This window comes from Kineosporiaceae bacterium, assembly GCA_016713225.1.
GTDB lineage: Bacteria > Actinomycetota > Actinomycetes > Actinomycetales > Kineosporiaceae > JADJPO01.
In genome coordinates, this window is sequence record JADJPO010000004.1 from 461374 (window position 1) to 518125 (window position 56752).

A 56752-nucleotide genomic window follows, 5' to 3' on the forward strand; every position below is an offset into this window, starting at 1 on the left:
CAGGCCGAACGTCGACTGAAGCACCGGGGAGATGGCGGTCACGGTCTGCACCGCCGCCTGATTCGCCCAGATCAGGGTCAGGTCCAGGTCAGCGATGAAACAGTTCGCGCCCATACTGCTCAGCGCGCAGGTCAACGGGTCGCCACCATCGGCCAGCCGGGCGCGCAGGTCGCCACCCTCACGATTTCCTGGCTCGAACCTTGAGGGCCTACCTCAGTACCTGCCGCGCCATCACGACCCGCTGGATCTGGTTGGTGCCCTCGTAGATCTGGGTGATCTTGGCATCGCGCATCATGCGCTCCAGCGGGAAGTCCTTGGTGTAGCCGGCCCCACCGAGCAACTGGACGGCGTCCGTGGTGATCTGCATCGCGACGTCCGAGGCGAAGCACTTGGCGGCCGCCCCGAAGAAGGACAGGTCGCGGTCGTGGCGCTCGCTCTTGGCGGCGGCGACGTAGACCAGCTGCCGCGCGGCCTCGAGCTGCATCGCCATGTCGGCGAGCATGAACTGCACGCCCTGGAACTCCGCGATCGCCTTGCCGAACTGCTGACGCTCCTTGACGTAGGCCACCGAGGCGTCCAGCGCGCCCTGGGCGATGCCGACGGCCTGGGCGCCGATGGTGATCCGGGTGTGGTCGAGGGTCTTCAGCGCGATCTTGAGCCCCTGGCCCACCTCGCCGACCAGCCGGTCACCGGGAATCCGGCAATGGTCGAAGAGGATCTCGCAGGTCGGGCTGCCCTTGATGCCGAGCTTGCGCTCCTTGGGGCCGACGCTGAACCCCTCGTCATCGGCCTCGATCACGAACGCGCTGACGTTGCCGCCGCGCGGGCCGTCCGGGTCGGTCACCGCGAGCACCGTGTAGTACTGGCTGATGCCGGCGTTGGTGATCCACGCCTTGTGGCCCGACAGCACCCAGCCGTCGCCGTCCGGCTCGGCCAGGCAGGTCATACCGGCGGTGTCGCTGCCGGCCTCCCGCTCGGACAAGGCGTAGCTGAACATCGCCTCACCGGCCGCGACCGGCGGCAGGTAGCGCGCCTTGAGCTCGTCCGAGGCCGCCAGCAACAACGGCACCGTGCCGAGCTTGTTCACCGCCGGGATCAGCGAGGACGACGCGCAGACCCGGGCCACCTCCTCGATCACGATGCAGGTGGCCAGCGCATCGGCCCCGGCACCGCCGTACTCCTCCGGGATGTGCGGGGCGTGCAGGTCGACCTCACGCAGCGCGTCGTAGGCCGCCTTCGGGAACTCGGCGTTCTCATCGGCGGCAGCGGCGCCGGGTGCGATCTTCTCGTCGCACACCTCGCGCAGGATCTTGCGCAGATCCTGGTGCTCATCGCTCAGGGCGAAGAACGGGAAGTCGTCGAGGGTTCGCGAGGCCATGTCACTCATGACCGGAGATTACCCAGGCCGCCCCCGCCGGGCACGACCCCACCGTGAGCCCCGTGTCACACCGTGGCGACCACGCTCGCGGTTGACCTTCGCCCGGCCTCGGCCCAGGGTCGTGACGTGGACACTCCCCCGCCGCTGCCGGCGGTGACCCTCGACGGCCTGGCCAAACGGTTCGGCGACAAGATCGCGGTGAACGGCGTCTCGCTCACCATTCCGCACGGCTCGTTCTACGGCATCGTCGGACCCAACGGCGCCGGCAAGACCACCCTGATCCGGATGACCACCGGCCTGCTGCGCCCGGACGCGGGCCGGGCGATCGTCGACGGCCTGGACGTCTGGGCGCAGCCCGCCCGGGCCAAGGCCCGGATCGGCATCCTGCCCGACGAGAACCGCATGTTCGAACGGCTCACCGGTCGTGAGTTGTTGCTCTACAACGGGCTGCTGCGCGACATGAACGAGGGGGTGATCCGACAGCGCAGCGAAGACCTGCTGAGCGTGCTCGAACTCGACCGGGACGGCGACACGCTGGTGGTCGACTACTCCTCGGGCATGCGCAAGAAGATCGCCCTGGCCGCAGCGCTGCTGCACGACCCCCGAGTGCTCTTCCTGGACGAGCCCCTGGAATCGGTCGACCCGGTGTCGGCCCGCACCATCCGGCACGTCCTGGCCCGGCTGGTCTCGCGCGGGGCCACGGTGATCCTGTCCAGCCACGTGATGGAGACCGTGGAACGGCTGTGCGACCACGTGGCGATCATGGCGGCCGGCCGGATCATCGCGGCGGGGCCGATGGCGACGGTGCGCGCCGGGCGGTCGCTGGAGGACCGTTTCGTCGAGCTGGTCGGCGCCCCCTCGACCGATGAGGAGGGGCGGTTGTCGTGGCTCGGCGATTCCTCCGACTGAAGTTCGCGCTGGTCAAGAACGGGTTTCGCACCGGCAGCACGCCGATGATCATCGGCTCGGTGCTGAGCCTGCTCGCCGCCGCGATCGCCGGGTTGGCCGGGCTGGTGGGAGGGGTGGCCCTGCGCTGGGCACCGGACGACGTCCGGCAGCTGATCGTCCCGATCGCCCTGGCCGTGGTGTTGCTGATCTGGCTGGTGGGGCCGATCACCGTGGCCGGCAGCGATGCCTCGATGGACCCGGTGAAGCTCGTCGTGCTGCCGCTGTCGCGGCGTCAGCTCGTCATCGGCCTGACCCTGTCGGCGCTGATCGGGCCGGGTGGGCTGGCCACCGTGCCGGCCGTCGTCGGTCTGGTGATCGGGACGGCGCCGCTGGGGCCGGGTGCCCTGGCCGTGGTCGGCGGCGGCGTGCTGTTCATCCTGCTGTGCGCGGTGGCGAGTCGACTGCTGATCACCCTGGTCGGGCTGGGACTGCGACGCCGTGGCCTGCGGGACGTGCTGGGGGTGGCCATCCCCCTGATGGTGGTGCTGCTCAGTCAGCTGCCCAACCTGATCAACAACGTCGTGTTGCGAGGTCACCCCGAGCGGGCCGAGGAGCTGCTCGAACGGCTGCGTCTGGTGCTGCGGCTGTGGCCGTCCTCGTTCTCGGCGTCCATGATCACAGCCGGGGCGCAGGGCCGCGGACTGCCTGCCCTGGCCGAGGCGGCGGGCGCGCTGGCGACGGTGACCCTGCTGGGCGCCGTCTGGGCCGTGCTGCTGCGGCGGGTGATGACCTCGCCGCCGACGACCGGCACCGTCCGTGCCCACCGCGGACGACGGCCACACCTCGCCCGACTCATGCCGTGGTTGCCGCGCCGGGCGGCCGCCGTGGCCGACAAGGACCTCACGCTGATGCTGCGCGAACCGGCCCAGCGGGTGCAGCTGATCCTGGCGACGGCGCTGACCCTGGCGGCGGCCGTCATCCCGGTGCTGACCGGAGTTCGGGCAGCCGCCATCGGCTACCTGGGCTGCGGTCTGGCCGTGTTCCTCGGAATGATCAACAGCAACGTCTACGGCTACGACGGCTCGTCGATGTGGGTCAACGTCGCCGCCGGGGACGACGCCCGGTCCGACCTGCTCGGCAAGGCCACGGCACGGCTGGTGGTGTTCACCCCTGCCGTGGTGGTGGTCGCCCTGGTGCTGGGCATCTCCGCGCGACCCGCACTGCTGCCGGGCGTTCTCGGTTGCACGATCGGTGCGTGGTGTCTGGCGACGGGACTGGGCCTGCTGCAGTCGGTGATCGCGCCGTACCCGGTCAGCTACTCCGAGAACGGGGTGATGGCCCGCAACAACGGCAGCTTCACGGCCTTCGTCGCCCAACTGGTCGCGCTGCCGGTGCTGGCCGTGGGTATCGGCCCGTTCATCGTGGTCGGCCTCGTCTGGTCCGACCGCCCGGGCCTGGTCGCCGGCAGCGGCGCGGCCGCCCTGGTGATCGGCGCCGGCGCCGGCTACGGCCTGTACCGGGCCGCCGTCCGGTACAGCGCACCCCGCCAGGCAGAGCTGCTGGTCTCGATCTCCAAGAAGGCCGAGGCCTGATCCGACTCAATCGGCCAGGGCGGGGATCACCTCGGCGGCGAACAGTTCGATATCGCTGGTGTCGTGGGCGGCTTCCTGGAAGTACGTGATGGCGTAGGTCATGCCGTCGCCCTCGAGGCCACGCAGCGTCTCGACGATCCGTTCCGGGGTGCCGACCGCCGGGCCGGTGCGGAACATCCGCATCGTCTCCTCCAGCTTGGTCGTGGGCAGATGCGGTGCCAGCTGCGCCTCGATCGCGGCCAGGCGCGCCTCGACCTCGGCGTCGTCCCGCCCGATGATCACGTTGTAGTTGGCCGATCGGACGATGGCGCCGTAGTCGGTGCCGACGTCGCGGCAGTGGTCGGCCAGGATCGCCGACTTGCGGCGGAACGTGTCGGGTGTGCCGTCGAAGTTCGTGTACTGCGCGTACTTCGCCGCGGTACGCAGCGTCTTGCGCTCGCCGCCACCGGCGATCCACAGCGGGATCGCGCCGCGTCCGTCCGCCCCGGTCTGCAACGGCGTCGGACGGCAGATCGCGCCGTCCACCTGGTAGTGCTCCCCGGCGAAGGTGGCCATGCCATCCGCCCAGGCCGAACGCATGATCTGAACGCCCTCGTCGAGCATCGCCAAACGGGTTCCGGCCGAGGGGAATCCATATCCGTAGGCGCGCCACTCGTGCTCGTACCAGCCGGCGCCGATGCCCATCTCGGTGCGCCCCCCGCTGATCGCGTCGACGGTGGCGGCGACCTTGGCCAGGTACATCGGGTTGCGGTACGCCATACAGCTGCACATCTGGCCCAACCGCACCCGCGACGTCGCCGCGGCGAAGGCCGACATCAGGGTCCAGGCCTCGTGGGTGGCCTGCTCGGAGGGCACCGGCACGGTGTGAAAGTGGTCATAGACCCAAATGGACTCCCACGGCCCAGCCTCGGCCAGACGGGCGATGGACAGCATGGCCTGCCACTGGTCGACCGGGTCGATACCGACCAGATCGTGGCGCCACCCCTGAGGCACGAACATCCCGAAACGCATGGACACGAAACATAGACCCTGTGTTGCCGGATAGCCTCCAGGAGTGAACATCAGCGTCGTGGGTTGTGGGTATCTGGGTGCGGTACACGCCGCGTGTATGGCAGACCTGGGCCATCACGTCATCGGCTTGGACGTCGACGCCGGCAAGGTCGCCGATCTGACCCGGGGCGTGGCGCCGTTCCACGAGCCGGGGCTGCCGGAGCTGCTGACCCGGGCGGTGGCCACGGGCAGGCTGCACTTCACCACCGACGTCGGCGAACTCGCCGTTCCCGAGGGCCACGACCCGACGGTTCACTTCATCTGCGTGGGCACCCCGCAACGGGCCGGGGAGTTCGCTGCGGACACCTCCTACGTCGACGCCGCGCTGAGCGCGCTGCTGCCGGTGGTCCGCCCCGGCGACCTGGTGGTCGGCAAGTCCACGGTCCCGGTCGGCACCGCCGCGCGCCTGGCCGCCGTCCTGACCGAGGCAGCCCCCGGCGTCCTGCTCGCCTGGAACCCCGAGTTCCTGCGCGAGGGCCACGCCGTGAGCGACACCCAGCACCCCGATCGGATCGTGTACGGGCTGCCCGCCGAGCCGGACGACGCCGCCGCGGCCACAGCCCTGCTGGACGCCGTCTACGCCAACGCCATCGCCGAGAACACCCCGGTCATCCCGATGGACTACGCCACCGCCGAACTGGTCAAGACCGCTGCCAACGCCTTCCTGGCGACCAAGATCTCGTTCATCAACGCCATGGCCGAGGTGTGCGAGGCCGCCGGCGCCGACGTCTCGTTGCTGGCCACCGCCATCGGCCACGACGACCGCATCGGCCCCAAGTTCCTCGGAGCCGGGCTCGGTTTCGGTGGCGGCTGCCTGCCCAAGGACATCCGTGCCTTCATGGCCCGGGCCGGCGAACTCGGCGCCGATCAAGCCCTGACGTTCCTGCGCGAGGTCGACTCCATCAACATGCGCCGTCGCATCCGCATGGTCGAACTGGCCCGCGACGTGGTCGGCGGCTCGTTCATCGGACGCCGCATCGCCATCCTCGGTGCCGCGTTCAAGCCCGACTCCGACGACATCCGCGACTCCCCCGCCCTCAACGTCGCCGCCCAGATCCAGCTGCAGGGCGCCCAGGTCACCGTCACCGACCCCGCCGCCATCGACAACGCCCGCAAGGTCTGGCCCCAGCTGTCCTTCGCCGAGACCGTCTACGAGGCCGCCAACGGCGTGGACGCCGTCCTGCTGCTGACCGAGTGGCGCGAGTACCGCGACCTCGACCCCCGCGAGCTGGCCATCATCGTGCGCACCCGCAACATCCTCGACGGCCGCAACGCCCTCGACCCCACCCCGCTGGCGCGAGGCCGGCTGGACCTACCGCGCCCTCGGCCGCCCCCGCGCCTGACCCGCGCACCCCATGGATTGTGTGTGGTGGAAGTCGGCGCATACGCCCACTTCCACCACACACAATCAGTCGACTCACCACATGTAGTATGGGTTGTACTACACTCGACGGTGAGGAGTGCTCGTGAGTAGCCTCGACGACCTGGTTGCTGCGCTCGACGAGCCGGACGGCGCGACGTCCGTGTCGTCGGTCCGCCAGCCGCAATCCCTGCGCCGGGCCGTGGCCGCAGCGGTGGAGTTGGGTTGGGTCAGCTCGGCCAACGAGGCACAGAACACCGGGCTGCGCGGCTATCTCGAAGCTCTGGCACAGCGCGCCGCCCTCGACGCCCACTACGCCGCGCATCCGAGGAGCCGACCCGACCTTGCCGAGATCGCCTGCGCGCTGGCTGAGCTGGATCACCATCCGTTGGCAGCTCATCCGGAACTGATCCGGCAAGCGGCCCGCGAGGTGGTCACCAGTCGACCGGACGCTGACGCCGACGACGTCCTGATCTGGGCCGCCAGCCTGCTCCACCATGCCGGCTCGGGCACGACCCGATGATGATCGGGGTCGTCCTGGACAACGAGGCCGCCCAAGTGGTGACGGACCCTCGTCACACGAAGCATCGGCGGATGCTGGCGATCCTGGAAGCGGTGGCCGGCCGCAACCGTCGCCGCCCCAGCAGTGCTCAGGTGGTCGTCCCCACGGCCGTACGGCTCGAGGCCCTGCTCGACCGCCGTCGGCCGACCAGCAGCAGCCTGGGACGACTGCGGGTCAGTGATCGGGAGCTGACCTCGGCCCGGGCCGATCGCGGTGTCGAGTTGCGTTCTGCGGCGGGCGGTTCGACCGTCGACGCCACCGTGGCACAGGCCGCCGAGGAGTTCGCCGCTGCAGGTGCCCGCACCACGATCGTCACCGCCGATCTCACGGACATCCCCCGCCTGGTGGCGGCGTCACGGGCACCCCAGGCCGTGAACATCACCGCCATCTGACCTGGCGACCCCACCCGAATTGTGTGTGGTGAAAGTCGGCGCATACGCCCACTTCCACCACACACAATCAGTCTCGCGACTCAGCGCGCGGCGGCGGTGACCTTCTGCCAGGCGGCCCAGGCGCTGGCCACCATGTCGTCCAGACTGTGCCGGTTGGCCCAACCCAGGTCGCGCGCGGCCAGCTCGCCGGTGGCCACGATGCGTGCCGGGTCGCCCGGACGCCGGTCGCGCCGCTCGGGGGTGAACTCGATGCCGGTGACCCGGCGGACGGCGTCCATGATCTGGATCACCGACGACCCGTCACCCGAGCCGAGGTTGTAGACCGGCTCCAGAACCCGGCCGGCCTCGAGCGCCTCGGCCGCCGCGACGTGCGCCAAGGCCAGGTCGTCGACGTGCACGTAGTCGCGCACGCACGAACCGTCCGGCGTCGGGTAGTCGGTGCCGTTGACGCTGGGCGTGCGCCCCTCGGTGAGCGCCTTCAGCACCAACGGGAACAGGTTGTGCGGGCTGGAGTCGTACAGGTCCGCATACCCCGAACCCACCACGTTGAAGTACCGCAGCGAGGTGTGCGTCAACGCGCTCACCCGCGCCACGTCCCGGATCAGCCATTCCCCGATCAGCTTGCTCTCGCCGTAGGGCGACTCCGGACGCGTGGGCGTGGTCTCGGTGACCAGATCGACGTCCGGGGTGCCGAAGGTGGCCGCACTCGAGCTGAACACCAACCGTGAGACCTCGTGCGCGGCAAGGCGTTCCAGCAGCACCTGCATCGCGGTGACGTTCTGGGTGTAGGTGTGCAGGGGACGCTGCACACTCACCCCGGCGTACTTGTACCCCGCCAGGTGGACGACGCCCCGCACCGGCTCGTCGAAGGCCCCGATCGCGGCGTCCACGGCGGCCGGATCGACGACGCTGCCCTCGACGAACCGGATGCCGGCGTCGGCGGCGTCACCGATGTCCCCGACGAACTGCCGGTGCCCACTGGACAGGTCGTCGAGCACGACCACCCGGCGGCCCGACTCACGCAGCTTGCGGGTCACGTGAGATCCGATGTACCCGGCGCCGCCGGTGACCAGCCACGGAGTCGATACCGGTGCGGCAGAGCTGAGGGTGGAGGGACCTGATGTCATGGACATCCACCCTAACCGGCCGGTCTCACGGTCCGGGCGCGGCACACTGGTCACCATGAGCGCGCCCTCCGCTGCCCCGCACCGTAATGACCCGGACGTCGTCCGCCGGCTGCTCACCACCCCCGGGCGGTGGGCGATCGTGGGCCTGTCACAGAACGCCACCCGCACCGCGTACCGCATCGCGTCGTACATGCAGGGGCTCGGCATGCCCATCGTGCCGGTGCACCCGGCCGCCGAGGAGGTGCACGGCGCCACGGGGTACGCCACGCTGAGCGAGGTACCCGGGACGATCGACGTGGTCGACATCTTCGTGCGCAGCGAGCTGGCCGGAGCCGTGGTCGACGAGGCCATCGCGGTCGGCGCCAAGGCCGTGTGGCTGCAGCTCGGGGTGATCGACGAGGCCGCCGCCGCGCGAGCCAGGGCTGCCGGCCTGGACGTCGTGATGGACACCTGCCCCAAGATCGAGGCCCCGAGGTTCGGCATCGGCTGAGCCATCGCCCACCTGAGGTACCTCAGGAGTTCATGGGTGGGTCAGCGTCCTCGACGGGGGCGAAGGTCGGGGCATCCTCCCGATGTGGTGGGGCGGGCCTCAGGACGACGCTCGACGCATGACATCGCTACCTCCCGAGATGGCCCGCCAGATGGCCACCATGATGATCAACGATCGCCTCCACGAGGCCGAGCAGTATCGGCTCGGACGGCTGACCCGGATGGCTCGTCGCACCCGGCGGGGCAGGGCTCGGCGTACCCCACCGACCCTCACGCCGACCCTCCCGCCGACCCTCACGCCGGTGGAGGCGCCGACACTCCCGTCGCCGCGCAGCGCACCGGTGGGAACTCCGGTGCGTTGAGCAGGGCGTGCACACTGGTCGGGTGAAGTTCAGGTTCAGCCGGGGACGACGTCCGGACCCACAGCGTGAGGGCACCGTCTACCGGGCGCGTCCCGGCTTCCGGCTGCGAGGCGACTCCTCCGACGGCACGCCCACCCGCCCCGGCCCCTCCCCGGCAGCCCCGCGCACACCGGAGGAGTTCTGGGCGGCGCAGAACCCCGGGTACCCGGGAGCCTCCGGCACGGGTCCGGGGCCGCAGACCCGGATCGACCCCACCTCACCGCGCGACAGCGCGCCGTCCGGGTTCGGTCTGCCCGACAAGGGACGAGGCCGCTGGCGGCTGCACCCCTGGCGCTGGCTGATCGCGATCCTGGTGATCTACCCGCTCCTGCTGGCCGCGTTGGCCTGGACCGGCCTGACCCGGATCGACGCGATGCCCGCGAGTGATCGGCCGGCCGACACCCCCGGCACCACCTTCCTGGTGATCGGCAGCGACAGCCGCCAGGACCTCTCGCGCGACGAACGGGCCCGCCTCGGCACCGGGCAGGCCACCGGCATCCGCACCGACACGATGATGCTCCTGCACCTGGCCACCGACGGCAGCGCCGTGCTGGTCAGCATCCCCCGCGACTCGTACGTGCCGATCCCCGGCCACGGCAAGGACAAGATCAACGCCGCCTATTCCTACGGTGGCCCGAAACTCACGGTCCGCACCGTCGAGCAGGCCACCGGGCTGCGGATCGACGACTTCGTGATGACCGGCCTGGGGTCGTTCGCCAACGTGGTGGATGCCGTCGGCGGCGTGCGGATCTGCCCCAAGACCGCGCTGAAGGACGCCAAGGCCCACATCGACGTGCCCAAGGGCTGCCAGACGATGGACGGGCCGACTGCCCTGGGCTATGCCCGCGCCCGATACTCCGACCCCCGCGGTGACCTCGGCCGGGTCGAGCGGCAACGCGAGGTGCTGGCCGCGATCGCGAGCAAGACCCTGTCGCCGTCCGTGCTGGCCGTTCCCTGGCGGGCGGCCCCGGCCGCGCGCGCCGGTGGTAAGGCGCTCACGGTGGACGAGGGCACCACCCCCTGGGGGCTGGCGAAGTTCGTGCTCGGGATGCGGCGGGTCTCGGGCGGCGATGGTGTGCGGATGACGGTGCCGATCGCCGACCCGGACCTGTCGACCCCGTCGGGCTCGGCCGTGAAATGGGACAGCGCCCAGGCCAACCGGCTGTTCCGGGCGATCACGGCGAACGACCTGACCACGATCCGCTCGATCGCGGCGGCCCAGCAGAAGTCCTGACCGATGACGCTCAGGCGTCCGAGCGCTCCACCCCGAAGCCGAGCGTGGTGCCACCACGGCGGCCTCGCAGGCGGTCGCCCTTGGTGATGGCCTCGCGACGCAGACCGTCCGCGAAGTCCAACAGTCCTTCGCGCAGCCGCTCGGCGTCCTCGCCCTCACCGGCGGCCAGGATCCGCAGGGCGAGCAAGCCGGCATTGCGCGCGCCACCGATCGACACCGTCGCCACGGGCACCCCGGCCGGCATCTGCACGATCGAGAGCAGCGAGTCCATGCCGTCGAGGTAGCGCAACGGCACCGGGACGCCGATCACCGGCAGCGGGGTGACCGCGGCGAGCATCCCTGGCAGGTGCGCCGCCCCGCCGGCCCCGGCGATGATCACGCGCAGCCCCCGGCCGTGGGCCTGGGTGCCGTAATCGATCATGTGATGGGGCATCCGGTGGGCCGAGACCACGTCCGCCTCGTAGGGCACCGCGAAATCATCCAGAATCTGGGCGGCGGCCTCCATCACCGGCCAATCCGAGTCCGACCCCATCACCAGTCCGACCACGGGGTCGTTGCGTTCGCTCGTTCGGATGCTCATTCGTCGATGACCCCTCGGATGAAGTCGGCAGCGTGCCGGGCCCGGGCGAGTGCGTCGTCCAGGCCGTGCGGATCGTCGGTGCAGACCGTGACGTGACCGATCTTGCGCCCCGGCCGTACCCCCTTGCCGTACAGGTGCACCTTGACACCCGGATCCCGGGCCATCACGTGCAGGTACGAGCGGTACAGGTCGGGATGGTCGCCGCCGAGCACGTTGACCATCACGGTCCAGGCGGCGCGGGCACGCGGGTCACCGAGCGGCAGATCGAGGACGGCGCGCAGATGCTGTTCGAACTGACTGGTGACGGCTCCGTCGATGCTCCAGTGCCCGCTGTTGTGGGGGCGCATGGCCAGCTCGTTGACCAGCACGCGCGACGGCGCTCCGTCGAGGCCGGGCACCTCGAACAGCTCCACGGCCAGCACCCCGACCACGCCCAACTCGCCGGCGATCCGCAACGCGATGGCGGTCGCCTCGACGGCCAGGCCGTCGTCCAGGTCGGGGGCGGGCGCGATCACCTCGCGGCACACGCCGTCCAGCTGCGTGGTGGCGACCACCGGCCAGGCCGCGGCCTGCCCGCTGGGGCTGCGGGCCACGACGGCGGCCAGCTCACGCCGGAAGTCGACCGCCTCCTCGGCGAGCAACGGCACGCCGGCCGCGCGGGCGGGAGCGAGCAGGCCGACCGCGTCGTCCAGTGAGGTCACCAGGTGGACGCCCTTGCCGTCGTACCCGCCGCGGGTGGTCTTGAGCACCACGGGCCAGCCGACCCCGTCGACACCCTCGCCGCCATCGACACCATCGGCGAAGGCCGCCAGTTCGTCCGGCGTGCTGACCAGCGCCCAGCGCGGCATGGGCACGTCGAGGGTGGCCAGCCGCGCGCGCATCAGGGCCTTGTCCTGGGCGTGCACCAACGCATCAGGCCCGGGCCGGACGGCGTGACCGGCGTCCTCGAGCTCGTGCAACAGGTCGGTGGGCACATGTTCGTGGTCGAAGGTCAGCACGTGGACGCCGCGCGCGAAGGCACGGACCGCGGCGGCGTCGAGGTGACTACCGATCGAGGTCGCCGGCACCACCTGGGCTGCGCTGTCGTCGGCGTTCTCGGCCAACACGGCGAGCCGGACGCCGAGTGCGACGGCCGCCGGGGCGCTCATCCGCGCGAGCTGGCCGCCACCGACCATGCCCACGGTGGGGAAACCACCCGGCGCCAGGACAGGTTCGCAGGTCGCGCGGGGGGAACTCACGCGGTAAGGGTAGCCAGTGACGCACCGGGTAGCCTTCTGGTGTGGTGGATGGCCCGATCGCCCGACTGCGCGGTCTGATGAACGTGGTGTACCGCGAGGCGATCAAGTTCGGCGCGGTGGGCGCCATCGCGTTCGTGGTCGATGTCGGCCTGTTCAACCTGCTCACCACCACGCTGTGGCCGGGGTCGGGCGAACCGCCTTTGGACGGCCATGAGAAGATCGCGAAGATCGTCTCCGCGGGCACGGCCACGATGTGGGCCTGGCTGGGCAACCGGTACTGGACATTTCGGCATCGCCGCCAAGCGACCCCGCTGCGCGAACTGGTGCTGTTCGTGATGATGAACCTCATCGGCCTGGTGATCTCGGTCGGCTGCCTGGCGATCTCCCACGACCTGTTCGGCTTCACCTCGCCCCTGGCGGACAACATCTCGGGCAACCTGATCGGCATCGGCCTGGGCACGCTGTTCCGGTTCTGGGCCTACCGACGGTTCGTGTTCAACGAGTTCCTCGATCATGCCCCGGACACCGCGACGTCGGCGGCTGCGAGCCCCGCACGCATCGCCGCCGACTGACCCCTGCCGACGACCTCTCCCACCGACGTCATCTCTCTGCACCTCTCTGCACCTCTCTGGATCTCGCTGGATCTCGCTGCATCCATCGAGCGCCCTGCGTCGGAACTATCCAGCGACGCCAGTGACCGCAGTTCGAACGAGGAGAGGGACGCACGATGCCATGTGCCTCAGGGCCGTCGTGAGCGGGGACCCCGACGGGGACTCCAACCGTGACTCCGTCGCCGCGCGGGTCCGGCCGCATCTGGTTAGGGTGCCCCGGGTGGGGCATGATCAGGCAACCGGTGCGGACGCCGACCGCGCCCAGCTGGCGGCCCGGTTCGCAGCCGGCGACACCGCGGCCCTGGCCGAGGTCTATCACCAGTGGGCGTCACTGGTGTTGGCCATCGCGCGACGCTCGCTCGGCCACCAGCAGGACGCCGAGGACATCACCCAACAGGTCTTCGTCTCGGCCTGGCGCAGCCGTCACACGCTGCGCCCGGACGCGGGGGCCTTCCCCGCGTGGCTGGTCGCCATCACCCGGCGGCGCATCGCCGACGAACTGGCCCGCCGCTCGCGCGAACACCGGCGGGTTCAGGCCGCGGCAACCGCCGACGCCGTGACCCATGGCCGGGGATCCTCGGGGCCCGCGGCAGTGGACGGCATCGTGGACCGGCTGGTGCTCGAACACGAGGTGGACCTGATGGGTGAACCACGCCGCACCATCCTGACGCTGGCCTACGTGGCAGACCAGACGCACGAACAGATTGCCGCCACACTCGAACTGCCGCTCGGCACCGTCAAGAGTCACCTGCGCCGCGGGCTGCTCCACTTGCGTGATGCCCTGAAGGAGGCCACCGATGACGCATCCCTCCGATGACGTCCTGGTCGGTCTGGTGATCGGCGAGACGGTCCCTCGCGAGGTGGCCGAACACCTGGCCGGCTGCCCGCGCTGCCAGCAGACCGTGACCGAGGTGCGCCGGGTGGAGTCCGTGCTGGGCGAGCCCCGCCAGACCACCGCCTGGCCCCAGCCCTCGGCCCAGGTGTGGCAACGGATCGCTGCAGAGATCAGCGCGCCGATCAGTGACCCGGCAGACGACCCCGGCCCGTGAGCCGGTCGGTGAGCCGGTCCGTGAGGCGAGGCCCGTCGTCCGGCTCGACACCCGTCGCCGGTTCGGCTACGCGGTGGCGGCGGCCGCCGCCGCCCTGGTCTTCGGCATCGGCATCGGCCGATGGGTGCTGCCCGAGGCCCCGTCGGCGCCGGTCACCGCCGTCCCGGCCGGGCCGACCGTGCAACTCACCACCCTCACCGACGCCACCCCGATCGGGACGGCGCAGCTGGTGCGGACGCCGGACGGTCGTCCCGAGGTGCACGTGAGCACCCAGCCGTTCGCGCGCGGAGCGGGATTCGTCGAGGTCTGGCTGATCAACACCGATGGCCGGCGCATGATCTCGATCGGCGTGCTCGGCTCGGCGCAGGACGGCACCTTCGAGGTGCCGGACGGCGCGCTGGACGCCGGTTACCGGGTGGTCGACATCTCCCGCGAGGCCTTCGATGCCCTGCCGGAGCATTCCGGTGACAGCGTCATGCGGGGCACCTTGCCGGCCTAGGGCTCACGCCGCCGGATCGCTCTCAGTCGACGCCGGGCCAGTTCGGCGAGCGCTTCTCGACGAATGCGGCGACCCCCTCGGCCCGGTCGGCCGAGAATGCGGTGGCGCGCCACGCGCCGTCCTCGATCTCGAGCCCGGAGGCCAGGTCGACATCGAAACCCGTGCGCAGCGCGCGCTTGGCATTGCGTACCCCGACCGGAGAGTTGCCCGCGATCGTGGAGGCCAGCTCGATCGCGACGTCACGCGCCGTCCCGGCAGCCACCACGCGGTCCACCGCACCCAGCGCCATGGCCTGCTCGGCATCGATCCGGCGCGCCGTGAAGATCAGATCGCTGGCCCGGGACAGGCCCACCCGGCGTGAGAGCAGTTGGGTGCCGCCGAGCCCCGGCACGACGCCCACCGACACCTCCGGCAGGGCGAGCACCGCCGTGGTGTCCACCACGATCAGGTCGCACCACAGGGCGAGCTCGAACCCGCCGCCCATCGCATACCCCGCGACGGCTGCGACGGCCGGCACCGGTAACGCCCGCCAGGCCGCGGTCATGGCGCGGTAGACCACCCGCTGTGCGCGCAGATCGGCATCGGTGAAGGTGTTGCGCTCCTTCAGATCGGCCCCGACGCAGAACGCCCGGGGCCGGCTGGACGAGAGCACCACGGCCCGGACGGCGCCACTCTCGGCCTCGGTGGCCAGGTCACGCAACGTATCGCGCAGCTGGGCGGCGAACGTCGTCGACAGCGCATTCAGCGCTTCGGGCCGATCGAGCACCAGTTCGGCCACATGACGGTGTTCCCCGTGCCGGCTCAACCTCACCTGACCGCTCATGACGGCGAGCCTAGCGACGCCCGATTCGTGCCGCGGCGTTCACCTCGGCCATCAGTCGATGTCGATCAGCTGCTCGGTCGGCCCGGCCCGGGTGACCAACAGCGGCTGCAACGGCCCGAACCCCCGCACCTGACGGCGTCGTTGCGGCACCAGCACCAGCCCCTCGTGCCGGGCCAGCATGGCCGCGGTGTGCGGATCGGTGACCACGGTTCCCGGCTCGGCCAGCGCCGTGAGACGGCTGGCCAGGTTCACCGTCGACCCGTACACATCTCCCAGACTGCGCAGCACCAGTCCGTGGGCGATGCCCACCCGCACCTCGGGAACCACCTCGTCGTTCGCGAGCCGTTCGGACAGCGACAACCCGATCACGGCCGCCGACAGCGGATCGTCGGCGGTGAACAGCACCTCGTCGCCCACGGTCTTGATCACCCGGCCGCCGCCGGCGGTGACCACGTCCGAGGCCATGCCCTCGAATCGCTGCACCAGGATGCCCAGTTCACGTTGGCTCAGCCGCTGCGAGAGCCGGGTGTAGCTGACCAGGTCGGCGAAGCCGACGGTCAGCTTGCCCGAGGCCGCCTCCTCACCCGGCGGTGGGTGCTCGAGCCGAGCCACCGCCGCGGCGAGCTTGCGTCGCCAGGCGTAGACCAGCAGCACCTCGAGATCCTCGACGATGCCGGACAGGTGAGCCACCGCCCCGCTCGGGCTGCCGCTGGCACAGTCGGGGTGCGGGCAGCGCCCGAGGTGCTCCATCAGGGCCTCGATCTGCCAGCTGACCAACCGATCGGTGGTCTGCCCGAGCGCCCGCGCGAAGGCGATCGTGGTCTCTTCGTCGAGCAGTTCGTCGCGCACCATCGACACCGTGCGCTCGAGTGCCTCGGCGTCCGCGTCGGTGAAGGCGATCTCCTCGTCGTCCACCGAGGCGAATCCCAGGGCACGCCAGAGCTTGCGGGCGCTCAGCAGCGAGACCCCGACGCTGCGGGCGACCTCGCGGCGCCGCCACTTGCGCTCGCCACCGATCAGGACGTGTTCGAGATCCGCGAGAGTGGCGGGGACGTTCTCGGGCTCGCTCACCAGCACTCGTTCACGTCAGACCTCGTCGACGTCGGCCCCGGAGCACCTTCGTCGCGTTATCAGGGCCGGAATCGGCATCGGGATCGGCGTCGGGATCGGCGTCGTCATCGAACTCGTCGTACTCATCGACAACGCTGTCGTCACCGACGCCTCGCACCTCGTCCGACAACCGGTAGAGGGTGCGCTGCACCTGCTCGACCCGGGGGATGTCGTCCAGCACCAGCTGCCCGATCTCGCCGGCGGACTCGACCACCAGGGTGCCGCAGCCGAGCACCCGCTCCACCACGTTGTGCGAGAACTTCACGTCGTTCAGCCGGCTCAGCGGCATGTCGTGGCCGGTGCGGTTGAACACGCCCTCGCGCAGCACCAGGCGGCGATCGGTGATCGCGTAGATGGTGTTCCACCAGGTCAGGAAGGGCCAGAGGGTCCAATGGCCGACCACGACCAGCCCCACCGCAGCCACCGCCAGGCGCATCCAGGGCTGGGCGGAACCGTCGGGCACGAGCCCGGCGAGGTACGCCGTCACCGGTGCGGTGATCAGCAGCACCAGCACCGGAGCGACCAGCACCTTGGCATGGGGCCGCAGCACGAGCACCAGGCGCTCGCCCGGTGCGAGCAGTTTCAGAGGGAACCCCACACTGCCAGGATGCCTCCTCGCGTGCCCCGGGTCACGCCCGACGGGCCAGTCCACGCCGATGGATCACCGTCCCCGCGACGAACGGCCGAACCGCCCCGCCGACCTGCACGGGCTCACCGGTCTGGCGCACCGACCCGCCGAGGGCGCACGATCGTGCCCGAGTCGTGCCCGAGTCGTGCACGCACACCTGAGAGGTCCGGTGAACCCGGTGAACGCTGTGAACGCCGTGAACCCTGCGAACCCTGCGAACACAGCCACGGTTCGGCCCCCGTATGCCGACGTGGTCGACCTCGACCGCTACCCGATCCACGACCTCGGCTCGCCGCCGGGCCGCACGTTGCTCGCCCGCTGCCGCGCCGAGTTGGAGGCCGACGGGGTGTGCTCGCTGCCCGGTTTCGTCCGCGATGACGCCGTCGCGGAGATGATCGAGCTGGCCCAGGAGCTGGCCGACGTCGCCTGGGCTTCGCAGTCGCGGCACACGGTCTACTTCGACCCGCCGGACGCCACGGTGCCCGACGACGACCCTCGTGCCCGCCTGGTCCGCTCGGCCAAGCACGGTCTGGCCTACGACCAGCTACCGGCCGAGGCCCCGATCCGCCGGCTCTACGAGAACGATGACCTCACCCACTTCATCGCCGCCGTGCTGGGCAAGGACATCTTCTACCGCAGCGCCGATCCGTTGGACGCGGTGCAGGTGACGACCATGTCCGAGGGTGAGGAACTCGGCTGGCACTTCGACCGCAGTGAGTTCTCGGTGACGGTGATGTACCAGCAGGCCGAGCAGGGCGGTGATTTCGACTACTGCCCGGGGCTGCGCAGCGCGACCGACGAGAACTACGCCGACGTCCGGGCCGCACTGGACGACGACCCGTCGCGGCGGGTGCGCCTGGCGAGCTCGCCCGGCGCCCTGGCGATCTTCCGCGGGCACCACGCGCTGCACCGGGTGACTCCGGTGGCCGGATCACGGCCCAGGATCAACTCCGTGCTCACCTACGGCGAGGTGCCCGACATGCGCCTCAACGACCTCACGTCGATGATCTTCTACGGCCGCACCTCACCCCGCTGAGGCGCAGCGCACCCCCGTGATCATGCAATCCGTGCACGAAACGTGCACGGATTGCATGATCACGGGGCCGGGTGGCGCTGCCCGAGGTCAGCGCAGGTGGACCACGTCGCCGGCGGCGAACGGCAGCTCGCCGGCGCCGGTCGCCACCACCAGCCGGCCGTCGTCGTCCACCTCTCGAGCCGTGCCGTGGACGACGTCGCGGCCCGGCAGGTGCACCTCGACCTCGCGCCCCAACGTCGAGCAGGCCTCGCGATACGCCGCCCCGATGCCGCTGCGCCGCGGGTCACCGGCCGCCTCGACGAAGGCCCGGTACCGGACGGCGAGCGCTCGCAGATAGGCGCGCAGCACGGTGTCGCGATCGGTGACCGCCGACCCGGCCAGGCGCAGCGAGGTGGCGGTCGGCACCGGCAGCTCGTCCGCCGTCTGCGTGACGTTGATGCCCGCGCCGAGGATCACCGCCGGCCCGATGCCGGGTATCGACGATGGCACGACCTCGGCCAGCACCCCACACAGTTTGCGTTCGGCGGCCCCGGACGCCGCCGCCTGCGGCAGCCCGTCGATCGGCACCAGCACATCGTTGGGCCACTTCAACCGGGCCGGCAGGCCACAGCGGTTGCGCACCGCGTCGACCACGGCCAGGCCCCCGAGCAACGGCAACCAGCCCAGCCGCTCGGGCGGCACGCCGTCCGGACGCACCAGCACCGAGACGGCGATCGCGGCGCGTGGCGGCGTCGTCCAGGCTCGGGCGAGGCGTCCTCGGCCGGCGTTCTGCTGGTCGGCGACCAGCACCAGTCCCTCCGCCTCACCCGCCGCGGCCCGCCGGGCCAGGTCGGCGTTGGTCGAGCCGGTCTCGGCGACCACCTCGATCGCCCGCCACGCGCCGTCCCCACCGTCTCCGCCGGTCATGGTCGCGCCGGTGAGCGCCGCGGCGAGGGCGGCTTCGCGCAACGGGGGACGGTCGAGGTCGGTGAACGGGCCGGGCGGTGGCGACGGCCGGGACGGCGGGGGCTGACTCACCCGAGCGACGCTACCGCCGGGGCGTGTCGTTGTGACCAGCGCCGCTTCCCCGGACCTGTCGTGACGACGGGCGCGCAATACGCTGCGGGAATGAGCGCACAACCGGCAGAAGTTCACGTCCGTGGTGCCGGCGGTACCGAGGTGCCCGACAACATCAACATCCACACCACGGCGGGCAAGCTCGAGGATCTGCAGCGGCGCATCGACGCCGCGGTGCACGCAGGCTCCTCCGCTGCGGTCGAGAAGCGGCACGCCCAGGGCAAGAAGACCGCCCGCGAGCGCATCGAGGCCCTGCTCGACCCGGACTCGTTCATCGAGCTCGACCAGCTGGCGCGCCACCGCAGCCGCAACTTCAACCTGCACGAGAACCGGCCTTACGGCGATGGCGTGGTCACCGGCCACGGCACCATCGACGGCCGCCAGGTGTGCGTGTTCGCGCAGGACTTCACGGTCTTCGGCGGCAGCCTCGGCGAGGTCTTCGGCGAGAAGATCGTCAAGGTGATGGACCTGGCGATGAAGATCGGCTGCCCGGTGATCGGCATCAACGACTCCGGCGGCGCCCGCATTCAAGAGGGCGTGGTCTCGCTCGGCCTGTACGGCGAGATCTTCCTGCGCAACGTGCACGCCAGCGGCGTCATCCCGCAGATCTCGCTGATCATGGGCCCGTGCGCGGGTGGCGCGGTCTACTCCCCCGCGATCACCGACTTCACCGTGATGGTCGACCAGACCTCGCACATGTTCATCACCGGACCCGACGTGATCAAGACGGTCACCGGCGAAGAGGTCGGCTTCGAGGAACTGGGCGGCGCCCGCACCCACAACACCCGCTCGGGCAACGCCCACTACATGGGCGCCGACGAGGACGACGCGCTCGAGTACGTCCGGGCACTGTTGAGCTACCTGCCGAGCAACAACCTGTCCGAGTCGGCGGTGTTCGACGGCTTCGACCTCGACGAGACGATCGGTGAGTCCGACCTCGAACTCGACCGGCTGATCCCGGACTCGCCGAACCAGCCCTACGACATGCACAGGGTGATCGAGCACGTCCTGGACGACGGGGAGTTCCTCGAGGTGCAGGCGCTGTTCGCGCCCAACATGATCATCGGCTTCGGCCGGGTCGAGGGCCGCTCGGTGGGCATCGTGGCCAACCAGCCGATGCAGTTCGCCGGCATCCTCGACATCGATGCGTCCGAGAAGGCCGCCCGGTTCGTGCGCACCTGCGACGCCTTCAACATCCCGGTGGTCACCTTCGTCGACGTCCCGGGCTTCCTGCCGGGTACCGACCAGGAGTGGAACGGCATCATCCGCCGCGGCGCCAAGCTGATCTACGCCTACGCCGAGGCCACGGTGCCCAAGGTCACGATCATCACGCGCAAGGCCTACGGCGGCGCCTACGACGTCATGGGGTCCAAGCACCTCGGCGCGGATGTGAACCTGGCCTGGCCGAGCGCGCAGATCGCCGTCATGGGCGCCCAGGGCGCGGTCAACATCCTCTACCGCGGCGATCTGAAGAAGGTGGCCGAGACCGGTGGCGACGTGGACGCCGCGCGGCGTCAGCTGGTCACCGAGTACGAGGACACACTGGCGAACCCGTACATCGCCGCCGAACGCGGATACGTCGACGCCGTGGTGGCGCCGTCCCGCACCCGGGTCGAGATCGCGCGCTGGCTGCGGTCGCTGCGCACCAAGCGCGAGGCGTTGCCGCCCAAGAAGCACGGCAACATCCCGCTGTGAGCGTGTGAGGGCGATGAGGTCGCGATGAACACCCAGAAACTGTCGGACGACGGCACGCCCCGCCCCGTGCTCAAAGTGATCCGCGGGGACGCCACTGCGGAGGAGATCGCCGTCATCCTCGCCCTCGTCGCCGCCCGCGGCGGGGGCGGCGACGAGGCCCGGACGGAACCCGTGTCGGTCTGGACCGCCGCCCACTCCCACCGCCAGATGCAGGCGGCCCAAGGTGGCCGCCCCAACGGCGCCGGAGCCCTCAGCTGGCGCACCTCCTACTGGCCCCGCTGACCCACCAAACCGGCTCATGCTCCCCAGGTGACGGCTCATGCTCCGCAGGCGACGCTCGACAGCGTTGTCATCAGAAGTTCGACCGCCACCCGCGGAGCATGAGCCGGTTTGACGGGCGATCTGCAGTGACGTGCCGATAATGATCTGGTGACGGACGCCGGGACACCGATCGACCCACTGCTCACCGGGGACGACGTCAACCAACGGCTGGCCGCGCTGCAGGCCGAGCTGGACCGACTGCAAGGCGATCCCAGCGTGTTCGCGCGGGCGTTCCACACCCGCGTCGCCCAGCAGGCGCGTGCCGCGCTGCTCGACCTCCAGGCCCGGCTCGCCGAACTGGCGACCCTGGATCTGACGCCAGAGACCAGCGCGCAGTCCGCCTGCATCTCAACGGTTCTCGATGATCAGCCCTGGTCGACTCACGGCACGAGGGGACGACGGGAGATCCTGGACGTGTGACCAGACCGGTCAGCCGAGCAGGGCGCCGATCTCGGGTGAGGAGTAGAACGGCTCGAGCTGCGCCCGTAGCAACCGCTCGAGATCGCCGGACGCGCGCAACGCCTCGATGACCTTGGGGGCGAGGCGAAGCAGATCCTCGACGACATCCTCACGGGTCAGCTCGAACTCTTCCAGCAGCTCCGTGGGCGAATATCGTCCGAAACGGTCGAAGAAGCCATGGATGACCACCTCGGCGAGGTGCGCTGCCGGCTCGGATCCCAGCGTCCCGATCGCCAGGTCGTAGAGGGCGTCGGCCACGTCGCTGATCTGCTCCGGACTCACCCGGTCGCTCCGTGGCACCTGTTCCTGGGCGAGCAGGCCCCAGGCCTGCAGGGCCGCCGCGCGCGTGGTGGGATCGCGCAACGTCTCGATGACGATCCGGTTCAGCCGGCGCACCGCGAACGCGCCGCCCTTGTCCACGGTGTCCCCGAGCAGGCCCTCGAGCTGCCGGTCCGCCGCACCCATCACCCGAGAGGCCGCACTGGTGCCGAGCGACATGAGCGAGCCCAGCCCCGGCACCTTGCCGGCCACCGCCTTGTTGGCCTGCAGCACCTCGCCCACGATGCGGGTCATGAAACGCGAGGCCATGGTTCCCACCAGGGGCACTTCGGCCAAGCGTTCCCCGAGCCGCTCCAGCACCGGGTGCAGGCCAACAACGCTGTCGAACAGGGCCTCGACCCGTTCGCGGTCGACGAACTCCCCGAGCGTGTACTCCCCGGTGGGGCCGTCGTGCAGCACCGTGGCCACGAGGTCGACCACGCCGCCGACTGCGGCACTGGCCGGCACGGTGCCCAGGGCTCGCACCACGATCGCCGTGACCGTCGCGCGGTCGACCAGGTCCTCGATCCGGTGACGGCCGCCAGCCGAGAGCAGGTCATCGGCGAGCCCCACCACGGTCGAGACCAGGCGATCCCCGGTCAGCCGTTCGAGGTGGTGGGCCACCTGGGCGTCGAGCAACTGCCCTGCCAGGGCCTCTGCTCGCGACGGGGACTGGGGCACGTGGTCACGGTACGCGACCACTCAGAGGCCGGATCACGGATCTTCACGCTCAGAGCCCTCCGTTAGGACCCGGACCTTGACACCAGCATCGGGCTGGGTTTGGGTCGCAGCATGCGTCGTGCAGCGTCGATCCTCGGGGCCGCGCTCGCTGTTGGCATCGTGGTCGGCGGAGCTGGACTGCTCCGCCGCGACGGCGGCACGCCGGTGTCCTCGTCCTCGCCATCGCCCTCGTCCCCGCAGCCGCCCTGGTCCCCGCAGCCGCCCTCGTCAGGAGCGACCCCGGTCCCCGATGCGGCCGAGTCATCCCCGGTGTCAGCTCCGACGTCGGCCCGGAGACCGTCACCTGCTCCCTCCCGCGCCGGCCCGCTGGCTGCCTTCCTCGGCACGTACCGCTGGGAGGAGCAGCCCGAGGTGGACGGCGCCACACCGTGGCGGCGACATGAACTGTTCCTGACCACCCTGTCCGCGGACGGGCGCAACGCCATCGGCTCGCTGGTCACCGAGGGGCACGACCGCGGCGAGGTCTGGCCGGTGATCGCCCGATCGACCGGCCCGAATCGGGTCGAGGTCGTGTTCGACACCACTCATCCGACGGCGGGCCCGATGCCCCACACGCCCTACCGAAACGGCGATCGACTGTTCACTCTCAGCGGGTCGCACGGTTCGCCGACCACGAGTCTGGACGCGCTGGCCACCCTGCACCGTCACCCGGCCACGGGTCGCTACTTCACCCCGATCGGCCCCGGTGACCTCACCGGCGCGACGCCGTCCGGCTCCTGAACACCCCGGGATGCACCTGCCAGGGGCATGATCGCTCGCCGCCGAAAGCTGCGCGAACTATGGTCGTCGACCATGACGGCTGAACCGACGAACCTCGCCATCGGCATGATCGGCACCAAGTTCATGGGCCGTGCCCACGCCAACGCCTGGTCCCAGGTGACCCGGTTCTTCGATCCCGCTCTCACCCCGGTGATGCACACCGTGGCCGGACGCGACGCCGCCGCCACCACCGACTTCGCCGCCCGCTGGGGCTGGCAGCACGCCACCACGGACGTCACGGCGCTGATCACCGACCCGGCGATCGAGCTGGTCGACATCTGCACCCCGAACCACGTCCACGCCGAGGCCGCCATCGGCGCCCTGGAGGCGCGCAAACACGTGGCCTGCGAGAAGCCCCTCGCCCACACCCTCACCGATGCCGCAGCGATGACCGCCGCCGCCCACCGCGCCGCGGCACACGGCGTCCGGACCTTCGTCTGGTTCAGCTACCGCCGGGTGCCGGCGATCGCGCTCGCCCGGGCACTGGTCCGTCAGGGCCGCCTCGGCGCGATCCGCCACGTCCGGGCGATCTACTTGCAGCAGTGGGGCATCGGCGCGGACGACGTGTGGCGCTTCGATGCCACCGTCGCCGGCTCGGGGGCGCTCGGGGACATCGCGGCGCACATCGTGGACGCCGTCCAGTTCGTCACCGGCGAGAAGGTGCAGCGCATCGCCGGCTCGCTGATGCGCACGTATGTACCCAGCCACTCCGTGGACGACGCGGTGCTCTTCCTCGGCGAACTGGACGGCGGCGCCACCGCCTCGTTCGAGGCGACCCGATTCGCGACCGGTCACCACAACGCCCACGGATTCGAGATCCACGGCGAGCACGGAGCGCTGCGGTTCCGGTTCGACCAGATGGGACGCCTCGACGTCTACGACGCCACCACCGAGCGCGCCGTCCGGGGCTGGACCACCATCGAGGTGTGCGACGGCGAGGCCGGTCACCCCTGGGTCGGCGCCTGGTGGCCGCCCGGCCATCCGATCGGCTACGAGCACACGTTCACCCACCAGGCGGCCGACATCCTCGAGGCGCTCGCCGGCCGCCCGGACGCGGCGCTGGTCGCCCCCATGCCCGACTTCGCCGCGGCACTGCAGGTGCAGACCGTGCTCGAGGCCGCCGCAACCTCCGCGGACCGGCGCGCCGCCGTCGAGGTGGCCGAGATCGCCGCCACGGTGAGCTGACGACCGCATGCCGCAGCCGCGCGGCACCTGCCAGGATGGATCCCATGTTCGCTGTCCCCTCGCACCCGCCTGTTGGCTCGTGGACCCGGCTCGGCAGGGTCGTCGCCGTCCTCGTCGTGACCCTGAGCGCACTGCTCGGGTGGGGACTGGCCAGCGCACAGGCCCACTCCGGCGTCCGCTCCATCGAGCCGGCGGACGGATCGGTCCTCAGCGTTCCCCCACCCGAGATCAAGATGACCTTCACCGAGAACGTGCTGAAGGGCACGGCTCAGCTGCGCCTGACCGGCCCCGCCGGTGCCACCGCCCTGACCGTGACCACGAACGGTCCGGTGATCAGCTCGCCCATGCCGGACGGCGCGACCAGCGGTGAGTACACCGTGTTGTGGCGGGTGACCAGCGCCGACGGCCACCCCATCTCGGGCAAGTTCGGCTTCACCGTGATCGGCCAGAACGTGGCCGCCTCCACTCCGGCCGCAGCCTCCGCAACCCCCTCCGTGGTGGCCCCCTCGCCGGCAGCGTCATCCGTGCCCGCGGCGACGACACAGCCCGCGCCGGTCGAGTCCGCGGTCGGCGGCAACTCCACCACGAAGATCATCGTTTCGGTGGCCGCCGTGCTGGCGATGATGGCCGGGATCGGCGCCATGGTGGCCCGCAGTCGACGCTCACAGCCCTGAGCCACGCCCAGCAGCACACCTGGTCGAAGCCTTGACGCCGCGATAACCGAGGCACGACGCACCGGCGACTACCGTTCCCCGCGTGATCTTCGCACGGCACAGCCGCACCCCGAACGGTCGACCCGATGCCCTCCCCCGTGCCCGGCACCGAGCCGCCGTGATCTGCCTGTCGACGCTGACCCTCACCCTCACGGCCGCCTGTGGCGGGTCGCCCGATCCGGCCGCCGCGCCGGAGGTCTCGCCGTCCACCGCGGCCCTGGCCCTGGCTGCTGCCGCACCCTCCACCTCGGGCAGCGCACTCGTGGCGTCCGGCTCGCCCGCCACGGGCTCGGGGAGTGCGGGCGCGGCACTCACCCGCGCCGCCGCGGTGAAGGCCCCGGTGTTCGTGCGACGGATCGACCCGGGCCAGACCGGCTGGTTCTCCTCCCCCGCCCTCGTCGACCTCACCGGCGACAAGAAGCTCGAGATCGTCGCCCCGTTCTATTCGACCTACGTCTACTCCGCGGCCGGCAAGCGGCTGGCCACCGGCACCGCGACCCAGGGCCGCAGCTACGCGCCGTCCGTGGTGGCCGACCTCGACCGCGACGGCGTGCGCGAGATCGTGGTCGGCGGCAACGGCAGTGTGGGCGCCTACGAGTGGCGCTCCGGCAAGCTGATCGTGAAGAAGGGCTGGCCCGCGTCGGTGGCCAGCGGCGGCCAGACCCCGGAGGTGCGCGGCCTGGCCGCAGCCGATCTGGACGGCAACGGCAGCATCGAGGTGGTGGCCACCACGACCAACACCTCCAGCACCGGTGCGCAGGTGTTCGTCTTCAGTGCCACCGGCCGGCTCTACCAACCCGCCGGCGGTCACAAGCCGGCCTGGCCGCGCTACAACACGTTGCGCGGCAGCGGAAACGACGCCGACTTCAACGGCTACGGCAATCACGGCTACGGCGCCTACGGCCTCAACGTGGGCATCGGTCAACTGGACGACGACAAGCAGCTCGAGATCGTCGTCACCTACGACAACCACCAGATCAACCTGTTCAACCACGACGGCACCTCGGTGCTGGCCTCGACCTGGTACACCAACCGCCAGAGCGGGTTTGCCGGCAAGCGGCTCGGCTGGGGGCAGTTCATCCGCTGGCTCTCGCCCACTGTCGAGGATCGGCACCAGCACGCCCACAGCGGTGACTGGCCGAACGTGCAGACCACCGGCTGGCTGCAGTGGACCGCCTCACCGCCCTCGGTGGGCGATCTGGACGGCGACGGCAGGGCCGAGGTGATCGGCATCCCCAACGTCGAGAAGAAGGAACCCTACGAAACCCAGGCCCACGCCGTCATGGTGCTGGACGGTGCCCAGGGCAAGGGCGTGCGATCCGGGCGGCGGCACAAGGGGTTCGAGACGTTGCCGCTGACCGGCAAGCCGATCGTGCGCAAGGACGGCGACTGGTACCCGCCCAGCGGCATCCCGGCACCGACGCTGGTCGACCTGACCGGCGACCGCAAGCCGGAGATCGTCTTCCCGGGTGCCGACGGCTACGTGTACGCCATCAGTTCGACCGGAAAGCGGTTGTGGCGCTATGGATATGCGCCCGGCAAGGCCCGCACGTTCGCCTCCGAGGTGGTCGCCGCGGACCTGAACAAGGACGGCCTGCCCGAGCTGGTGTTCGGCGTCTACGGCCTGGCCGCCAACAGTGGCCGGCTCGTCGTGCTGTCACCGAAGGGCGCGAAGATCAGTGACCAACGCCTGCCGAAGCAGGCCGCCGACGGCAACGGCATCGGCGTGGCGGCGGCGCCGTCCATCGCCGACCTGGACGGCAACGGCACGCTCGAGATCGTGACCACCTCGATCGATCACGGCCTGGACGTGTTCACCGTGCCCGGCTCGAAGGCCGGCACATCCCCGTGGCCCACCGGACGCGGCTCCCTGCTGCGCTCCGGTACCGCCCAGCGCTGAGTTCCTCGGGCACAAGGTGGCGAGTTTGGCACCGTCTGCGTGCCCTAACCCTCCACCTAGTCCGCGGAGGATGCCTCAGCGAGCCACCACACCGCGCAGACCGCCACCGACGAGCCGCGCGACGTCCAGCATCATCGACGGCAGCGCCGGCCCACCGGGCGAGGCGACGTAGCGGGCCTGCCACTGCGGGTGGAAGCGCTCCTTGAACTGGCGCAGCCCCTGGAAGTTGTAGAAGTGCTCGCCGTGGCTGAACAGGAAGTGGCCGATCCGGTCCCAGTAGGTCGCCGCGGCCGGCGAATCGGCGGTTTCACCCGGGTCGCCATCGCTGGGCTCGGGCCGCAACCCGGACAGCGGCGCCATGCCGATGCTGAACGAGGCGAATCCCTGCTCGTGCGCCCAGGTCATCGCCGCCACGAACAGGTGACTCATCACGCAGCGCGGCGCGTCGGGCAGCCGGCGCATCAGGTCGACCTTGATCTCGTGCCGAGCGCCACTGGCCCACAGCGACGCGAACGCGACCACCTGGCCGTCCTGCCAGGCCACCGCGATCGGGAACCGGGCCAGGTACTCCTCGTCGAAGGCACCGAGCGAGAACGACTTCTCGCGCGCGTTGCGTTGCTCGAGCCAGATGTCGGAGACCACCCGTAGCTGCGCCAGCACCTCGGGCACCCGCTCGGGATCGACGAGCTCGACACTCACCCCGACCCGTTCGCTGGAGCGCACCTCCGAACGCAACTTCGCCCGGTTCTTGCCCTGCATGGTGAAGGTCGTCAGGTCGATGACCGCCTCCTCCCCCAGCTTCGACAGCGTGAGCCCGTGCCGCCGGTAGAGCTCGGCCGTCTCCTCGTGCACGCAGTAGAAGACCGGCCGCCCCAGGCTGCGGTCGCACAGGTCGAGGAACGACCAGAGCAGCTCGTCGAACTCGGCCTCGTCCCCGACCGGGTCGCCCATCACCACCCAGCTGCGACGACGCACCTGGTACATCAGCAGCGCTCCGCCGCCGGGCGAGAAGTGGACCCGCTTGTCACCGGTCCACAGCAGCGAGGCGTCGCTGGTCCGGGCCTGGGCCAGAATCGGTTCGGCGAGAACGAGTTCAGCGGCCGTCGCGGTGGCATGAGCCGGGCGGGCGACGGTCTGCAGCCGGGTTCCGGCGACCACGAGCCCCAGCACGCCGGCCGACAGTCCGAGCCGAACGGTGACGGGGGTGCCGTGGCCGACCGAGGCCTCCAGCCAGGTACGTCCGCCGACGGCCCGCGAGCCGACCCACAGGTCGTGCCACCACACCAGCAGTGAGCACACCCCTGCCACGGTCAGCGACCAGACCCAGCCCCGGGGGTCCGACAGGACCGACGTGGTGCGCTGGAACGCCCCGCGCGCCAACACCAGCAAGGTGATCAGCAGCAGCGACACCACTGCCGGCACGGGTGTCGCACTGAGCAGGGCTGCGGTCAGGACCACCACCAGGACGCCGAGCGTGGCGACCAGGGCGCCGCGCAGCCGGCGGTGCAGACCCCGGGCGAGCAACATCAGGCCGACCCCGGCCAGGCTGGCGGTGAACGCCGTGAGCTCGGAGGGGTTGGCGTACCCGGGCACCTGCCCGGTGATCACCAGCCCTGCGCCGAGTACCGCGACGGCCAGGCCCAGCACGGACGGTGTGAGCACGCCGACCCGGGCCAGCACGCCGTCCGTGGTGGCCGTGGTGCGCCGCGACTCCAGCACCGCCAGCAGCACGGCGGCCAGGGTGAGCGGCAGCAGGAAGTAGATGATCCGGTAGGCCACGAGAGCCGTGACGAGCGCGGACGGCGCCACCGCCCCGCCCAGCCCGATGAGCAGGACGGCCTCGAACACTCCGAGCCCGCCCGGCACGTTGCTGACCAGACCGGCGACGGTGGCGACCACGAACACGGTGGCGAAGGTCGGAAAGCCCAGCCCGCCGCCCGGCAACAACACGAACAGCACCGCAGCCATCGAGAGCCACTCGAGCGTCGAGAGCACGATCTGGGCGAGCGCGAGGCGGCGCGAGGGCCGGTCGATGCGCCAGTCCCGCAGGGTGAGCGCCCGTTTGCCGGCGCCGCACCAGAGCAGATAGCCGGCGATCGCCGTCACCAGGGCCACGGTCAGGCCGAGCATCACCGAGGGCGGTAGGTGAACAGCCGGGCCGATCCGATCGGGGGTGTGCGCCATGCCGACCGCGGCCAGCACCCCGCACCCCAGGGACAGGGTGATCAGGTTGAACACCGCGATCCGCGTGATCGCGAAGGCGGGCACGCCCCAGGCCGAGTACACCCGGGCCCGCAGGGCCGCCCCGACGACGGCGGAGGCGCCCAGGGTGTTACCGAAGGCCGTGGCCACGAACGAGGCGGCGGCGAAGCGGCGATAAGGCAGGCGGTGTTCGACGTAGCGCAGCGCGAGGGCGTCGTAGCCGGTCATCGCCAGGTACGACACACAGGTGGCCAGGATGGACGCCAGCACCGGGCCGGTACCGATCTCGGCGATCGACGGCCCCAGCCGAGACCAGGGGTACCCCCGCAACTGCCCGTGCAACACCCCGACAGCCCAGGCGAGGACGCCGAGCACCACCAGCGGTGCCGCGCCCCGAACCGCCAGGAACCGCAGCAGCCGCAGCGGACGCTCCCGGACCCGCCGGCGGACTCGGGCCGAGAGCCGTGCTCCGCCCTGGGCAGGCTCGGCCTCCACCGTCGGCTCGGGGTGGATGTCTGGGTGCGTGGTCATGACGAGCAAGGGATCGGCGCGCCGAGGCGTGGGCTTGACCCCGGCCGCCCGACGTCCCTCGGGACGTCCTGGCAGGACGTCCCAGCTGGGACGTTTTATATCGCTGTTCGACATAGTTGTCGTACACTCGGCCCATGGCGATGCCGGCATCCCAGGCGGCAATCCTGGTGACCCTCGTGGACCGTGAGGCCCACGGCTACGCGATCATGCAAGCGGTCCAGGCTTCCGGCGAGACCATGGGTCCGGCCACGCTCTACACCGCGATCGGCCGCCTGCTCGACCTGAAGCTGGTCGAGGAGGTCGACGACCGCCCCGCCCCCGAGCTCGACGACAGCCGCCGGCGCTACTACCGGATCACCCCGCGCGGCCGGGCCGAACTGGTGGTCGAACTCGACCGGCTGCACGCCGTCCTCGAACGGGCCGCAAACGCCGGGATCGACCGACGTGCCTGGCGGCCGAGCGGCCCCACCCTGGGCACGACGTGAGCCCCGGACGCCGGCCCCGCGGCTCAGGCTGGTACCGCGCCGCGCTGAAGCTGGCCCCGCGCGCCCACCGCGAACGATTCGGCGAGCAGACCGCCCAGTTGTACGACGACCTGGTGCGCACCGGCACCCCGCCCCGGCGACTGTGGGCCGAGCTGCCGCGTGACCTGCTCCGCACCCATCTAGAGACGCCCCGGCCGAGCCGTGCGGTGTTGGCGACGGTTACCGGCCCCGACGCGGCCCCCGAGATCACTGGACGACGCCGCGTGGCGCAGCGCACCCTGGTCGTGACCGCGGCGGCCACACAAGCCCTCTGGCTCGCGGCGCACCTGGTCGGTGGGTACTGCTGGAGCCGGGCCATGGTGGCCGCCACCGACCTGTTCGGACGGGTGCCCACCGACGATGACTGGATGACCTACCCCTATCGCACCGGCCCGGATCCGTCGATCGAACTGTGGTCGGCGCGGGCCGATGCCCTGCTGCCCTGGCTGCTGCCGACCTTCCCGGTGGCACTGTTCCTGGCAGGCTGGCTCTCCCTCGGCCGCCGCCGGTCAGGGCTCTGGATGACCGGCTGGGCGATCACCTGGGTGGTGGGCATGTGGCTGTGGCGCGGTTACGGGGCGTTCGCGGCCTCGTGAGCGGTGGCTCGTCCGGGCGAGTTGCCCGGCTCAGCCCCGACCGATCAGCCACTCCAGCACCGCGATCTCCCGCGGGATCCAGGGGTTGGTGGCCACCAACTCGGCGGCGATCACCCGGTTGGCCACCAGCGCCGACTGCGGAGTGACCCACCGCGACACCAGGCCGAGCTCACGCTCGTAGGCCTCCAGCCGCACCGGGTGCCGGTCCTCGGCGACGCGGCACGCCAGATAGCGGTGGGTGGCCTCGAAGATGTCGGCCTCCGCCGGGAAGATCGACCGCCGGCGCTGCACGACGGTACCCAGGTGCTCGCCCACCTCCAGCAGCTCGGCACCGAGTTCCTCACGCAGTTCGCGGCGGAGCGCGTCGTCCAGACTCTCGCCGTCCTCGATACCGCCACCCGGGAAGCCGTAGTCGCCCACGACGGTCGAGTGGGCCATCAGCAGCAGACCGTCCCGTTCGATCACCGCCCGGACGGCGCCGCGCTGGAGGACGCGCGGGGTCGGCAACGCCTCGACCTCGTCGAGGCCTTCGCCCCGCAACACCAGGTGGAGATGATCGGGCGCAGCAGTGATCATGCCGTCAGGCTACGACTCAGCGGGTCTGACCGGCGCGCACCATCTCGACGGCCTTGGCGATCCGGTCGGCGCGGGTCTGTTCGCGCTTGGCCTCGGTGACCCAGCGGACGTACTCCTTGCGGTGCGAGTAGGCCAGCTTCTCGAACGCCGCGGCGGCCTGCTCATCGGCGGCCAGGGCCGCCGCGAGGTCGTCCGGCACCTCGACGGTGCGCGGCGCGGCGTCCGCGGCGATCTCGACCTCGAGCCTCTCTCCCACCTCGACGCCGGCCTCGGCCCGCATCGCCTTGTTCAGCCCGATCAGGTTCTCGCCGCCCATCCGTGCGAGCCGCAAGGCCAGGGCGTGGCCGTTGACGGTCACCGTCACCGGGAACGTCTTGGCGCCGTCCGCCAGGGCGGCCACCTGCTCGTCGGTGAGGATGAAGGCCCCCGCGGGGCCACGCTTCTCCAGCGTCGCGGTCAGGTGCAGCGTCTCAGCCATGCCGGGCAGCATAGGTCGTCCCACCCCGCGTGATCACCGCGGGAGAGGGGCCGATGCGGTCACCGCCTCGACCACCAACGGGTCGAGCCCTTCACCACCGGCCGCTACGTGAGCGGCCAGCTGGGCGCGCATCCGCGGTTCCCACGAGTCCCGCAGGTGCCCGGCGATGGCGGCCACCGCCTTCTCGTGGGCGACCTGAGCGACCTGGGTGAACTGCGCGGCCAGGTCGTTGGCCAATCGCACCTGGGTCGATGCGCCCGAGGCATGAGGTTGCCCGGCAACGGATTCCGATTCCAGACGGGTGGCCGGCTCGACCTGCACCGCGGTCACCTTGTACTCCGGGCAGTTGGTCGCCCAGTCGGAGTGCTCGGTGGTCACCACGTTGGCGCCGGTCACCGGGTGGTGGAACGTCGTGTACACCACACCCACCGGCATCCGGTCGGCGATCTGAGCGTGCAGCACCGTCGCGCCCACCCGCGAGGCCAGCTGCACCGCGTCGCCGTCCCGGATCCCGCGCACCTCGGCATCGTGCGGGTGGATCTCGAGCACGTCCTCCGCGTGCCAGCGCACGTTCTCGGTGCGCCGGGTCTGCGAGCCGACGTTGTACTGACTCAGGATGCGCCCCGTGGTCAGGATCAGCGGGAACTTGCGCGTCGAGCGTTCCTCCGTCGGCACGTACGGCGTCGGGATCAGATGCCCCTTGCCGCGCACGAACTTCTCCACGTGCATGATCGGCGTGCCGTCGGGCGCGGCGTCGTTGCACGGCCACTGCACCGATCCGGTGGCGTCGAGGCGCGCGAAACTGACCCCGGCGAAGGTCGGCGTGGTGATCGCGATCTCGTCCATGATCTGACTCGAGTGCTCGTAGCTCATCGGGTACCCCATGGCCTGGGCCACGTCACACACGATCTGCCACTCGTGCTTGAACACCCCGGCCGAGTCGAGATTCTTCGGATCCATCACCGGACGCACCCGGTTGATCCGCCGCTCGGCGTTGGTGAACGTGCCGTCCTTCTCGAGGAACGACGTCCCCGGCAAGAACACGTGGGCCAGCTTGGCGGTCTCGTTCAGGAACAGGTCCTGGACGACGACCAACTCCAGCGCACCCAGCGCCGCCATCACGTGGCGGGTGTTCGGGTCGGACTGCGCCAGGTCCTCACCCTGGATGTAGAGCGCCTTGAACGTGCCGTCGATCGCGGCATCGAACATGTTCGGGATCCGCAACCCCGGCTCGGCCGCAAGCTCACGGCCCCAGAGGGTCTCGAACACCGACCGCACCGTGTCGTCCGAGACGTGCCGGTACCCGGGCAGCTCGTGCGGGAACGAGCCCATGTCACACGAACCCTGCACGTTGTTCTGGCCACGCAACGGGTTGACCCCGACACCCTCGCGACCGATGTTGCCCGTGGCCATCGCCAGGTTGGCCATGCCCATGACCATGGTCGAGCCCTGCGAGTGCTCGGTGACGCCCAGGCCGTAGTAGATGGCCGCATTGGGTGCGCTCGCGTAGAGCCGTGCCGCAGAACGCATCTCGGACGCCGGGACGCGGGTGATCTCCTCGATCGCCTCGGGTGAGTTCTCGGGCCGCGAGATGAACTCGACCCACTCGTCGGTGCCCTCGCAGCGCTCCGCGACGAACGCGGCGTCCATCAGACCCTCGGTGACGATCACGTGCGCCAGGGCATTGACCACCGCGACATTGGTGCCGGGCTGCAGCTGCAGGTGATGGGACGCCTCGATGTGCGGTGAGCGCACCAGGTCGATGCGGCGCGGGTCGACCACGATCAACTTGGCGCCCTGCCGCAGCCGGCGCTTCATGCGCGAGGCGAACACCGGGTGGCCGTCGGTCGGGTTGGCCCCGATCAGCAGGATGACGTCGGCCTTGGCCACCGACCGGAAGTTCTGGGTGCCGGCCGAGGTGCCGAAGGTCTGCTTCAACCCGTACCCGGTCGGTGAGTGACAGACCCGGGCGCAGGTGTCGACGTTGTTGTTGCCGAACGCCGCCCGCACCATCTTCTGGACGACGTAGACCTCTTCGTTGGTGCACCGCGAGGAGGTGATCGCCCCGATCGCGCTCACGCCGTGGGCATCCTGGATCTCGCGCAACCGCCGTCCGGTGTAGGCGATGGCCTCGTCCCAGCCGACCTCACGCCACGGCTGGTCCACCGAGTCGCGGATCATCGGGGCGGTGACCCGCTCCTTGTGGGTGGCATACCCCCAGGCGAAGCGGCCCTTGACGCAGGAGTGGCCCTCGTTGGCGCCGCCGTCCTTGTCGGGCACCATGCGCACCACGGTGTCGCCGGACAGTTCGGCCCGGAACGAGCACCCGACGCCGCAGTAGGCGCAGGTGGTCTTCACCGATCGGGTGGGTGTACCGATCTGGATCAGGCTCTTCTCGCTCAGGGTCGCGGTCGGGCAGGCCTGCACGCAGGCCCCACACGAGACGCACTCGGAGTCGAAGAACGAACCCCCCTCGCTGGCAGCCACTTTGGAGTCGAAGCCGCGGCCGACGATGGTCAGCGCCAGGGTGCCCTGCACCTCGTCGCAGGCCCGCACGCACCGCGAGCAGACGATGCACTTGCTCGACTCGAAGCTGAAGTAGGGGTTGGAGTCGTCGGTGGGCGCGTCGAGGTGGTTCTCCCCCGCATATCCATACCGGACGTCGCGCAGCCCGACCACCCCGGCCACGTCCTGCAGTTCGCAGTCGCCGTTGGCCGCGCAGGTCAGGCAGTCCAGCGGGTGGTCGGAGATGTACAGCTCCATCACGTTGCGCCGCAGGCGACGCAACGTGTCGGTGTCGGTGTGCACCTGCATGCCCTCGCGGCACGGCGTGGTGCAGGACGCCGGGGTGCCCTTGGCGCCGTCCACCTCGACCAGGCACATCCGGCACGACCCGAACGCCTCCAACGAGTCGGTGGCGCACAGCTTGGGGATGTCGACGCCGGCCAGCGCCGCGGCCCGCAACACCGAGGTCCCGGCGGGCACGCTGATCTCGTGGCCGTCGATCGTCACCGTGGTGGTCGCCTCGCCCTCGCGGGCAGGGGTTCCCAGATCGCGTTCGTCGGTCAGGCTCATCGAGCCACCTCCTGCGGCTGCCGGTTCACAGCGTCATCGCCGGCCCGGAGCCATTGGTCCACAGCGCTTCTGACCGGCATGGGCGTCAGACCGCCCATGGCGCACAGCGAGCCGTCGGTCATCAGCTCGCACAGGTCGTCCAGCAACTGCAGATTCGCCTCACGGTCGATACCGGCCGTGATCTTGTCGATGACCTCGACGCCGCGGGTCGACCCGATGCGGCACGGGGTGCACTTGCCGCACGACTCGGCGGCGCAGAACTCCATCGCGAACCGGGCCTGGGCGGCCCAGTCGATGGTGTCGTCGAAGACCACGATGCCGCCGTGGCCGACCATGGCCCCAGCCGCGGCGAACGCCTCGTAGTCCATCGGCAGGTCGAACTTCTCCGGCGTCAGGTACGCGCCCAGCGGGCCGCCCACCTGCACCCCACCGATCGGTCGGCCGGACGCCGTCCCGCCGCCCCACCGCTCGACCAGCTCACCCAGGCTGACGCCGAACGCGGTCTCGACGATGCCGCCGCGAGCGATGTTGCCGGCCAGCTGGAACACCTGAGTGCCCCGGGAACGCCCCACGCCCAACGCGGCATAGGCCTCGGCACCGTCCGCCAAGATGGCCGGCACGGTGGCCAGGGTGAGCAGGTTGTTCACCACCGTCGGCTTGCCGAACAGTCCCTCGAGGGCGGGCAGCGGCGGCTTGGCGCGCACCTCGCCGCGGCGTCCCTCGAGACTCGACAGCATCGAGGTCTCCTCGCCACAGATGTAGGCACCCGCCCCCACCCGCACGCTGACGTCGAAGGAGAGCGACGAGCCGAGCACCGAATGCCCCAACCAGCCTCGGGCATAAGCGATCTCGATCGCCGAGCGCATCGTGGTGATGGCATCGGGGTATTCCGAGCGGATGTAGATGAACCCCTGCGTGGCCCCGGTCGCCCAGGCGGCGATCGCCATGCCCTCGAGGGTCGAGAACGGGTCACCCTCCATCAGCATCCGGTCGGCGAAGGTGCCGCTGTCGCCCTCGTCGGCGTTGCAGGCGATGTACTTGGTCTCACCCGGCGCGTCGAGCACCGTCTTCCACTTGATCCCGGCCGGGAATCCGGCGCCACCGCGCCCCCGCAGCCCGGACGCCGTGACCTCCTCGACCACCTGGGCCGGCGACAGCTCCAGCGCCCGACGCAGTCCGACCAGGCCACCGTGGGCCAGGTAGTGCTCGGGGAACAGCGGACCGATCACGCCCACCCGGGCGAAGCTCACCCGCTGCTGCTCGCGCAGCGCGGGCAGCTGCTCGGTCGGGCCGAGCGCCAACGGGTGGACGGCGGCCGCCGGGTCGGTGAGCATCCCGGCCTCCAGCAATCCCGGTAGATCGGCCGCTGTGACGGGTCCGAACGCGTGGCGCACCTGCGCGGCGTCCATCACCTCCACCAATGGCTCCAGCCAGAGCAGGCCCCACGATCCATTGCGCACCAGGGTGAACCCGGCCTGCTCGGCCGGCGCAGCCAGCGCGTCGGCGACCTCGTCGGCGCCGACGGAACGCGCCGCACTGTCGCAGGGGACGAACAGGATCCGCAGGTCCGCGGGTGGGTTCTGGCTCATGCCGTCGCTCCCGCCTCGTGGGCGGCGGTCTGCTGCAGGCGCTGCTGAATCAACGCGGACAATCTGTCGGCGGTCAGGCGGCCGTGCAGTCGGCCGTCGATCAGGGCTGACGGGCCGAGGGCACAGTTGCCCAGGCAGAACACCTCGTCGAGGGTCAGCGCGCCGTCCTCGGCGGTGGTGCCGACCTTCACCGCGAGCCGCTCGGCGGCGCCGTCCAGCACGGCATTCGCGCCGACCGACTGACAGGCCTCGGCCCGACAGACCTGGGCCACGACGCGGCCCGGCGGCTCGATGCGCAGGTCGTGATAGAAGCTGATCACGCCGTGCACCTCCGCCCGGGAGAGGTTCAGCGCCTCGGCGATCGGCCGGATCGCGGCGTCCGGCACGTGACCCAACTCGGCCACCACGGCCTGGAGCACCACGAGCAGGGGTCCTGGTTCGTCACGATGGGCGGCAACGGCGGTTGCCACCACCTCCGCAACCGGGCGGTTGCCGGCCACCACTCACCTCACTGATCTCGATCAACGCTGATCTCGATCAACGCTGATCTCGTTCGACGCTGACATCGTGGCTCTGCCTGACCGGCCGCAGGGACCGTGACGGGCGACACAGACCTCCCTGCCATGGTGGCTCGTCCGGCGCTGCCACGCGAGCGCGTCGGCGACGTTTCTGACTATCGATTGATAGGCGTCATCTATCAATCCAGGGACGGCGCCCCCGGGTACCGCTGCCGCAGCCTCTCGAGCCGGCCGGCCAGATCCTCCTGCGCCGCGATGTCGCGCAGCATCCGCACCAACGGGGCTTCCGGGTCACGACCGGCCAGCACCAGCCCGACCTGGGGGGTGCGTTCGACGCCGGTGATCGGCACCACCCGCATCCCCTCGGGCACCCCGAACGTGGCCAGCCAGACGTGCGCGATCACCGTGGACCACCGACGCGAGGCGACATGGGCGTACAGCGCCGCCACCGAGTCGGTCTCGACCGCGGGGGTGACCTCGACCCCGGTCTCGGCGAAGCAGCCGTCCAGGATCCGCCGGTGCTGCATGTCGCGGCTGAACAAGCACAACGGCAGCGCGGCGACCTCGGCCCAGGTGACCTCGGCTCGCTCACCCAGCGGGCCGTCGTCCGGGGTCAACGCCAGATAGTGCTCGCGATACAGCGGGACGACGCGGATGGCGTCACCCAAGGACTCGTTGTCGGTGTAGGTCAGCCCGGCGTCGAGGTCGAGATCGACCAGCCGGCGCACGATGTCGCGGCTCGACCCGGAGTCCAGCCGCACCCGAACCCCCGGGTGGGCATGGCACAGCGCGCTGGTGAGCATCGAGGCGGTGACCACGGCGGTCGGGATGGCGCAGACCCGCAACAGGCCCCCGACGCCGCGGCGCAACCCAGCCAACTCCTGGGCCAGTCCGTCGCGATCGGCCAGGATGCGGCGAGCCCAGCTGACGACCTGTTCACCCTCCGGGGTGAATCCGGCAAACCGCCTGCCCCGCACCACGATCGTGACCTTCAGTTCGGATTCGAGCTTCGCGATCCCGGCCGACAACGACGGCTGGCTCACGTGGCACACCGCGGCGGCTCGGGCGAAGTGACGCTCTCGCGCCAAGGCCGTCACATACTCCAACTGGCGCAGCAGCATCACCCATGACTACCACGCCCTCCCGAGCTCAACGCCGTCGCGCGATATAGGACTATTGACTCATTAGCCCTCAATGAGGACCATTGACCAATCATCCAACCCAGCTCGGATGCCGTTCGGTCACTGCTCCTGACCTCAGGGGGTGCCATGGCAACGTTCGCCTACCGCTGCACCGCCACCACCTGCCCTTCCACTGCGCAGAGCGACCCTGGCTTCGATGCCACGTTCCCGATCGGGACGGCGCCGGCCACCCTGGCGTGCCCCACCTGTGGGACTGATGCGGTCCGGGTGTTCACCCCGCCACGGCTGGCCCTGACCCCCCGAGGGCTGACCGCGGCGCTGGACGCCGCGCAGCGTTCGCGGGTCGAGCCCGAGGTCGTGGCCGGACCGCCACCTCGCACCGGCTCCACCCGCCGGGCGAACCGCCAGGTCGAGCCACAGGTCAACCCTGCCCTGGCGAGGCTGCCTCGTCCCTGACGAGCCCGCAGCGCGAACCATCCCTCGCATCCCCACGCATTCCCCTCCATTCCCGTCCCCTCCCATCCCCGGAGGTGTGCCATGGGCAGTGTCGGGCTGCTCTACGTCGGCGCCGTCCTGTTCATCAACGGCGCCATGTTGCTGGGGTGGGTGAAGGGCACGGCGGCGGCACCGATGAACGTGTTCGTCGGTCTGCTGCAGGTGTTCACGCCCACCTATCTGATCGTCACCGCCGACGGGAACGCCGAGCAGATCCTCGGTGCCTCGGGCCTGTACCTGTTCGGCTTCACCTACCTCTACGTCGCCTTCAACCTGTTCTTCGGTCTGGACGGCAGCGGGCTGGGCTGGTTCTCCGGCTTCGTCGCCGTGTGCGCCGTGGTGTTCGCCTACCTGAGCTTCACGCGGAGCCCCACGGACGCGACGTTCGGCGTCATCTGGCTCTACTGGGCCTTCCTCTGGGCCCTGTTCTGGTTGGTACTGGCCCGCGGCGCCGAGCACCTCACCCGCTTCACCGGCGGCGTGGCGGCCGTCCAGGGGTGGGTCACCGGCGTCCTGCCGGCCTTCCTGCTGCTCACCGGCAACTGGAAGGGCACGAACACCGCCTGGGCCGTCGGCTATGCCGTGTTCGGCCTGGTCGTGTTCGGCCTGCTCTATCTGAGACTTCGCGAAACCGCAACGGTCCCAACGGCTTCGGCACCTGCCGCTGCCTGATCAGACTCACTGCTCGAAGGAGCTCGCCATGCCTCAGGTCGTCTTCCCGCTCGACTCGACGAAATCGTTCACCGATCAGGCCATCGTCGGCCACAACCGCTGGCACCCGGACATCCCGGCGCAGGTGCACGTCAAGCCCGGGGACTCCTTCCGGGTGCACTGTCGCGAGTGGTTCGACGGCGCGATCCACAACGACGACTCCGCCGACGACATCCTCAATGCCCCGTTGGCGGGCGTTCACGTGCTCTCCGGTCCGATCGCGGTCGAGGGTGCCCAGCCCGGTGACCTGCTGATCGTCGACATCCTGGACGTCGGCCCGATCCCGCAGGAGGACTCCGGCCCGCTGTCCGGTCAGGGTTGGGGCTACACCGGCGTGTTCGCCACCCGCAACGGGGGCGGCTTCCTGACCGAGCAGTTCCCTGACGCCTACAAGGTGATCTGGGACTTCCGCGGCGGCGTGGCCACGTCGCGCCACATCCCCGGTGTCTCGTTCACCGGCATCGTGCACCCGGGCCTGATGGGTACCGCACCCTCGGCGGCTCTGCTGGCGCGGTGGAATGCCCGCGAACAGGCCCTGATCGACACCGACCCGAACCGGGTGCCGCCACTGGCCCTACCGCCGCTGCCGGACAGCGCCATCCTGGGCAGCCTGACCGGCGCCGACTTCGATCGGGTCGCGGCCGAGGCCGCCCGTACCGCCCCGCCGCGCGAGAACGGCGGCAACCAGGACATCAAGAACCTCACCAAGGGAACCCGGGTCTTCTATCCCGTCTTCGTCGACGGAGCGAACCTGTCGATGGGCGACCTGCACTTCTCCCAGGGCGACGGTGAGATCACGTTCTGCGGGGCCATCGAGATGGGCGGGTTCATGGACCTGCACGTCGACCTGATCAAGGGCGGCATGGCGGCCTACGGGGTCGGCGAGAACGCCATCTTCATGCCGGGCAACGTCGACCCGCAGTACAGCCAGTGGCTGGCCTTCTCGGGCACCTCGGTGACCCTGGACGGCGAGCAGCGTTACCTCGACAGCCATCTGTCCTACCAGCGGGCCTGCCTGCACGCGATCGACTACCTGCAGTCCTTCGGGTACAGCGACATCCAGGCCTACATGATCCTGGGTGCCGCCCCCATCGAGGGCAGGTTGTCGGGCGTGGTCGACATTCCGAATTCGTGTTCGACGGTCTACATCCCGACGGCGATCTTCGATTTCGACGTGCGACCGGGCAAGAACGGGCCGACCCGTATCGACCCCGGCATGGGAGTGCCTCGGTCGGCCGGCTGATCACCCGCCATCGCGAGTGCACGCCCAGATCGGACCAATCCCGACACAAAGCGCGCAATCACCTTCTCACGCAATCGTTGTCATCTCTCACCTCGACCGACGAGGCCCACCGAACATGTTTGGCGGGCAGCGCCCGTGGGTATATCCAGGACAGCCGTCAGGCCGCCCTGGACCATGCCTTCGACGACTGCACCATTCAGACCCGAGCCGATCTCGATCATGGCTCGTGTCGTGATTCCACGGACGGAACGCCCCGGCCCCGTCGCTGACGACGGGCTCCCCGATCAGCCCGAGCCGATCCACTCCCGCGGAGGATCCCATGACCCCTGTTCGCTATCAGTGCACCACCCCCGTCTGCCCGGCCGGTGGCGGCCGTGAGCATCACTTCGACGTCCGCTTCCCCGAGGGCACCGAGCCCGCCAGCACCCCCTGCCCGGCATGCGGCAGCGATGCCGAACGCGTCGCCGTGATGCTCATCCACTGACCGCCGCACCACCTCCGTGATCATGCAATCCGTGCACGCCGTCGATCTGAGCGCGTGCACGGATTGCATGATCACCAGGGCATGGGTGAAGTGAGCCCTCACCACGAACAGCTGGCCGCGAGCGACGCGGCAGAACCGAACGTACGATGCGCCGGTGTCCATGACCACGCGGCGTCCGGTGACGCGGGTGCGTATCGAGGGGCCGGACGCCGGCATGCACGATCGCGCCGACACGCTCGCCGTCGAGGAACCGCTCGAGATCCGGCTGCTCCACGCGGGCGCCCCGGAGGGCGAACCCTTCACCGTCACCATGCGCACCCCGGGCCACGACCTCGAGCTGGCGCTGGGATTCCTGCTCGGCGACGGGGTCATCACCTCAGCGGACGACGTCACCGCGGCACGCCATTGCCCGGACGCCGCACTGGACGCCGACGGCAACCCCACCTACAACGTGGTCGAGGTGGGCCTGGCCCGACACGTCGCCCCGCCGAGCCGCGCCCTGGCCCGCCGGGTGAGCAGCGCCTGCGGCATCTGCGGCACCGAGTCGATCGACCAGGTCCGCGACCGGTGCACCACGGACGTGTCGGCGGACGACATCCGGCTCGACGCCGCCGTCCTCGCCACGTTGCCCGACCGACTGCGCGAGGGACAACGCGCCTTCGCCCGCACCGGCGGCGTCCACGCGGCGGGTCTGTTCACCCCGGACGGCGAGCTGCTCTGCCTGCGCGAGGACGTGGGCCGGCACAACGCCGTGGACAAGGTCGTGGGCTGGGCGCTCCAGCAGGGCCGCCTGCCGCTGACCGGGGCGGTGCTGCAGGTCAGCGGCCGGGCCTCCTTCGAACTGGTGCAGAAAGCCGTGACCGCGGGGTGCCCGGTGCTGGCGGCGGTGTCGGCACCGTCCTCCCTGGCGGTCGACCTGGCGAGCGAGACCGGACTGACCCTGATCGGGTTCTCGCGCGGCACCGGGTTCAACATCTACGCGGGACGCGAGCGAATCCACCGCTGATCGCATGGCGGCGCAGGGCAACCAAGCAGCATGATGTGCGCAGCACTCGCCCTCGATGTGGAGGCCCACATGTCGCACACCCTGGCCAGCCTGTTCGGTGAGCGGGTTCGGCTGCTCCCCGACCGCGAGGCGTTCCGGACGCCGGACGGATCGGGCTGGACGTCGCTGAGCTGGAGTCAGACCGATGGGCGGGCGCGCGAGATCGCGGCCGCCCTGCTGGCTCACGGCGTGAGCCACGAGGACCGGGTGGCCATCGTCTCGATGACCCGGCTGGAGTGGATCCTGGTCGACCTGGGCATCGCCCTGGCCGGGGGCGCCACCGCAGCGGTGTACCCCAACACCCAGGAATCCGACGTCGCCTACATCCTGGCCGACTCGGGCGCCGTGATCGCGGTGGTCGAGGATGCCGGGCAGGTGGCCAAACTGGAGCGCTCCCGGGCCGAGCTGCCCGCCATCCGGCTCGTCGTGGTGATCGACCCGGCCGGGATGCCCGCCGCCGCACCCGACGGCAGCTGGGACGAGGGCTGGGTGATCACCTTCGACGAGCTGCAGGCGCAGGGCCGACGCCACCTCGAGGCCCACCCCACCGCGGTGGACGATGCGGTGGCGGGCGTGCTGCCCGAGCACCTGTCGACGCTGCTCTACACCTCGGGCACCACCGGCCGGCCGAAGGGTGTCGAGCTCACCCACGGCAACTGGGTCTACCTGGCCAAGTCGGTGGAGGACACCCGCGTGGTGCGCACCGACCAACTGCAGTTCCTGTGGCTGCCACTGTCGCACTCGTTCGGCAAGCTGCTGCTCGCGGCCCAGTACGGCGTCGGGTTCACCACGGCGGTGGACGGCCGGATCGACAAGATCGTCGACAATCTCGCGACGATCCAGCCGTCCTTCATGGCCGCGGCGCCCCGCATCTTCGAGAAGGTGCACGCCCGGGTGACCTCGATGACCGCCGAGGCCGGTGGGGCCAAGGCGAAGATCTTCGACTGGGCCTTCCGGGTGGGCACCGAGTGCGTCCGCCGCGAACAGGCCGGCCGCTCGATCCCGCCGATCCTCGGGCTGCAGCGCCGGCTGGCCGACAAGCTGGTCTTCACCAAGATCCGCGAGCGGCTGGGCGGCCGGATCGAGATCCTGGTCTCGGGCAGCGCCGCGTTGGCCCCGCAGATCGCCGAGTGGTTCGCCGCCGCCGGACTACCGATCCTCGAGGGGTACGGCATGACCGAGACCTCGGGCGGCTGCATCGTCAACCGGCCGGGCGGCGTCCGGATCGGCACGGTGGGCATCCCGTTCCCCGACACCGAGCTGCGCATCGCCGAGGATGGCGAGCTGTTGATCCGCTCGCCCGGGGTGATGCGCGGGTACCACAACCTGCCCGACCAGACCGCCGAGGTGCTCAGCCCTGACGGCTGGCTGGCCACCGGGGATGTCGCCGAGGTCGACGCGGACGGCTATGTCAAGATCACCGACCGCAAGAAGGACCTGGTCAAGACCAGCGGTGGCAAGTACATCGCCCCGAGCCTGATCGAGGGCTCGATCAAGGCCTCCAGTCCGCTGATCGGCCAGGTGGTGGTGATCGCCGACGGACGCAAGTTCCCCGGCGCCCTGGTCGCCCTCGATCTGGACGCCGCCACGTCCTGGAGTCAGGCCCACGGCGTGGCGGTCGACCAGGTGAACACCGACCCGCGGGTGCGCGAGCTGATCCAGACGGCCATCGACGAGGTCAACCTGACCCTCAACCGGTGGGAGCAGATCAAGCAGTTCCGGATCCTGCCGCGCGAGCTCGACGTCGCCTCGGGCGAGCTCACCCCGAGCCTGAAGATCAAGCGCGCCGTGGTGATGCGCTCGTACAACGAGCTGATCGAGGAGATGTACGGCTGACCTGGATGGTCCTGATCGCCGGGACCCTCAGAACTCGGGATCGTTCATCGCTCCGTGGCGTACGGAGGGGTTGTACCGCAACACATTCGGCGCGCACGAGCACTCGAACGCGATCCGCATCGGGGCGATGCGGCCCTCGTCCTTGAGCCGGAACAACCGGTCGACCACCCGGTCGCGTACCGAGGTGGGCGAGATGGTGTTGAGGTAGATCTTGGTGCCGCCCTCGAATCCGGCCAGGGTCGAGACCCGCCACTTCAGGACGACGCGCCACGGCATCGGCACGTCGACGTCCGGCGGCTTGTGGTGCCACTCCTCGTTGCTCGGCACGTCGGCGCCGGTGGCGGCGTGGCAGGCGTGGATCAGGTCCGACATGGCCCGTAGTTCGTCCGGGCTGTGGTTCCACGGTTGGCTGCGCCCGCTCTTGGAGAAGATCTCCAAGGCCGGGAACCGGTGGCCGAACCCGGCGATGGCGATGGCGTGATCATTCTCGGCCACCACCAGGTTGTGCGCGGCGGCGTAGTTCACCGCCGCCTCGTTGTAGAGGTTCGGATTCGCCCGCACCCGCTGCACCTCGAGCTCGGCCTGCACCCCGCGTTCGTCGATCGAGACCAGTTGCTTGTGCAGGTGATCGAAGGACGCCCCGGCCGGCTTGAGCCAGTTCTGGAACACCGCGACGTAGCGGGCATAGCGATTGGCCAGGTACAGCTCGCGCATCGCCTCGACGGTGAACTGGACGTAGGCGTAGTGCTCGTCCGGGGTCAGCGTCCCGGCCGAGGCCAACTGGTGATCGTGCGTGGCGTCGTCCACGAAGTGCCGCCGGGCGACGATCACGTCATGCCCCCCGCCGAAGAACCCGTCCGCCACCTGCAGCCGGGCGGCCGTCGTCAGCGTGGCCAGGTTCTCCCCGGCAGAACGCAGCCGCGTGTCGACCAGGCCGCGCAGGTGTTCGCGACCCGCCGTGGTGGCGACGTAGGCGTCCCGATGCGCCCGCGCCGCCTCGGGGAGCGTGTGGCCGTAGTTCCGGTGCCAGTAGTCGTAGGAGATGATCTCGAACAGGTTCGGGATGCGCCGGAACTCGGCGACGCTGTCGTGCACCGTCTCGACCGTCGTCCCCGTGACGGTGCGATAGCCGCCGGCCGATGCGCCGTCCCGCACCAGCCGGCCCTTCTCGGGTGGGGTGTCGAGATAGCGCTCGCTGCAGAACGCGCAGTGCCGGCCGTCGTCCTCGGGGCGCAGCGGCGAGGGATCGGGCGAGGCGATCCCCAACGGCCGGTTGCCCCGGCCCGGCACGGTCCACACCTCGGTGCCGCTGAACGGATTGACCTGTTTGATCGTCCCGTCGGCCATCTGGTCGAGGTACTTGGGCGCAGCGAAGAACGGACCCGTGGTGGACATGCGCCCCATGCTGGCGCGGCGGCTAGCCTCCTGGCCATGCCCCGCACGGTTACCGACGCCACTCTCGAGGCCTCCGATGCCCCCGCGCGCCCGATCCGCCTGGTCCTGGCCAGCGCTTCCCCCGCCCGGCTGCGCACCCTGCGTGCCGCCGGGCTCGACCCCGAGGTGGTGGTCTCGGCGGTCGACGAGGACGACGTGGTCGCCCGGTACGGCGTGACCGAGGCCGAGGACGTCGTGCTGGTCCTGGCCCGGGCCAAGGCCGAGGACGTCGCCGGATCGCTCGCCGCGGCCGACGGTTCGTCCACGCTGGTGCTGGGCTGCGACTCGATGCTCGACCTGGACGGCGAGGTGATGGGCAAGCCGACCGACCCGGACGACGCGCGCCGGCGCTGGCAGCGGATGCGCGGGCGCAGCGGCGTCCTGCACACCGGGCACTGGCTGCTCGACACCGCGCGCGGCGGCGGGTGCGTCGGTTCGGTGGCCGCGACCACGGTGCACTTCGCCGACCTGAGCGACGCCGAGATCGAGGCCTACGTCGCCTCGGGCGAGCCGCTGGCGGTGGCCGGGGCGTTCACCATCGACGGCCTGGGCGCGGCGTTCGTGCGCGCGATCGACGGCGACCACCACAACGTCGTCGGGGTGTCGGTGCCTCTGCTGCGTGAGCTGGCCCGCGATCTCGGGGTGGACTGGCCGAGGCTGTGGCGTCACGCCCCGTCACCGAAAGCGGTGGGCGGCTGATTACCACGCGTCTCGGTGCCTCTCGGCCGGGTGAATGGCCGACCCTCCCGGTTGAGCGGGCTCGGTGTGAGGGAGGACACTCGGTGCCGTGGCGAGCGACGGTCTGACCTGGTTGGCGAGCCGCCAGGCCCTCTCGGACGCGTTGACGGACGAGGCGTCGGCGGGTCGCGACACCCCGGGCGGCGATGGCACGGGCGGCTGGACGAGCCGCATCGGGTTGCTGCTGCTGGACGTCGACCGCTTCAGTGACCTGGTCGCCTCGCTCGGTCCGGACGGCGGCCAGGACGTCCTGGCCCAGATCGCCACGCGCCTGCGACCGGCCCTACGACCCAATCAGATGCTGGCCCGGCTCGGGGGGGACGAGTTCGCCGTCGTCCTGCCGGACGCCGATCGTGAGGCTGCCGAGCGGGTGGCCCATGCCCTCCTCGCCCAGTTGGATGCGCCCATCCGGGTGAACATGCCGACCGGGCCACGCGACGTCCAGGTGGCGGCCAGCGTGGGCGTGGCGACCTGCCGGCTGCCCCGGGAGGACCCGCGCGAGCTGGTGCACCAGGCCTCGCAGGCGGTGCGCCAGGCCAAGCGCTCGGGCGGCGGCGTCAGCCACGTGGCCCCGGGTGAGGACCAGCCCACCCGGCTGCCGCCGATCGGCGAACTGCGGGTGGCGCTGGAACAGGGCGACCTCGAGGTCTATCTGCAGCCGCAGGTGGACCTCAGGCGTGGTCGGCTGTGCGGCGCGGAGGCGCTGGCCCGGTGGCGCCACCCCCAGGACGGCGTGCTGCTGCCGGCCTCGTTCCTGCCGCTGGCGGCGCAGACCGGGTTGATGCGTCCGATCGCGGCTGCCGTCACCGAACTGGCGGTCGCCGCCGTCGCCCAGTGGTGGGATCGGGGCTTCCGCGTGCCGGTGAGTCTGAACCTCACCCCGTCGGACCTGCTCGACGAGACCCTCACCGCACGGATCCCCGGGTGTCTGAAGCCCCACGGGCTGCCCACCGAGGCCCTGCGCATCGAGATCACCGAGGACGTCTTCCTCGCCGACGCCGATCTGGTCGCCGGGGTGTTGCACCGCTGGCAGGAGGCCGGGGTCCACGTGGCCCTCGACGACTTCGGCACCGGCTACTCCTCACTGGCCTACCTGCGTGAACTGCCGATCAGCGAGCTCAAACTCGACCGCGTGTTCATCACCGACCTGGCCCGGCCCCGGACGACAGCGATCGTGCGCCACACCATCGCCATGGCGCACGAGCTGGGCATGAAGGTCGTCGCGGAGGGCATCGAGGACGCCGACACCGCCGCTGTGCTCACCGAAATGGGCTGCGACATCGGCCAGGGCACCTTCTTCGGTGCCGCCATGGCCGTCCCCGAGTTCCTGGCCCACCTGGCCGCCACCACCACCTGATCCCGCTCCTCCCCAACCCTGTTCCTCCCCAACCACCCCCTCGCCCACTCCAGCCCACCTCCCACCAAAGACCCGAAATGGTCGTCATAGGCGGCAAATGACGACCTATTCGGGTCTTTGGCGGCGGAAGGTGGGGCCAACCGCGCCACGGCGGAAAGGTCAGGTGGGGGTGACGCCGAGGTCGTGGGCGATGGCTTCGATGCGGCGATCGAGGGCGGCGGGTCTCGACAGGTCGGCGTCGATGAACGTGTGCACCCGCCACCCCTCGGCGACCAGATCGGCCCGGATCACGTGGTCGCGTCGCCATTGCCGCAGGTCCTGGCGATGCTGCTCGCCGTCGTACTCAGCGATCACACGTTGCCGGCGCCAGACGAAGTCAGGGCGGGCGAGCCACCCGCCCAGCCCGTCGAGCACGTCGACGTTGAGCTCAGGCTCGGGGAGCCCGCGGCGATGCATCGCCAGTCGCACCAGGCTCTCGCGCCGCGACAGGCTACGAGTGCGCACCAGCGGCAGGGCCTCACGCAACGCGCGCACCCCGGTCTCCCGGGCGCGCCGAGTCACGGCCTCGGTCAGGTCAGCCAGGGGGATGCCGGACGACTCCTCGTTGACCGTGGCGTCGCCGAGGACGACGCGCTCCTCGAGCGACAGCCCAGCGGCGACGTCACACCAGGTGTCGGCCGGCACGGTCAGCGGCAGCCCGTGACGGGTGACCACGCCACGGTGCTCCAGTCCACGGTGATGCACCGTGCCGCGCCGGCGTACTGCTGAGAGCCAGGTCGGCCGGACGACGTGCAGCGGTTCCTCAGGTGACCAGAACTGCGCCACAGGCAGCCCGAGCAGGCGGGCCGCGGTGAGGTGCGAGTAGGCCCACGGCTCGGGCAGCACCAGCGCGAACGCCCGGCATCGAGCCCGGAAGGCTTCGACCATCGAGTCGGCGACCATGAGTTCCCCCGGAATCCGGACCCCGGAGGTCGGGGCGACCAGGTCACCGCTGCGCGTCCGTGCCCGAGTCACCCCTTGGCTGCGCCCCTGCGCCACAGTGAACCCCGCGTCCAGGCCCCTGGGCAGCGGGGCGGGTGCGCGGGCCATGCCGCACACCGTGCCCCACCCGCGCTGGTGGCCGCTCTCGTCATCCACAGCCGCCCGTGCTTCGGTCGTTGTCCACACCCTCAGCCCTCCCCAAAGACCCCAAACGGCTGCCACGCTCATCCCCGCGGCCCTCGTCCGCCCCAGCACCTCCCGCCCCAAAGACCCGAGATGGCTGTCATTTCCAAGGAATGGCAGCCATCTCGGGTCTTTGGGCGGGGGTGAGGCGGTGGTGGGTTGCGGCGGGCGGGAGGGGGACGGGTGGGTGGACTGGTGGGGCTGGGTCAGACGGGCGGGACGCCGTGGCGCTTGTCGGTGATGCGGCGGTCCTTGGCGGCGGCGTAGGTGAGGCGGAGCACCAGCTCGCGGCGGAGCTCGCCGGGCTCGATGACGGCGTCGATGACGAGGTCACCGGCCAGGCGCAGCAGGTCGACGTCCTCTTCGTACTCCAGGCGTCGGGCGCTGACGTAGGCCTCGCGCTCGGCGTCGTCCTCGATCGCGGCGATCTTGTTGGCGTACACCGCATTGACCGCCGCCTGCGGACCCATCACCGCGATCGAGGCGCTGGGTAGGGCGAGCGTGGCGTCCGGCCCGAAGCCCGGCCCCGCCATGGCGTACAGCCCGGCGCCGTAGGCCTTGCGCAGCACCACACACACCTGTGGCACCGTCGCCTCCGACACCGCCGTGATCATCTTGGCGCCGTGGCGGATGATGCCCTGCCGTTCCACCTCCGAGCCGATCATGAACCCGGGCACGTCGGCCAGGTAGACCAGCGGCACGTTGAACGCGTCGCAGAGCCAGATGAACCGGGCCGCCTTGTCCGCCGAGTCACCGAACAGCACTCCCCCGCGCACCGCGGAGTTGTTGGCCACGATCCCGACGCTGCGCCCGTCGAGCCGCCCGAAGCCCACCACGAGCTCGGCGGCGAACAGCGGCTTGATCTCGAAGAACGAGTCCGCATCGACCAGTGCCTCGACCACGTCGTGGACGTCGAACGGCACCGACTCCTTCTCCGGCACCAGGTCTCGGCTCATCGCCCGCACCGGCGCCTCGGCCAGATAGGTGGGCGGCGTCGAGCGCCACGAGGTCGGCAGGTAGGAGAAGTAGAGCCTGGCCTGCTCGATCGCATCGGCGTCGTCGGTGGCCAGGTTGTCGCCGCACCCCGAGACGCTGCAGTGCATCCGGGCACCACCCATGTCCTCCAGCGAGACGATCTCGCCGACCACCATCTCGGCCATCCGCGGGCTGCCCAGATACATGCTGGCGTTGCCCTCGACCATGATCACGATGTCGCAGAACGCCGGGATGTAGGCGCCACCCGCAGCCGACGGGCCGAACAGGCAGCAGATCTGCGGCACCTTGCCGGAGAGCATCACCTGATGGTGGAAGATCCGCCCGGCCCCGCGGCGTCCGGGGAACAGCTCCACCTGATCGGTGATCCGCGCACCGGCGGAGTCGACCAGCCAGAACACGGGGAGCTCTTCGCGCAGAGCGGCTTCGGTGGCCCGCACCATCTTCTCGACGGTGCGCGCCCCCCACGAGCCGGCCTTCACCGTGGGGTCGTTGGCGATCACCATCACCGGCCGGCCATCCACCATGCCCCGCCCGGTGACCACGCCGTCAGCCGGCAGCCCGGCCCCGGCCGCGGTGGCCGGGGCGTTGGCCAGCTGGCCGTCCTCGACGAACGACCCGTCGTCGCACAGCAGCGCGATCCGTTCGCGCACCGGCAGTTTGCCCTGCCCGGCGAGCTTGGCCGCACCGGCCTCGGACGGTGCGAGTGTGGCCCGGCGGGCGGCCGCCACCTCGGCGTAGTGGTCATGGCTCATCGCGTCGTCACCCGATCAGTGAACCGGAAGACCGAGGCCGCGGGCGATGACCAACCGCTGAATCTCACTGGTGCCCTCACCGACCTCGAGAATCTTGGCATCGCGGTAGTAGCGGGCCACCGGGTACTCCTCGATGAACCCCGACCCGCCGTACACCTGCGTGGCCAGCCGCGCGGCGTCCATCGCCGTGGTCGAGGTCTGCAGCTTGGCTCGGGCCGCGGCCGCGCCCACCTGGGCCGCCGTCACACCGCCCGCACCGGCGCGCAGCTGGTCCTTCAGCCAGGCGGCGCGGTAGGTCAGCAACCGGCCGGCGTCCACCGCCACGGCGAGATCGGCCAGGGCGAAGGCGATCGACTGGTTCGACCCGATGGGCCGGCCGAATGCCGTCCGGGTGCCTGCGTACTCGACGCTCGCCTCCAGACAGGCCCGCGACAGCCCCAGCGCCAGCGCGGAGATCGCGATCCGGCCGTCGTCCAGCGTGGCGAGGAACTGCCGCAGCCCGCCGCCACGGGTACCCAACAGGTTGGCCGCCGGCACTCGGCACCCCGCGAACGCGAGCCCGTGGGTGTCCGAGGAGTGCCAGCCGAGTTTGCGATAGGGGGCCTCGACAACCAGCCCGGGGGTGCCCGCCGGCACCAGGATCGTGCTGATCTCGGGCGCACCGTTCTCGCGGGTGCCGGTGCGGGCGGTCACCGTGATCACGCTGGTGACGGGTGTCCCCGAGTTGGTGATGAAGGCCTTGGCGCCGTCGATCACCCATTCGTTCGTGGCCTCGTCCCGGACGGCGCGGGTGCTGGTGGCGCCGGCGTCCGACCCGGCGCCCGGTTCGGTGAGCCCGAAGGCCGCCAGCGCGCGACCGGCGACCAGATCGGGCAGCCACTGCTGCTTCTGCTCGTCCGTGCCGTAGGTGAGGATCGGGGTGATGCCGAGCCCGACCCCCGCCGACAGCGTGATGCCGACGGCCTGGTCGACGCGACCGAGTTCCTCGATGGCCACACAGAGGCTGGTGAAGTCGCCGCCGCTGCCGCCGTACTCCTCCGGCACGATCAGCCCGAACAGCCCCAGGTCGCCCATCCGGGGCACCAACTCGACCGGGAACCGCGCCGCGGCGTCCCATTCGGCGCTGTGCGGGGCCACGTGATCGACGGCGAACTCGCGCACCACCCGACGGAAGTCCTCGTGATCTCGGGACAATTCGAACCCCATGGCCCCACCTTCGACTGTTCCACGGCCCACATTTGCTTTACCTTTACGTCAAGGTAAAGGGCAGTGCGGGACGACGCAAGACCAGCAGGCACACCCACCCCCGGGAGGCGACATGACGGCGAGCGAGCCGGAGCTCGACGCAGCCTGGTCGATCGCCCAGGTCGCCGAGGAATTCGGCATCACCCACCGCACCATCCGGTTCTACGAGGATCGCGGCCTGATCTCCCCTGAACGCCGTGGCACGCAGCGGCTGTTCCACCCCCGCGACCGGGTGCGACTGGCCCTGGTGCTGCGAGGCAAGCGGCTCGGCTTCGACCTGGACCAGATCCGCCACATCGTCGACCTCTACGACCAGGAGGTCGGCGAGCGCGGCCAGATGGAGTACCTGCTCGAGCAGATCGCCGCCCGGCGCGCCGAGCTGGAACAGCGCCGTCAGGACATCGAGGCAACCCTGGCCGAACTGGACGACGTCGAGCGCCGCTGCCGCGACAGCGAGATCGGCCGAGGCCTGGACCGCCCTCGATGAGCCGATCAGCGGCGACATAGGTCACGCTTGACCCGGGCAACACCCCGGCGTGGGCTACCTTGACGCTTCATCAGCGGCGCGCACCCGAGCGTCACTCCGGCACGGCGAAGGGGCCAGAACCGGCCATGAGCGGTCAGGCGGCGGTGAACGGAGCAACCGGTAACCGGGACGCCGAGCAGCCCACCCGACGGTCACGCCGCGCAGCCGCCCCATCACGCTCACCTCGGTCGTGGCGGTCGTGGCGATCGTGGCGGTCGTTGGTCCCGAGCCGCCCGCCCGGGTCGTGGCCCCGCGTGCTGGTGCTGCCGGCGTTGTCGGTGCTGCTCTTGATGTGGCCCTTGGCCTGCCTCCTGCGGGTCGGCCCGGATCTGGGCGACCTCCCGGCGAGCGCCGTGATCGCCATCGCCGGGGCGGCCCCACTGGCCACCGTGCTCGCCGTGCCGCTGATCACGGTGGCGGCCCGCCGAGGCAACTGGCTCGCCCTGCCCGCTGCCGCGATCGCCGCCGTCCTGCCCTGGATCTTCGTGGCCCCCTACGCGGCCGGGGACCAGCCGAGCACCACCGGCCGGACCGTGGCGCTGCGGGTCATGCTGGTCAACGCCCACCAGGGGCGCGCGAGCGCACCGGACATCGTCGCCGCGGCCACCGCGGGCACCGTCGACGTCCTGGTGATCACCGAACTCTCGGGGGCCTTGGCCCACGAGCTCGCCGTGGCCGGCCTCGACCGGGTGGTCAGCGCCGGCTGGGTACGCCTGCCGGGCAAGGACGGCGTGGCGGACGACCCGCGGGCCGGAATGGGCCTGTGGACCCGTCCGGACGTCACCCTGACCAACCCCCGCGAGGTTACTGGCACGCAGTGGCCGGCCGTGGCCATCGGCGCCACCAAGGACTCGGCGACCTTCACCCTCATCTCCGGGCACGTCGCGACCCCCGCACCGAGCGGCGGACGGCGCTGGGCCGACGACCTGACCCTGCTGCGGGAGTCCGCCCAGCGCGCCGAGGGGGCTCGGGTGCTGCTCGCCAACCTCAACGCGACGTCCTGGCACGCCGACTTCCGCCGGTTCGCTCAGGCGGGCATCCAGGACGCCGCCGACATGCTGGGCCAGGGGCCACGCCCCTCCTGGCCCACCTGGTCACCACTGGCGGTGCTGCCACTCGACCACGCGATGGTGGCCGGCGGGGTCGGGGTGACCTCGGTCGAGACCGTGGTCATCGGCGGTTCGGACCACCGTGCACTGATGGCCAAGCTGACCCTGCCCACCCAGGGCTGACCGACCAGGCCAGACCCGGCCGGCGTCGGGTCAGGCGCGCGCCTCGTGCGCGGCCACCTGCGCGGCATACTCGCTGCGCACGGTGTCCATGTCGAGGCCCCGCACCTGCTCGAGCAGGTTCTCGAGCGCCGGCTGGGGCAACGCGCCCGGCTGGCCGAAGATCGGCACGCCGTCGCGGTAGATCACCAGGGTGGGGATGGAGGTCACGCCGTACCGGGCGGCCAGCGCCTGCTCGGCCTCGGTGTCGACCTTGGCGAAGACGGCATCGGGGTTGGCCTCGGAGACTCGCTCGAACACCGGGGCGAACTGGCGACACGGCCCGCACCAGGCGGCCCAGAAGTCGATCAGCACGATGCCATCCTCGATGGTCGCATCGTGGTTGTCGGCGGTCATGGTCACGGTGGCCACGGAACGTTCAGCTCCTCGCGGGTCGGGGTGCGGCTGCGCCGCAGGGTTACGTCATACCCACCGGGGTATGTCGACGACAAGAACACAACCAACGCTGCCGTTGTTCCTGTGCCCTGCGCCACTGTGGCAGCACTGACCCCCGCCACCCGCCCGGACTAGGCTCGCCACGCAGGAAGGGAGTGCCATGTCGCCCATCACCAAGGTACTCATCGCCAACCGGGGTGAGATCGCCGTCCGCGTTGCCCGGGCTTGCCGGGATGCCGGGATCGCCTCGGTTGCCGTCTACGCCGACCCCGACCGGGACGGAGTCCACGTCCGGGTCGCCGACGAGGCCTATGCCCTCGGAGGTGCGACGTCCGCCGAGTCGTATCTGGTGGTCGACAAGTTGCTGGACGTCGCGCGCCGTTCGGGCGCGGACGCCGTCCACCCGGGGTACGGCTTCCTCGCCGAGAACGCGCTGTTCGCGCAGGCGGTGATGGACGCCGGGCTGACCTGGATCGGTCCACCGCCGGCGGCGATCGACGCACTGGGCGACAAGGTCAAGGCCCGCCACATCGCCCAGGCCGCCGGTGCTCCCCTGGTGCCGGGCACGTCCGATCCGGTGGGCGGTTCCGACGAGGTGCTGGCCTTCGCCCAGCAGTACGGGCTGCCGGTGGCCATCAAGGCCGCCTACGGCGGTGGCGGGCGCGGGCTGAAGGTCGCCCGCACCCTGGAGGAGATCCCCGAGCTGTACGACTCGGCGGTGCGCGAGGCGGTGTCGGCATTCGGCCGCGGCGAGTGCTTCGTCGAACGGTTCCTCGACAAGCCGCGCCACGTCGAGACCCAGTGTCTGGCTGATCAGCACGGCACCGTGGTCGTGGTCTCGACCCGCGACTGCTCGCTGCAGCGACGCAACCAGAAGCTGGTCGAAGAGGCGCCCGCACCGTTCCTGACCGACGAACAGAACGCCGAGCTGTACCGGGCGTCCAAGGCGATCCTGCGCGAGGCGCACTACGTCGGCGCCGGCACCTGTGAGTTCCTGGTCGGCCAGGACGGCGTGATCTCGTTCCTCGAGGTCAACACGCGCCTTCAGGTCGAGCACTGCGTCACCGAGGAGGTCTCGGGCATCGACCTGGTGCGCGAACAGCTGCGCATCGCCGCCGGTGAACCACTGGGCTACGACGAGGTCGAGCTGCGCGGTCACTCGATCGAGTTCCGGATCAACGGCGAGGACGCCGGGCGCGGCTTCCTGCCCCAGCCCGGCAGCGTGACCCGCTGGGAGACCCCGAGCGGGCCGGGCGTGCGGCTCGATTCCGGCGTCGAGACCGGCTCGGTGATCAGTGGCGCGTTCGACTCCATGTTGGCCAAGCTGATCGTCACCGGCCGCGACCGGGCGCAGGCGCTGGCCCGCTCGCGCCGGGCACTGGCCGAGTTCGTGGTCGAGGGCATGCCGACGGTGATCCCGTTCCACCGCGCCGTGGTCGCCGACCCGGCCTACGCGCCGGCCGACCCGGCGCAGCCGTTCACGATCTCGACCCGCTGGATCGAGACCGAGTTCGACAACACCATCCCGGCCTGGGACGGCACCGGAGCGGTCGACGCCCCGGACGCCGCCGAATCGGCCCGCGAGACGCTCGTGGTCGAGGTCGGGGGCAAGCGGCTCGAGGTGAGCCTGCCCGCCGGCTTCGGTGGGGGTGGCGGCGGCGGTTCGGCGTCCGCCGGTGCACCCAAGCGCGCCCCGAAGCGGGCGTCGTCCGGCAAGGCCAAGTCGGCCGCGTCGGGGGACGCGCTGACCTCGCCGATGCAGGGCACCATCGTCAAGATCGCGGTCGCCGAGGGCGCCGTGGTGGCCGAGGGCGACGTGGTCGTGGTGCTCGAGGCGATGAAGATGGAGCAGCCGATCACGGCCCACAAGGCCGGCACGGTGACCAGCCTGGCCGCCGAGGTGGGCCAGACCGTGACCAGCGGTGCGGTGATCTGCGAACTCAAGGACTGACGGACTCGGCGACGATCGCCGGTTGTCAGGGCGTTTCCCCCGATCGAGGGAGAAAGGCTCTGGTAGTCGGCGATCTTCGCGTTCGGGGACGATGGTGACTCGGGTGTTCGGTGGATCTGCGGCGGCCGGGCGCGTGCCGTCGGTGGCGCCCGACCGGTCGAGATCACGATGTCGGCATGCCCCGGTTCCGCTCACTCGCCATCCGGTCGACGATGGTGCTCACCGCGCTGATCGCGGCCGTCGTCACGTCGACCGCACCGGCGGCGTCCGAACCAGCTCCGCGACCCGCGGCCCCGGCGGCGGGTCAGCGGTCGACCACCGTCACGCCGCTGATCACCACCGCGGTGCGGATCCGCAGCCGGACCGTGGTGGTCGAGGGCGTCCGCATCAAGGTGCCCACGGTCACCGTGACCGGGCCGAGCCGGCGCATCGCCCGGTCGATCGAGGCGATGACCGCCGCCGAGGTGCGCACCGGGCTCCGCAAGTTCACGGCGCGCCACCTGCCCTCGACGCCGGAGTCCGCCGAATACCGGATGACGGCCGCCGTGGTGGCCAATACCTCGCCGACGCTGTCGATCCTGTTCCGCGAATATGCCAACTACGGCAACACGGGTCTCTGGCGATTCTCGGCCGTCACGGTGGACACCCGCACCGGACGGCGCTGGACGACGTCCGCGATCGCCACC

At 70.7% G+C, this 56752-nt stretch carries 55 protein-coding genes and 1 pseudogene (1 of these 56 cut by a window edge); 34 read left to right on the plus strand and 22 right to left on the minus strand.

The features are described 5' to 3' along the window. Positions 1 to 208: 208 nt before the first annotated feature. Positions 209 to 1378, minus strand: coding sequence for an acyl-CoA dehydrogenase family protein (locus IPK24_18540; protein ID MBK8077510.1), 1170 nt, complete (start codon positions 1376 to 1378; stop codon positions 209 to 211). 72 nt (positions 1379 to 1450) lie between these two features. On the opposite strand from IPK24_18540, the gene IPK24_18545 reads away from it, so the two are divergent. Continuing rightward, positions 1451 to 2287 (plus strand): ABC transporter ATP-binding protein, encoded by an 837-nt coding sequence (locus IPK24_18545; protein ID MBK8077511.1) that lies wholly within the window; start codon positions 1451 to 1453, stop codon positions 2285 to 2287. Beyond that, positions 2263 to 3858 (plus strand): hypothetical protein, encoded by a 1596-nt coding sequence (locus tag IPK24_18550; protein ID MBK8077512.1) that lies wholly within the window; start codon positions 2263 to 2265, stop codon positions 3856 to 3858. The genes IPK24_18545 and IPK24_18550 overlap by 25 nt, the downstream gene beginning before the upstream one ends. 6 nt (positions 3859 to 3864) lie before the next feature. Here the strand turns inward: IPK24_18550 and IPK24_18555 are convergent, their stop codons facing one another. Next, positions 3865 to 4869 (minus strand): LLM class F420-dependent oxidoreductase, encoded by a 1005-nt coding sequence (locus IPK24_18555; GenBank protein ID MBK8077513.1) that lies wholly within the window; start codon positions 4867 to 4869, stop codon positions 3865 to 3867. Between the two features lie 43 nt (positions 4870 to 4912). Here IPK24_18555 and IPK24_18560 point away from each other — a divergent pair. From IPK24_18560 to IPK24_18570, 3 genes and pseudogenes are all read left to right on the plus strand, one after another. Then, positions 4913 to 6251, plus strand: a pseudogene (locus IPK24_18560) (UDP-glucose/GDP-mannose dehydrogenase family protein). 123 nt (positions 6252 to 6374) lie between these two features. After that, a complete protein-coding gene (locus IPK24_18565) occupies positions 6375 to 6791 on the plus strand; it encodes a hypothetical protein (protein ID MBK8077514.1) in 417 nt (138 codons plus the stop codon). A gap of 71 nt (positions 6792 to 6862) precedes the next feature. Continuing rightward, positions 6863 to 7222 (plus strand): hypothetical protein, encoded by a 360-nt coding sequence (locus tag IPK24_18570; protein ID MBK8077515.1) that lies wholly within the window; start codon positions 6863 to 6865, stop codon positions 7220 to 7222. Positions 7223 to 7302: 80 nt separating this feature from the next. Here IPK24_18570 and galE read toward each other — a convergent pair whose 3' ends face one another. Next, complete coding sequence (gene galE, locus IPK24_18575) at positions 7303 to 8349, minus strand: UDP-glucose 4-epimerase GalE (protein MBK8077516.1); 1047 nt, start codon at positions 8347 to 8349, stop codon at positions 7303 to 7305. A gap of 55 nt (positions 8350 to 8404) precedes the next feature. Between galE and IPK24_18580 the strand changes: the two genes are divergently transcribed. The 3 genes from IPK24_18580 (at position 8405) to IPK24_18590 (ending at position 10473) form a co-directional block, all read left to right on the plus strand. Continuing rightward, entirely contained in the window at positions 8405 to 8839 is a 435-nt protein-coding gene (locus IPK24_18580; protein ID MBK8077517.1) for a CoA-binding protein, read from the plus strand. 118 nt (positions 8840 to 8957) lie between these two features. After that, the gene (locus IPK24_18585; GenBank protein ID MBK8077518.1) at positions 8958 to 9200 is read left to right on the plus strand and encodes a hypothetical protein; all 243 of its coding nucleotides are present in this window, start codon (positions 8958 to 8960) and stop codon (positions 9198 to 9200) included. Positions 9201 to 9537: 337 nt separating this feature from the next. Further along, complete coding sequence (locus IPK24_18590) at positions 9538 to 10473, plus strand: LCP family protein (GenBank protein MBK8077519.1); 936 nt, start codon at positions 9538 to 9540, stop codon at positions 10471 to 10473. A gap of 10 nt (positions 10474 to 10483) precedes the next feature. Here IPK24_18590 and purE read toward each other — a convergent pair whose 3' ends face one another. Further along, a complete protein-coding gene (purE, locus tag IPK24_18595) occupies positions 10484 to 11053 on the minus strand; it encodes a 5-(carboxyamino)imidazole ribonucleotide mutase (protein MBK8077520.1) in 570 nt (189 codons plus the stop codon). Next, entirely contained in the window at positions 11050 to 12228 is a 1179-nt protein-coding gene (locus tag IPK24_18600; GenBank protein MBK8077521.1) for a 5-(carboxyamino)imidazole ribonucleotide synthase, read from the minus strand. Before IPK24_18600 ends, purE begins: the two co-directional genes overlap by 4 nt. A 140-nt stretch (positions 12229 to 12368) precedes the next feature. Between IPK24_18600 and IPK24_18605 the strand changes: the two genes are divergently transcribed. The 4 genes from IPK24_18605 to IPK24_18620 all read left to right on the plus strand — a co-directional run bounded on the left by IPK24_18605 (position 12369) and on the right by IPK24_18620 (position 14450). After that, complete coding sequence (locus IPK24_18605) at positions 12369 to 12863, plus strand: GtrA family protein (protein MBK8077522.1); 495 nt, start codon at positions 12369 to 12371, stop codon at positions 12861 to 12863. 160 nt (positions 12864 to 13023) lie between these two features. Then, a complete protein-coding gene (locus IPK24_18610) occupies positions 13024 to 13719 on the plus strand; it encodes an RNA polymerase sigma factor (GenBank protein MBK8077523.1) in 696 nt (231 codons plus the stop codon). After that, positions 13700 to 13951, plus strand: a complete 252-nt coding sequence (locus IPK24_18615) for a hypothetical protein (protein ID MBK8077524.1) — start codon at positions 13700 to 13702, stop codon at positions 13949 to 13951. The genes IPK24_18610 and IPK24_18615 overlap by 20 nt, the downstream gene beginning before the upstream one ends. Beyond that, entirely contained in the window at positions 13923 to 14450 is a 528-nt protein-coding gene (locus IPK24_18620) for an anti-sigma factor (GenBank protein ID MBK8077525.1), read from the plus strand. Before IPK24_18615 ends, IPK24_18620 begins: the two co-directional genes overlap by 29 nt. Before the next feature lie 22 nt (positions 14451 to 14472). Here IPK24_18620 and IPK24_18625 read toward each other — a convergent pair whose 3' ends face one another. The 3 genes from IPK24_18625 to IPK24_18635 are packed head-to-tail and all read right to left on the minus strand — an operon-like array spanning position 14473 to position 16981. Then, positions 14473 to 15273: an enoyl-CoA hydratase/isomerase family protein gene (locus IPK24_18625; protein MBK8077526.1), complete on the minus strand. Its 801-nt coding sequence runs from the start codon at positions 15271 to 15273 to the stop codon at positions 14473 to 14475. Between the two features lie 51 nt (positions 15274 to 15324). After that, entirely contained in the window at positions 15325 to 16344 is a 1020-nt protein-coding gene (locus tag IPK24_18630; protein MBK8077527.1) for an adenylate/guanylate cyclase domain-containing protein, read from the minus strand. Between the two features lie 10 nt (positions 16345 to 16354). After that, on the minus strand, positions 16355 to 16981 hold the full coding sequence (locus IPK24_18635; protein MBK8077528.1) for a PH domain-containing protein: 627 nt from the start codon (positions 16979 to 16981) through the stop codon (positions 16355 to 16357). 226 nt (positions 16982 to 17207) lie between these two features. Between IPK24_18635 and IPK24_18640 the strand changes: the two genes are divergently transcribed. Next, a complete protein-coding gene (locus IPK24_18640; protein MBK8077529.1) occupies positions 17208 to 18047 on the plus strand; it encodes a hypothetical protein in 840 nt (279 codons plus the stop codon). An 87-nt stretch (positions 18048 to 18134) separates the two neighbouring features. Here IPK24_18640 and IPK24_18645 read toward each other — a convergent pair whose 3' ends face one another. Then, positions 18135 to 18953 carry a biotin--[acetyl-CoA-carboxylase] ligase gene (locus IPK24_18645; GenBank protein ID MBK8077530.1) on the minus strand — a complete coding sequence of 273 codons (819 nt, stop codon included), beginning with the start codon at positions 18951 to 18953 and terminating at the stop codon, positions 18135 to 18137. A 201-nt stretch (positions 18954 to 19154) separates the two neighbouring features. Here IPK24_18645 and IPK24_18650 point away from each other — a divergent pair, with 201 nt between their 5' ends. The 3 genes from IPK24_18650 (at position 19155) to IPK24_18660 (ending at position 21539) form a co-directional block, all read left to right on the plus strand. Next, the gene (locus IPK24_18650) at positions 19155 to 20798 is read left to right on the plus strand and encodes an acyl-CoA carboxylase subunit beta (protein ID MBK8077531.1); all 1644 of its coding nucleotides are present in this window, start codon (positions 19155 to 19157) and stop codon (positions 20796 to 20798) included. Between the two features lie 39 nt (positions 20799 to 20837). Beyond that, positions 20838 to 21080: an acyl-CoA carboxylase subunit epsilon gene (locus IPK24_18655; protein ID MBK8077532.1), complete on the plus strand. Its 243-nt coding sequence runs from the start codon at positions 20838 to 20840 to the stop codon at positions 21078 to 21080. A 147-nt stretch (positions 21081 to 21227) separates the two neighbouring features. Next, on the plus strand, positions 21228 to 21539 hold the full coding sequence (locus IPK24_18660) for a hypothetical protein (protein MBK8077533.1): 312 nt from the start codon (positions 21228 to 21230) through the stop codon (positions 21537 to 21539). Between the two features lie 9 nt (positions 21540 to 21548). Here IPK24_18660 and IPK24_18665 read toward each other — a convergent pair whose 3' ends face one another. Next, complete coding sequence (locus tag IPK24_18665; protein MBK8077534.1) at positions 21549 to 22577, minus strand: hypothetical protein; 1029 nt, start codon at positions 22575 to 22577, stop codon at positions 21549 to 21551. A gap of 111 nt (positions 22578 to 22688) precedes the next feature. Here IPK24_18665 and IPK24_18670 point away from each other — a divergent pair, with 111 nt between their 5' ends. The 4 genes from IPK24_18670 to IPK24_18685 all read left to right on the plus strand — a co-directional run bounded on the left by IPK24_18670 (position 22689) and on the right by IPK24_18685 (position 27194). Further along, positions 22689 to 23357, plus strand: a complete 669-nt coding sequence (locus IPK24_18670; protein MBK8077535.1) for a hypothetical protein — start codon at positions 22689 to 22691, stop codon at positions 23355 to 23357. 72 nt (positions 23358 to 23429) lie between these two features. Then, the gene (locus IPK24_18675; GenBank protein MBK8077536.1) at positions 23430 to 24581 is read left to right on the plus strand and encodes a Gfo/Idh/MocA family oxidoreductase; all 1152 of its coding nucleotides are present in this window, start codon (positions 23430 to 23432) and stop codon (positions 24579 to 24581) included. 44 nt (positions 24582 to 24625) lie between these two features. Then, positions 24626 to 25255, plus strand: a complete 630-nt coding sequence (locus tag IPK24_18680) for a copper resistance protein CopC (protein ID MBK8077537.1) — start codon at positions 24626 to 24628, stop codon at positions 25253 to 25255. Between the two features lie 82 nt (positions 25256 to 25337). Continuing rightward, positions 25338 to 27194: a VCBS repeat-containing protein gene (locus IPK24_18685; protein ID MBK8077538.1), complete on the plus strand. Its 1857-nt coding sequence runs from the start codon at positions 25338 to 25340 to the stop codon at positions 27192 to 27194. 75 nt (positions 27195 to 27269) lie between these two features. Here the strand turns inward: IPK24_18685 and mprF are convergent, their stop codons facing one another. Next, the gene (gene mprF, locus IPK24_18690) at positions 27270 to 29927 is read right to left on the minus strand and encodes a bifunctional lysylphosphatidylglycerol flippase/synthetase MprF (GenBank protein MBK8077539.1); all 2658 of its coding nucleotides are present in this window, start codon (positions 29925 to 29927) and stop codon (positions 27270 to 27272) included. 134 nt (positions 29928 to 30061) lie between these two features. Here mprF and IPK24_18695 point away from each other — a divergent pair, with 134 nt between their 5' ends. Together IPK24_18695 and IPK24_18700 are read left to right on the plus strand one after the other, a co-directional pair. Next, positions 30062 to 30412 (plus strand): helix-turn-helix transcriptional regulator, encoded by a 351-nt coding sequence (locus IPK24_18695; GenBank protein ID MBK8077540.1) that lies wholly within the window; start codon positions 30062 to 30064, stop codon positions 30410 to 30412. Beyond that, positions 30409 to 31047, plus strand: coding sequence for a hypothetical protein (locus tag IPK24_18700; protein ID MBK8077541.1), 639 nt, complete (start codon positions 30409 to 30411; stop codon positions 31045 to 31047). Before IPK24_18695 ends, IPK24_18700 begins: the two co-directional genes overlap by 4 nt. 30 nt (positions 31048 to 31077) lie before the next feature. Here the strand turns inward: IPK24_18700 and IPK24_18705 are convergent, their stop codons facing one another. The 6 genes from IPK24_18705 to IPK24_18730 form a co-directional block, all read right to left on the minus strand. Continuing rightward, positions 31078 to 31623, minus strand: a complete 546-nt coding sequence (locus tag IPK24_18705) for an NUDIX domain-containing protein (GenBank protein MBK8077542.1) — start codon at positions 31621 to 31623, stop codon at positions 31078 to 31080. A gap of 16 nt (positions 31624 to 31639) precedes the next feature. After that, entirely contained in the window at positions 31640 to 32101 is a 462-nt protein-coding gene (locus tag IPK24_18710) for a DUF1905 domain-containing protein (GenBank protein ID MBK8077543.1), read from the minus strand. A 33-nt stretch (positions 32102 to 32134) separates the two neighbouring features. After that, a complete protein-coding gene (gene fdhF / locus IPK24_18715; GenBank protein ID MBK8077544.1) occupies positions 32135 to 35176 on the minus strand; it encodes a formate dehydrogenase subunit alpha in 3042 nt (1013 codons plus the stop codon). Beyond that, entirely contained in the window at positions 35173 to 36765 is a 1593-nt protein-coding gene (locus IPK24_18720) for a formate dehydrogenase (protein MBK8077545.1), read from the minus strand. The genes fdhF and IPK24_18720 overlap by 4 nt, the downstream gene beginning before the upstream one ends. Further along, complete coding sequence (locus IPK24_18725; GenBank protein ID MBK8077546.1) at positions 36762 to 37265, minus strand: NAD(P)H-dependent oxidoreductase subunit E; 504 nt, start codon at positions 37263 to 37265, stop codon at positions 36762 to 36764. The genes IPK24_18720 and IPK24_18725 overlap by 4 nt, the downstream gene beginning before the upstream one ends. A gap of 197 nt (positions 37266 to 37462) precedes the next feature. Beyond that, positions 37463 to 38404: a LysR family transcriptional regulator gene (locus tag IPK24_18730; GenBank protein ID MBK8077547.1), complete on the minus strand. Its 942-nt coding sequence runs from the start codon at positions 38402 to 38404 to the stop codon at positions 37463 to 37465. A gap of 231 nt (positions 38405 to 38635) precedes the next feature. On the opposite strand from IPK24_18730, the gene IPK24_18735 reads away from it, so the two are divergent. The 6 genes from IPK24_18735 to IPK24_18760 all read left to right on the plus strand — a co-directional run bounded on the left by IPK24_18735 (position 38636) and on the right by IPK24_18760 (position 44239). Beyond that, the gene (locus tag IPK24_18735; protein ID MBK8077548.1) at positions 38636 to 38881 is read left to right on the plus strand and encodes a zinc ribbon domain-containing protein; all 246 of its coding nucleotides are present in this window, start codon (positions 38636 to 38638) and stop codon (positions 38879 to 38881) included. 81 nt (positions 38882 to 38962) lie between these two features. Next, positions 38963 to 39592 carry an AmiS/UreI family transporter gene (locus tag IPK24_18740; GenBank protein ID MBK8077549.1) on the plus strand — a complete coding sequence of 210 codons (630 nt, stop codon included), beginning with the start codon at positions 38963 to 38965 and terminating at the stop codon, positions 39590 to 39592. A 28-nt stretch (positions 39593 to 39620) separates the two neighbouring features. Beyond that, positions 39621 to 40874, plus strand: coding sequence for an acetamidase/formamidase family protein (locus IPK24_18745; protein MBK8077550.1), 1254 nt, complete (start codon positions 39621 to 39623; stop codon positions 40872 to 40874). 319 nt (positions 40875 to 41193) lie between these two features. Further along, positions 41194 to 41358, plus strand: a complete 165-nt coding sequence (locus IPK24_18750) for a hypothetical protein (GenBank protein ID MBK8077551.1) — start codon at positions 41194 to 41196, stop codon at positions 41356 to 41358. A 160-nt stretch (positions 41359 to 41518) separates the two neighbouring features. Continuing rightward, a complete protein-coding gene (gene fdhD / locus IPK24_18755; GenBank protein ID MBK8077552.1) occupies positions 41519 to 42364 on the plus strand; it encodes a formate dehydrogenase accessory sulfurtransferase FdhD in 846 nt (281 codons plus the stop codon). A gap of 69 nt (positions 42365 to 42433) precedes the next feature. Beyond that, entirely contained in the window at positions 42434 to 44239 is a 1806-nt protein-coding gene (locus tag IPK24_18760; protein MBK8077553.1) for a long-chain fatty acid--CoA ligase, read from the plus strand. Between the two features lie 27 nt (positions 44240 to 44266). Here the strand turns inward: IPK24_18760 and IPK24_18765 are convergent, their stop codons facing one another. Beyond that, on the minus strand, positions 44267 to 45634 hold the full coding sequence (locus IPK24_18765; protein ID MBK8077554.1) for a DUF4921 family protein: 1368 nt from the start codon (positions 45632 to 45634) through the stop codon (positions 44267 to 44269). Positions 45635 to 45670: 36 nt separating this feature from the next. Between IPK24_18765 and maf the strand changes: the two genes are divergently transcribed. Both maf and IPK24_18775 read left to right on the plus strand, forming a co-directional pair. Further along, positions 45671 to 46372, plus strand: coding sequence for a septum formation inhibitor Maf (gene maf, locus IPK24_18770; protein ID MBK8077555.1), 702 nt, complete (start codon positions 45671 to 45673; stop codon positions 46370 to 46372). Between the two features lie 88 nt (positions 46373 to 46460). Beyond that, positions 46461 to 47768 carry a bifunctional diguanylate cyclase/phosphodiesterase gene (locus tag IPK24_18775; protein MBK8077556.1) on the plus strand — a complete coding sequence of 436 codons (1308 nt, stop codon included), beginning with the start codon at positions 46461 to 46463 and terminating at the stop codon, positions 47766 to 47768. A gap of 159 nt (positions 47769 to 47927) precedes the next feature. Here the strand turns inward: IPK24_18775 and IPK24_18780 are convergent, their stop codons facing one another. The 3 genes from IPK24_18780 to IPK24_18790 all read right to left on the minus strand — a co-directional run bounded on the left by IPK24_18780 (position 47928) and on the right by IPK24_18790 (position 51886). Then, a complete protein-coding gene (locus tag IPK24_18780) occupies positions 47928 to 48857 on the minus strand; it encodes a hypothetical protein (protein ID MBK8077557.1) in 930 nt (309 codons plus the stop codon). Between the two features lie 281 nt (positions 48858 to 49138). Continuing rightward, positions 49139 to 50680 carry an acyl-CoA carboxylase subunit beta gene (locus IPK24_18785; GenBank protein MBK8077558.1) on the minus strand — a complete coding sequence of 514 codons (1542 nt, stop codon included), beginning with the start codon at positions 50678 to 50680 and terminating at the stop codon, positions 49139 to 49141. 15 nt (positions 50681 to 50695) lie between these two features. Then, positions 50696 to 51886: an acyl-CoA dehydrogenase family protein gene (locus IPK24_18790; GenBank protein ID MBK8077559.1), complete on the minus strand. Its 1191-nt coding sequence runs from the start codon at positions 51884 to 51886 to the stop codon at positions 50696 to 50698. Positions 51887 to 51998: 112 nt separating this feature from the next. On the opposite strand from IPK24_18790, the gene IPK24_18795 reads away from it, so the two are divergent. Beyond that, positions 51999 to 52412, plus strand: coding sequence for a MerR family DNA-binding transcriptional regulator (locus IPK24_18795; GenBank protein MBK8077560.1), 414 nt, complete (start codon positions 51999 to 52001; stop codon positions 52410 to 52412). Positions 52413 to 52705: 293 nt separating this feature from the next. Then, positions 52706 to 53683, plus strand: a complete 978-nt coding sequence (locus IPK24_18800) for an endonuclease/exonuclease/phosphatase family protein (GenBank protein ID MBK8077561.1) — start codon at positions 52706 to 52708, stop codon at positions 53681 to 53683. A gap of 30 nt (positions 53684 to 53713) precedes the next feature. Here the strand turns inward: IPK24_18800 and trxA are convergent, their stop codons facing one another. Continuing rightward, positions 53714 to 54091 (minus strand): thioredoxin, encoded by a 378-nt coding sequence (trxA, locus tag IPK24_18805; GenBank protein ID MBK8077562.1) that lies wholly within the window; start codon positions 54089 to 54091, stop codon positions 53714 to 53716. Between the two features lie 184 nt (positions 54092 to 54275). Between trxA and IPK24_18810 the strand changes: the two genes are divergently transcribed. Continuing rightward, positions 54276 to 56066 carry an ATP-grasp domain-containing protein gene (locus IPK24_18810; GenBank protein MBK8077563.1) on the plus strand — a complete coding sequence of 597 codons (1791 nt, stop codon included), beginning with the start codon at positions 54276 to 54278 and terminating at the stop codon, positions 56064 to 56066. 176 nt (positions 56067 to 56242) lie between these two features. After that, positions 56243 to 56752 carry the 5' portion of a hypothetical protein gene (locus IPK24_18815; protein ID MBK8077564.1) on the plus strand. It continues 246 nt past the right edge of the window, so only the first 510 of its 756 coding nucleotides appear in the window; it begins with the start codon at positions 56243 to 56245; the stop codon falls past the right edge of the window.

Bases quoted from the DNA above. Each gene is read 5' to 3' on its own strand.
- IPK24_18650 (MBK8077531.1), top strand. From the start codon at position 19,155: ATGAGCGCACAACCGGCAGAAGTTCACGTCCGTGGTGCCGGCGGTACC.
- IPK24_18720 (MBK8077545.1), bottom strand. From the start codon at position 36,765: ATGAGCCAGAACCCACCCGCGGACCTGCGGATCCTGTTCGTCCCCTGC.
- galE (MBK8077516.1), bottom strand. From the start codon at position 8,349: ATGACATCAGGTCCCTCCACCCTCAGCTCTGCCGCACCGGTATCGACT.
- IPK24_18785 (MBK8077558.1), bottom strand. From the start codon at position 50,680: ATGAGCCATGACCACTACGCCGAGGTGGCGGCCGCCCGCCGGGCCACA.
- IPK24_18780 (MBK8077557.1), bottom strand. From the start codon at position 48,857: ATGGCCCGCGCACCCGCCCCGCTGCCCAGGGGCCTGGACGCGGGGTTC.
- IPK24_18680 (MBK8077537.1), top strand. From the start codon at position 24,626: ATGTTCGCTGTCCCCTCGCACCCGCCTGTTGGCTCGTGGACCCGGCTC.
- IPK24_18645 (MBK8077530.1), bottom strand. From the start codon at position 18,953: ATGACCGGCGGAGACGGTGGGGACGGCGCGTGGCGGGCGATCGAGGTG.
- IPK24_18740 (MBK8077549.1), top strand. From the start codon at position 38,963: ATGGGCAGTGTCGGGCTGCTCTACGTCGGCGCCGTCCTGTTCATCAAC.
- IPK24_18750 (MBK8077551.1), top strand. From the start codon at position 41,194: ATGACCCCTGTTCGCTATCAGTGCACCACCCCCGTCTGCCCGGCCGGT.
- IPK24_18605 (MBK8077522.1), top strand. From the start codon at position 12,369: ATGAACGTGGTGTACCGCGAGGCGATCAAGTTCGGCGCGGTGGGCGCC.
- IPK24_18610 (MBK8077523.1), top strand. From the start codon at position 13,024: ATGTGCCTCAGGGCCGTCGTGAGCGGGGACCCCGACGGGGACTCCAAC.
- IPK24_18585 (MBK8077518.1), top strand. From the start codon at position 8,958: ATGACATCGCTACCTCCCGAGATGGCCCGCCAGATGGCCACCATGATG.
- IPK24_18810 (MBK8077563.1), top strand. From the start codon at position 54,276: ATGTCGCCCATCACCAAGGTACTCATCGCCAACCGGGGTGAGATCGCC.
- IPK24_18795 (MBK8077560.1), top strand. From the start codon at position 51,999: ATGACGGCGAGCGAGCCGGAGCTCGACGCAGCCTGGTCGATCGCCCAG.
- IPK24_18760 (MBK8077553.1), top strand. From the start codon at position 42,434: ATGTCGCACACCCTGGCCAGCCTGTTCGGTGAGCGGGTTCGGCTGCTC.
- IPK24_18695 (MBK8077540.1), top strand. From the start codon at position 30,062: ATGGCGATGCCGGCATCCCAGGCGGCAATCCTGGTGACCCTCGTGGAC.
- fdhD (MBK8077552.1), top strand. From the start codon at position 41,519: ATGACCACGCGGCGTCCGGTGACGCGGGTGCGTATCGAGGGGCCGGAC.
- IPK24_18730 (MBK8077547.1), bottom strand. From the start codon at position 38,404: ATGCTGCTGCGCCAGTTGGAGTATGTGACGGCCTTGGCGCGAGAGCGT.
- IPK24_18790 (MBK8077559.1), bottom strand. From the start codon at position 51,886: ATGGGGTTCGAATTGTCCCGAGATCACGAGGACTTCCGTCGGGTGGTG.
- IPK24_18555 (MBK8077513.1), bottom strand. From the start codon at position 4,869: ATGCGTTTCGGGATGTTCGTGCCTCAGGGGTGGCGCCACGATCTGGTC.
- mprF (MBK8077539.1), bottom strand. From the start codon at position 29,927: ATGACCACGCACCCAGACATCCACCCCGAGCCGACGGTGGAGGCCGAG.
- fdhF (MBK8077544.1), bottom strand. From the start codon at position 35,176: ATGAGCCTGACCGACGAACGCGATCTGGGAACCCCTGCCCGCGAGGGC.
- IPK24_18615 (MBK8077524.1), top strand. From the start codon at position 13,700: ATGACGCATCCCTCCGATGACGTCCTGGTCGGTCTGGTGATCGGCGAG.
- purE (MBK8077520.1), bottom strand. From the start codon at position 11,053: ATGAGCATCCGAACGAGCGAACGCAACGACCCCGTGGTCGGACTGGTG.
- IPK24_18670 (MBK8077535.1), top strand. From the start codon at position 22,689: ATGCGTCGTGCAGCGTCGATCCTCGGGGCCGCGCTCGCTGTTGGCATC.
- IPK24_18675 (MBK8077536.1), top strand. From the start codon at position 23,430: ATGACGGCTGAACCGACGAACCTCGCCATCGGCATGATCGGCACCAAG.
- IPK24_18540 (MBK8077510.1), bottom strand. From the start codon at position 1,378: ATGGCCTCGCGAACCCTCGACGACTTCCCGTTCTTCGCCCTGAGCGAT.
- maf (MBK8077555.1), top strand. From the start codon at position 45,671: ATGCCCCGCACGGTTACCGACGCCACTCTCGAGGCCTCCGATGCCCCC.
- IPK24_18625 (MBK8077526.1), bottom strand. From the start codon at position 15,273: ATGAGCGGTCAGGTGAGGTTGAGCCGGCACGGGGAACACCGTCATGTG.
- IPK24_18710 (MBK8077543.1), bottom strand. From the start codon at position 32,101: ATGGCTGAGACGCTGCACCTGACCGCGACGCTGGAGAAGCGTGGCCCC.
- IPK24_18580 (MBK8077517.1), top strand. From the start codon at position 8,405: ATGAGCGCGCCCTCCGCTGCCCCGCACCGTAATGACCCGGACGTCGTC.
- IPK24_18570 (MBK8077515.1), top strand. From the start codon at position 6,863: ATGCTGGCGATCCTGGAAGCGGTGGCCGGCCGCAACCGTCGCCGCCCC.
- IPK24_18745 (MBK8077550.1), top strand. From the start codon at position 39,621: ATGCCTCAGGTCGTCTTCCCGCTCGACTCGACGAAATCGTTCACCGAT.
- IPK24_18705 (MBK8077542.1), bottom strand. From the start codon at position 31,623: ATGATCACTGCTGCGCCCGATCATCTCCACCTGGTGTTGCGGGGCGAA.
- IPK24_18765 (MBK8077554.1), bottom strand. From the start codon at position 45,634: ATGTCCACCACGGGTCCGTTCTTCGCTGCGCCCAAGTACCTCGACCAG.
- IPK24_18600 (MBK8077521.1), bottom strand. From the start codon at position 12,228: ATGGTCGGTGGCGGCCAGCTCGCGCGGATGAGCGCCCCGGCGGCCGTC.